At 67.4% G+C, this 56492-nt stretch carries 53 protein-coding genes and 1 tRNA gene (2 of these 54 cut by a window edge); 37 read left to right on the plus strand and 17 right to left on the minus strand.

The annotated features are described in order from the left end of the window. The 14 genes from BZF59_RS00790 to BZF59_RS00855 form a co-directional block, all read left to right on the plus strand. On the plus strand, positions 1-538 hold the 3' portion of the coding sequence (locus tag BZF59_RS00790; RefSeq protein WP_245805955.1) for a hypothetical protein. Its footprint begins 233 nt before the window's first position; only the last 538 of its 771 coding nucleotides appear in the window; the start codon falls outside the window, past its left edge; its stop codon occupies positions 536-538. Positions 539-611: 73 nt separating this feature from the next. Then, the gene (locus tag BZF59_RS00795) at positions 612-1238 is read left to right on the plus strand and encodes a MarC family protein (RefSeq protein ID WP_086606443.1); all 627 of its coding nucleotides are present in this window, start codon (positions 612-614) and stop codon (positions 1236-1238) included. A gap of 151 nt (positions 1239-1389) precedes the next feature. After that, a complete protein-coding gene (locus BZF59_RS00800) occupies positions 1390-1971 on the plus strand; it encodes a TerD family protein (protein ID WP_086606347.1) in 582 nt (193 codons plus the stop codon). A 56-nt stretch (positions 1972-2027) separates the two neighbouring features. After that, on the plus strand, positions 2028-3206 hold the full coding sequence (locus BZF59_RS00805; protein WP_086606348.1) for a TerD family protein: 1179 nt from the start codon (positions 2028-2030) through the stop codon (positions 3204-3206). 44 nt (positions 3207-3250) lie between these two features. Beyond that, the gene (locus tag BZF59_RS00810) at positions 3251-4315 is read left to right on the plus strand and encodes a DUF475 domain-containing protein (protein WP_086606349.1); all 1065 of its coding nucleotides are present in this window, start codon (positions 3251-3253) and stop codon (positions 4313-4315) included. A gap of 79 nt (positions 4316-4394) precedes the next feature. Further along, entirely contained in the window at positions 4395-4973 is a 579-nt protein-coding gene (locus BZF59_RS00815) for a TerD family protein (RefSeq protein WP_086606350.1), read from the plus strand. A gap of 68 nt (positions 4974-5041) precedes the next feature. Further along, on the plus strand, positions 5042-5623 hold the full coding sequence (locus BZF59_RS00820; protein ID WP_086606351.1) for a TerD family protein: 582 nt from the start codon (positions 5042-5044) through the stop codon (positions 5621-5623). Positions 5624-5634: 11 nt separating this feature from the next. After that, positions 5635-6798, plus strand: a complete 1164-nt coding sequence (locus BZF59_RS00825) for a S1C family serine protease (RefSeq protein ID WP_086606352.1) — start codon at positions 5635-5637, stop codon at positions 6796-6798. Further along, a complete protein-coding gene (locus tag BZF59_RS00830; protein WP_086606353.1) occupies positions 6791-7933 on the plus strand; it encodes a phosphoribosyltransferase domain-containing protein in 1143 nt (380 codons plus the stop codon). The genes BZF59_RS00825 and BZF59_RS00830 overlap by 8 nt, the downstream gene beginning before the upstream one ends. Next, positions 7930-8685, plus strand: coding sequence for an HAD family hydrolase (locus tag BZF59_RS00835; protein ID WP_086606354.1), 756 nt, complete (start codon positions 7930-7932; stop codon positions 8683-8685). Before BZF59_RS00830 ends, BZF59_RS00835 begins: the two co-directional genes overlap by 4 nt. Then, positions 8682-9755, plus strand: a complete 1074-nt coding sequence (locus tag BZF59_RS00840; RefSeq protein WP_086606355.1) for a cysteine protease StiP family protein — start codon at positions 8682-8684, stop codon at positions 9753-9755. Before BZF59_RS00835 ends, BZF59_RS00840 begins: the two co-directional genes overlap by 4 nt. After that, positions 9752-10669, plus strand: a complete 918-nt coding sequence (locus BZF59_RS00845) for an HpcH/HpaI aldolase/citrate lyase family protein (RefSeq protein WP_245805956.1) — start codon at positions 9752-9754, stop codon at positions 10667-10669. The genes BZF59_RS00840 and BZF59_RS00845 overlap by 4 nt, the downstream gene beginning before the upstream one ends. Positions 10670-10685: 16 nt before the next feature. Next, complete coding sequence (locus tag BZF59_RS00850) at positions 10686-11645, plus strand: toxic anion resistance protein (RefSeq protein ID WP_158094229.1); 960 nt, start codon at positions 10686-10688, stop codon at positions 11643-11645. 56 nt (positions 11646-11701) lie between these two features. After that, positions 11702-12184 (plus strand): hypothetical protein, encoded by a 483-nt coding sequence (locus tag BZF59_RS00855; RefSeq protein ID WP_086606357.1) that lies wholly within the window; start codon positions 11702-11704, stop codon positions 12182-12184. On the opposite strand, the gene BZF59_RS00860 is transcribed toward BZF59_RS00855, so the two are convergent. Continuing rightward, the gene (locus BZF59_RS00860) at positions 12181-12468 is read right to left on the minus strand and encodes a YciI family protein (protein ID WP_234036196.1); all 288 of its coding nucleotides are present in this window, start codon (positions 12466-12468) and stop codon (positions 12181-12183) included. The two genes, BZF59_RS00855 and BZF59_RS00860, sit on opposite strands and share 4 nt — an antisense overlap. Before the next feature lie 150 nt (positions 12469-12618). Between BZF59_RS00860 and putA the strand changes: the two genes are divergently transcribed. The 6 genes from putA (at position 12619) to BZF59_RS00890 (ending at position 19961) form a co-directional block, all read left to right on the plus strand. Beyond that, positions 12619-15753, plus strand: a complete 3135-nt coding sequence (putA, locus tag BZF59_RS00865; RefSeq protein WP_086606359.1) for a bifunctional proline dehydrogenase/L-glutamate gamma-semialdehyde dehydrogenase PutA — start codon at positions 12619-12621, stop codon at positions 15751-15753. 10 nt (positions 15754-15763) lie between these two features. Continuing rightward, on the plus strand, positions 15764-16468 hold the full coding sequence (locus BZF59_RS00870) for an endonuclease/exonuclease/phosphatase family protein (protein ID WP_086606360.1): 705 nt from the start codon (positions 15764-15766) through the stop codon (positions 16466-16468). A 69-nt stretch (positions 16469-16537) separates the two neighbouring features. Continuing rightward, positions 16538-16915 carry a hypothetical protein gene (locus tag BZF59_RS16150; RefSeq protein WP_086606361.1) on the plus strand — a complete coding sequence of 126 codons (378 nt, stop codon included), beginning with the start codon at positions 16538-16540 and terminating at the stop codon, positions 16913-16915. 106 nt (positions 16916-17021) lie between these two features. Beyond that, positions 17022-17876, plus strand: a complete 855-nt coding sequence (locus tag BZF59_RS00880; RefSeq protein ID WP_086606362.1) for a DUF4238 domain-containing protein — start codon at positions 17022-17024, stop codon at positions 17874-17876. A 77-nt stretch (positions 17877-17953) separates the two neighbouring features. Further along, a complete protein-coding gene (gene dcd, locus BZF59_RS00885; RefSeq protein ID WP_086606363.1) occupies positions 17954-18508 on the plus strand; it encodes a dCTP deaminase in 555 nt (184 codons plus the stop codon). 277 nt (positions 18509-18785) lie between these two features. After that, complete coding sequence (locus tag BZF59_RS00890; RefSeq protein ID WP_086606364.1) at positions 18786-19961, plus strand: saccharopine dehydrogenase family protein; 1176 nt, start codon at positions 18786-18788, stop codon at positions 19959-19961. A 70-nt stretch (positions 19962-20031) separates the two neighbouring features. On the opposite strand, the gene BZF59_RS00895 is transcribed toward BZF59_RS00890, so the two are convergent. The 4 genes from BZF59_RS00895 to BZF59_RS00910 form a co-directional block, all read right to left on the minus strand. Continuing rightward, on the minus strand, positions 20032-22230 hold the full coding sequence (locus BZF59_RS00895; RefSeq protein WP_086606365.1) for a TonB-dependent receptor: 2199 nt from the start codon (positions 22228-22230) through the stop codon (positions 20032-20034). Between the two features lie 163 nt (positions 22231-22393). Continuing rightward, on the minus strand, positions 22394-27586 hold the full coding sequence (locus BZF59_RS00900) for an autotransporter-associated beta strand repeat-containing protein (RefSeq protein WP_158094230.1): 5193 nt from the start codon (positions 27584-27586) through the stop codon (positions 22394-22396). A gap of 166 nt (positions 27587-27752) precedes the next feature. Then, on the minus strand, positions 27753-28997 hold the full coding sequence (locus BZF59_RS00905) for a tetratricopeptide repeat protein (RefSeq protein WP_158094231.1): 1245 nt from the start codon (positions 28995-28997) through the stop codon (positions 27753-27755). A 355-nt stretch (positions 28998-29352) separates the two neighbouring features. Continuing rightward, positions 29353-29427, minus strand: a tRNA-Gly gene (locus BZF59_RS00910). 214 nt (positions 29428-29641) lie between these two features. Between BZF59_RS00910 and BZF59_RS00915 the strand changes: the two genes are divergently transcribed. Together BZF59_RS00915 and BZF59_RS00920 are read left to right on the plus strand one after the other, a co-directional pair. Beyond that, positions 29642-30577, plus strand: coding sequence for a tetratricopeptide repeat protein (locus BZF59_RS00915; RefSeq protein ID WP_086606368.1), 936 nt, complete (start codon positions 29642-29644; stop codon positions 30575-30577). After that, a complete protein-coding gene (locus tag BZF59_RS00920) occupies positions 30574-31185 on the plus strand; it encodes an LON peptidase substrate-binding domain-containing protein (protein WP_086606369.1) in 612 nt (203 codons plus the stop codon). Before BZF59_RS00915 ends, BZF59_RS00920 begins: the two co-directional genes overlap by 4 nt. A 6-nt stretch (positions 31186-31191) precedes the next feature. Here BZF59_RS00920 and BZF59_RS00925 read toward each other — a convergent pair whose 3' ends face one another. Then, the gene (locus BZF59_RS00925) at positions 31192-31638 is read right to left on the minus strand and encodes a hypothetical protein (RefSeq protein ID WP_158094232.1); all 447 of its coding nucleotides are present in this window, start codon (positions 31636-31638) and stop codon (positions 31192-31194) included. Here BZF59_RS00925 and bchE point away from each other — a divergent pair. The 3 genes from bchE to BZF59_RS00940 all read left to right on the plus strand — a co-directional run bounded on the left by bchE (position 31631) and on the right by BZF59_RS00940 (position 35197). Beyond that, the gene (gene bchE, locus BZF59_RS00930) at positions 31631-33115 is read left to right on the plus strand and encodes a magnesium-protoporphyrin IX monomethyl ester anaerobic oxidative cyclase (RefSeq protein ID WP_211277328.1); all 1485 of its coding nucleotides are present in this window, start codon (positions 31631-31633) and stop codon (positions 33113-33115) included. The two genes, BZF59_RS00925 and bchE, sit on opposite strands and share 8 nt — an antisense overlap. Positions 33116-33214: 99 nt before the next feature. Next, on the plus strand, positions 33215-34033 hold the full coding sequence (locus tag BZF59_RS00935; RefSeq protein ID WP_086606371.1) for a sulfite exporter TauE/SafE family protein: 819 nt from the start codon (positions 33215-33217) through the stop codon (positions 34031-34033). Between the two features lie 33 nt (positions 34034-34066). Continuing rightward, positions 34067-35197 (plus strand): pyridoxal phosphate-dependent aminotransferase, encoded by a 1131-nt coding sequence (locus tag BZF59_RS00940; RefSeq protein ID WP_086606372.1) that lies wholly within the window; start codon positions 34067-34069, stop codon positions 35195-35197. A gap of 19 nt (positions 35198-35216) precedes the next feature. Here BZF59_RS00940 and mtnP read toward each other — a convergent pair whose 3' ends face one another. Both mtnP and BZF59_RS00950 read right to left on the minus strand, forming a co-directional pair. After that, positions 35217-36083 carry an S-methyl-5'-thioadenosine phosphorylase gene (gene mtnP / locus BZF59_RS00945; protein ID WP_086606373.1) on the minus strand — a complete coding sequence of 289 codons (867 nt, stop codon included), beginning with the start codon at positions 36081-36083 and terminating at the stop codon, positions 35217-35219. A 33-nt stretch (positions 36084-36116) separates the two neighbouring features. Beyond that, positions 36117-36821 (minus strand): glutathione S-transferase family protein, encoded by a 705-nt coding sequence (locus BZF59_RS00950; protein WP_086606374.1) that lies wholly within the window; start codon positions 36819-36821, stop codon positions 36117-36119. A 193-nt stretch (positions 36822-37014) separates the two neighbouring features. On the opposite strand from BZF59_RS00950, the gene BZF59_RS00955 reads away from it, so the two are divergent. The 5 genes from BZF59_RS00955 to BZF59_RS15950 are packed head-to-tail and all read left to right on the plus strand — an operon-like array spanning position 37015 to position 42384. Further along, positions 37015-38442, plus strand: a complete 1428-nt coding sequence (locus BZF59_RS00955; protein WP_086606375.1) for an aldehyde dehydrogenase family protein — start codon at positions 37015-37017, stop codon at positions 38440-38442. 47 nt (positions 38443-38489) lie between these two features. Further along, the gene (locus tag BZF59_RS00960) at positions 38490-39269 is read left to right on the plus strand and encodes a M48 family metalloprotease (protein WP_211277329.1); all 780 of its coding nucleotides are present in this window, start codon (positions 38490-38492) and stop codon (positions 39267-39269) included. 31 nt (positions 39270-39300) lie between these two features. Then, positions 39301-40641 (plus strand): phosphotransferase, encoded by a 1341-nt coding sequence (locus BZF59_RS00965; RefSeq protein ID WP_245805957.1) that lies wholly within the window; start codon positions 39301-39303, stop codon positions 40639-40641. Position 40642: 1 nt separating this feature from the next. After that, the gene (locus BZF59_RS00970; protein ID WP_086606377.1) at positions 40643-41929 is read left to right on the plus strand and encodes an acyl-CoA dehydrogenase family protein; all 1287 of its coding nucleotides are present in this window, start codon (positions 40643-40645) and stop codon (positions 41927-41929) included. Beyond that, positions 41926-42384, plus strand: a complete 459-nt coding sequence (locus BZF59_RS15950; protein WP_143738046.1) for a hypothetical protein — start codon at positions 41926-41928, stop codon at positions 42382-42384. Before BZF59_RS00970 ends, BZF59_RS15950 begins: the two co-directional genes overlap by 4 nt. A gap of 13 nt (positions 42385-42397) precedes the next feature. Here BZF59_RS15950 and BZF59_RS00975 read toward each other — a convergent pair whose 3' ends face one another. Next, on the minus strand, positions 42398-43360 hold the full coding sequence (locus BZF59_RS00975; RefSeq protein ID WP_086606378.1) for a bile acid:sodium symporter family protein: 963 nt from the start codon (positions 43358-43360) through the stop codon (positions 42398-42400). A gap of 131 nt (positions 43361-43491) precedes the next feature. On the opposite strand from BZF59_RS00975, the gene BZF59_RS00980 reads away from it, so the two are divergent. Next, the gene (locus BZF59_RS00980; RefSeq protein ID WP_086606379.1) at positions 43492-46275 is read left to right on the plus strand and encodes a DUF3857 domain-containing protein; all 2784 of its coding nucleotides are present in this window, start codon (positions 43492-43494) and stop codon (positions 46273-46275) included. Here the strand turns inward: BZF59_RS00980 and BZF59_RS00985 are convergent. The 6 genes from BZF59_RS00985 to BZF59_RS01010 form a co-directional block, all read right to left on the minus strand. Further along, positions 46272-46994, minus strand: coding sequence for a sigma-70 family RNA polymerase sigma factor (locus BZF59_RS00985; protein ID WP_086606380.1), 723 nt, complete (start codon positions 46992-46994; stop codon positions 46272-46274). The genes BZF59_RS00980 and BZF59_RS00985 overlap by 4 nt on opposite strands. Further along, positions 46991-49090: a flagellar biosynthesis protein FlhA gene (locus BZF59_RS00990; RefSeq protein ID WP_086606381.1), complete on the minus strand. Its 2100-nt coding sequence runs from the start codon at positions 49088-49090 to the stop codon at positions 46991-46993. The genes BZF59_RS00985 and BZF59_RS00990 overlap by 4 nt, the downstream gene beginning before the upstream one ends. 11 nt (positions 49091-49101) lie before the next feature. After that, positions 49102-50139, minus strand: coding sequence for a transglycosylase SLT domain-containing protein (locus tag BZF59_RS00995; RefSeq protein ID WP_245805958.1), 1038 nt, complete (start codon positions 50137-50139; stop codon positions 49102-49104). A 104-nt stretch (positions 50140-50243) separates the two neighbouring features. After that, positions 50244-50606 (minus strand): flagellar protein FlgN, encoded by a 363-nt coding sequence (locus BZF59_RS01000; RefSeq protein ID WP_245805959.1) that lies wholly within the window; start codon positions 50604-50606, stop codon positions 50244-50246. Between the two features lie 4 nt (positions 50607-50610). Beyond that, positions 50611-50922: a flagellar biosynthesis anti-sigma factor FlgM gene (gene flgM, locus BZF59_RS01005; protein ID WP_086606382.1), complete on the minus strand. Its 312-nt coding sequence runs from the start codon at positions 50920-50922 to the stop codon at positions 50611-50613. A gap of 78 nt (positions 50923-51000) precedes the next feature. Beyond that, complete coding sequence (locus tag BZF59_RS01010) at positions 51001-51543, minus strand: flagella basal body P-ring formation protein FlgA (protein WP_086606383.1); 543 nt, start codon at positions 51541-51543, stop codon at positions 51001-51003. A 174-nt stretch (positions 51544-51717) separates the two neighbouring features. On the opposite strand from BZF59_RS01010, the gene BZF59_RS01015 reads away from it, so the two are divergent. Beyond that, positions 51718-52800, plus strand: coding sequence for a GGDEF domain-containing protein (locus BZF59_RS01015; RefSeq protein ID WP_158094233.1), 1083 nt, complete (start codon positions 51718-51720; stop codon positions 52798-52800). On the opposite strand, the gene BZF59_RS01020 is transcribed toward BZF59_RS01015, so the two are convergent. Beyond that, complete coding sequence (locus BZF59_RS01020; RefSeq protein ID WP_086606385.1) at positions 52797-53258, minus strand: hypothetical protein; 462 nt, start codon at positions 53256-53258, stop codon at positions 52797-52799. The two genes, BZF59_RS01015 and BZF59_RS01020, sit on opposite strands and share 4 nt — an antisense overlap. After that, a complete protein-coding gene (locus tag BZF59_RS01025; RefSeq protein WP_086606386.1) occupies positions 53255-53932 on the minus strand; it encodes a MotA/TolQ/ExbB proton channel family protein in 678 nt (225 codons plus the stop codon). Before BZF59_RS01025 ends, BZF59_RS01020 begins: the two co-directional genes overlap by 4 nt. A gap of 234 nt (positions 53933-54166) precedes the next feature. On the opposite strand from BZF59_RS01025, the gene flgB reads away from it, so the two are divergent. The 5 genes in view from flgB to BZF59_RS01050 are tightly spaced (at most 36 nt apart) and all read left to right on the plus strand, a layout consistent with a single transcriptional unit that may run on beyond the window. Further along, on the plus strand, positions 54167-54520 hold the full coding sequence (gene flgB, locus BZF59_RS01030) for a flagellar basal body rod protein FlgB (protein WP_086606387.1): 354 nt from the start codon (positions 54167-54169) through the stop codon (positions 54518-54520). A gap of 2 nt (positions 54521-54522) precedes the next feature. Continuing rightward, the gene (gene flgC / locus BZF59_RS01035; RefSeq protein ID WP_086606388.1) at positions 54523-54933 is read left to right on the plus strand and encodes a flagellar basal body rod protein FlgC; all 411 of its coding nucleotides are present in this window, start codon (positions 54523-54525) and stop codon (positions 54931-54933) included. Further along, the gene (locus BZF59_RS01040; protein WP_086606389.1) at positions 54933-55253 is read left to right on the plus strand and encodes a flagellar hook capping FlgD N-terminal domain-containing protein; all 321 of its coding nucleotides are present in this window, start codon (positions 54933-54935) and stop codon (positions 55251-55253) included. Before flgC ends, BZF59_RS01040 begins: the two co-directional genes overlap by 1 nt. 36 nt (positions 55254-55289) lie before the next feature. Then, positions 55290-56105 carry a flagellar hook-basal body complex protein gene (locus BZF59_RS01045; RefSeq protein ID WP_086606390.1) on the plus strand — a complete coding sequence of 272 codons (816 nt, stop codon included), beginning with the start codon at positions 55290-55292 and terminating at the stop codon, positions 56103-56105. 3 nt (positions 56106-56108) lie between these two features. Continuing rightward, on the plus strand, positions 56109-56492 hold the 5' portion of the coding sequence (locus tag BZF59_RS01050; protein WP_086606391.1) for a flagellar basal body rod protein FlgF. It continues 363 nt past the right edge of the window; the window shows 384 of its 747 coding nt (coding positions 1-384); the start codon lies at positions 56109-56111; the stop codon falls past the right edge of the window.

Here is a 56492-nt window from a genome sequence, read left to right on the forward strand (position 1 = left end):
GCTGCTGCACGGCAAGGACGGCCCCTTCCCGATTCTGCCGTGGCTCGACACCCAGAAAGACCCGCCCGAGGCGGTGCAGTGGGAGCCGCGCGCGGTGGTGATGAGCTGCGACGGGGCCGTCGCGGTCAGCCAGGGGCGCTACCGCGATCCCGATGGCACAGTCGGCAATTTCGTCACCGTGTGGGAACGGCAGACCGATGGCAGCTATCGCTACATCTTCGATGTCGGCGGTGATGACGTGCCGCAGCCGCCGCCGAAGAAGCCGGTCGAGGATGGCAATATCGTCGTCACCGCGATCGATCTGGTGGAGGGTCTGGTCGCCACCTGTCCGCGCGGCGGGCCGGGCAGCACCCCGCCGCCGCCCGCGATCCCGATGGGCGAGGACGGCAAGGCCGATGCGAAGCTCTCGAAGGACGGCACGCTGCGCTGGCGCTGGGAACACCGCCCGGATGGCACCCGCTACATCGCCGTCGATTACGTCTATCAGGGCCGCTGGCTGACGGGGATCGAACAAAGCCTTGTGCCCACCGGCGATTGATGAAAGGGGCGCGCAAACCCCGCTGCAAGCGACCCTTCCCTGAAGCGACATCCCCCGAAGCGACATCATGGTGCTGACCGAACTCTTTCTTTCCGCCTTCGTCACCCTGTTCGTGGTGATCGACCCGCCCGGGTGCGCGCCGATCTATGCCGGGCTGACCAAGGGCGCGACCGCGGCGCAGGCCCGCACCATGGCGCTGCGGGCGACGTTCATCGCGGCGATCATCCTGCTGATCTTCGCGCTGTTCGGGCAGGAACTGCTGGGCGCGCTGCATATCGAGCTCGATTCCTTCCGCATTGCGGGCGGGCTGATGCTGTTCTTCATCGCTTTCGACATGGTATTCGAAAAGCGCACCCAGCGCCGCGAGGAGCGGGCCGAGAAGATCGCCGCCACCCCGGAGATCGAGGACGTCTCGGTCTTCCCCATGGCGATGCCGATGCTGGCCGGGCCGGGCGCGATCGCGGCGGTGATGCTGCTGATGAACGAGGCCGAGGGCTGGCCCGAGATGCTCGAGGTGCTCGCCGCGCTGGCTGCGGTGCTGGCGATCACGGCGGCCGCGCTGGTCGCCGCCGGGCCGCTGATCCGGCTGCTGGGCGACAAGGTCGAAGCGGTCATCACCCGCCTGCTCGGCGTGCTGCTGGCCGCGCTCGCGGCGCAATATGTGATCGACGGGCTGAAGGGCAGTTTCGCGCTGGTTTAGACCCTGCTGCGGCTGGCCGCGCGCTTAATCAAAACGTAACGATAACAACTGTAACTGCCCTGCAACCCCCGTGGTCGCAGGGTTGACACCCCTCTGGCCTTCGGGGATATCCCGAAATGGGACAGTTGCCGCGGTCGCGCGAGGGGGATGAGTGGGAGTTTCGCTTCAGAAAAGCCAGTCGGTGAGCCTCGCCAAGGAGGCACCGCACGGGCTTTCGCAGATCACCCTCGGGGTCGGCTGGGATGTCGCCAAGGGCGGCTTTTTCGGCGGGCTGTTCGGCGGGGGCGGGGACATTGATCTCGACGCCTCGTGCCTCACTTTCGATGCGAACAAGACCGTGCTCGAAGCGGTGTGGTTCGGCAAGCTCACCAATGCCGCGGGCACGATCCGCCACAGCGGCGACAACCTGACCGGCGAGGGCGAGGGCGATGACGAGAGCATCGCGATCAAGCTCGACCAGCTCGATGGCAAGGTCGAATATATCGTCCTCACCGTGAACAGCTTTCGCGGGCAGACCTTCGACAAGGTCGCCAATGCCTTTGGCCGGGTGGTCGACAACAAGAGCGGGCGCGAACTGGCGCGGTTCGACATTTCCGACAGCGGCCCGCACACCGGCCTGATCCTCGCCACCCTGTCGCGCAGCGGCGGGCAGTGGGATTTCAAGGCGATCGGTGAGCGCACCGGCGGGCGCACCGTCCATGATCTCGCCCCGGCAGCGCGCGCTGTCATCTGACCTTTGAACTTGCGCCCGGCGCGCCAACCAATTCAACTTGCCCGGAGAATTCTCGCATGCAGCTGCAACGTGGCGAAAAACGTGCCCTCGCCGATCTGGGGATCGCCCCGCAATGCACCGTTACGGTCGATTTCGGCATGGCCGGGATCGACATCGCCGCCTTCGGACTCGAGCCGGGGCAGAAGATCGGCGATGATCGCTATGTCGTGCTGTTCTCCAACCCGCGCTCGCCCGGCGGCGAGGTGGTGATGACAGCGGCGGGCAATTCCGCCACTTTCACCGTCGATCTGGCGGCCCTGCCCGCGAATATCGACCGGATCGTCTTCACCGCCACGCATGACAGCCGCGCGGTGGGCGAATCCCGTCCGCTGTCCGTCACTATCGATGGCGGCAAGGCGAGCTTCGATGCGGCTGCCGCGCTCACCAACGAAAAGGCGGTGATGCTGGCCGAGCTTTATCGCCATTCCTCGGGCTGGAAGCTGGGGACGATTGCGGCAGGCTTTGCCGGGGGGCTCGCGGCTCTGATCGGGCATTTCGGCGGCGAAGTGGCCGAAGCCGCCCCGCCGCCCCCACCGCCTCCGCCGCCCCCGGCACCGCCGCCGCCACCTCCCCCGCCGCCCGCCGCGCCGGTGAGCCTCAAGAAGATCAGCCTCGACAAGGGCAATTCCTCGGTCAGCCTCAAGAAGCAGGGGAGCAGCTTCGGGGAAATCGTGCTCAACCTCAACTGGACCGCGCGCACCCAGAAGAAGGGCTTCTTCGGCGGCACGCAGCAGCTCGATCTCGATCTCGGCGTGATCTTCGAACTGGCCGACGGCATGGGCGCAGGCTGCATCCAGGCGCTGGGCCGCAGCTTCGGTTCCTACCACCAGCCGCCCTTCATCGAATTGTCGGGCGATGACCGCACCGGCGCGGTTGCGGCGGGTGAGACGATCCGCGTCAACGGCCAGTATTTCGACTATATCCGCCGCATCGGCGTGTTTGCGCTGATCTACGAAGGCGCGCCCAACTGGGCGGAGACCGACGGCGTGGTGCGCCTCAACATTCCGGGCCAGCCCGAAATCGAAGTCCGCATGGACGAGGTCAACAGCCGTGAACGCCTGTGCGGGATCGCGGTGATCGACAATGTCGGCGGCGAATTGAAGATGAGCCGGCTGATGCGCTTCTACCAGAGCCAGAAGCCGTTCTCGGAAGATATCGGCGTCTATCTTCAGTGGACGCGCGGCAGTAAGGACTAGCTAAGACACTCGCCGCGCGACGCGGCCAAGGGGATAATAACGGGATGTTCAAGCATTTTGGGGGCTCTTTGCTGTTCACCCTCGCCGGGCTGCTGCTCGGCGCGTGGTATGGCTGGGAGCTGTATGGCACCATCGACGGCATGCTCGGGATCGTGTGGATCTGCGCGGTGCTGGCGGTTCTGGAAGTGTCGCTCTCCTTCGACAACGCGGCGGTCAACGCCTCGGTTCTGAAGGACATGGATCCGGTCTGGCAGCAGCGCTTCCTGACCTGGGGGATCGCGATCGCGGTGTTCGGGATGCGGATCGTCTTCCCGCTGGTGATCGTGATGGTCGCAGCCTCGTTGGGCCCGGTCGAGGCGATGAACCTCGCGCTCACCGATCCGGTGCGCTACCAGGAAATCGTCGAGGGCGCGCATATCGGGTTGATGGGCTTTGGCGGCGCCTTCCTCGGGATGGTCGGCCTCAACTACTTCTTCGACAGCGACAAGGAAGTGGACTGGATCGCCGCGATCGAGCGTCCGCTGGCCAAGGTTGCCGACATCGAAGCGGTGTCGATCGGGCTGGTGCTCGCGGCGACCTGGGGCGTTTCGACCGTGCTGGCCGATGCCGACGCGCTGACCTTCATCATCGCCGCCATCGCGGGCCTGCTCACCTATCTCGCGGTCGAGATCGTCAACCACGTGCTCGAACCGCCCACGCCCAGCACCGGCGATGTCGCCAAGGCGGGCTTCGGCGCGTTCCTCTATCTCGAAGTGCTCGATGCGAGCTTCTCGTTCGACGGGGTGATCGGGGCCTTCGCGCTCACCAACAACCTCATCATCATCGCCATCGGCCTCGGCATCGGTGCGATGTTCGTGCGTTCGATGACCATCTTCCTCGTCAAGAAGGGGACGATGAGCGAGTATCGCTACCTCGAACACGGGGCCTTCTATGCGATCCTCGCGCTGGCGGCGATCATGTACCTCAACACCTTCGTCCACATCTCCGAAGTCATCACCGGCCTGATCGGCGCGGTGCTGATCGGGCTCGCCTTCTGGTCCTCGGTGCGCTGGAACCGCGCCAACCCGGACGGTGATGGCGAAGGCGAAGGCGAAGAAGCCGTCGCCTGACACGGCGGCGCAATATTGCTGACGGATGGTCGCCGGAACGGGTCCGGCGACCGCCAGAACAAGGAAAGGAAGACGAAGAATGGCTATCTCGCTGTCAAAGGGTGGCAATGTCAGCCTGTCGAAGGAAGCCCCCGGGCTTGACCGCATCATGGTCGGCCTCGGCTGGGACGTGCGTGCAACCGATGGTCAGGATTTCGACCTCGATGCCTCGGCGTTCCTGTGCAAGACCGATGGCAAGGTCCGCAACGACATGGATTTCTGCTTCTACAACAACAAGAACGTCGCCGGCGGCGCGGTCATCCATCAGGGCGACAACCGCACCGGCGAAGGTGACGGCGATGACGAGCAGGTCGAGATCACCCTGTCCAAGCTCCCCGCCGATGTCGACAAGGTCGCGGTGGTGGTAACGATCCATGAGGGCGACAAGAACGGCCAGACCTTCGGTCAGGTGTCGAACGCCTTCATCCGGCTGGTCGACGCCAACAACAACAACGAAGTCGTGCGCTACGACCTGTCGGAAGACGCTTCGGTCGAAACCGCGATGATCCTCGGCGAAGTCTATCGCCATGGGGCCGAATGGAAGTTCCGCGCTGTGGGTCAGGGCTTCAAGGGCGGCCTCGGCCCGCTCGCCGGGCACTTCGGCGTCAACGTCGGCTAATCGGCTGCGCGCGCGGTTCCGGCACAGGCCGGGGCCGCGCGCCGCGCTGTCACAAGGAACAGGCAAAGATGGCGGTTTCGCTCAAGAAGGGCGGCAATGTGTCGCTCTCGAAAGAGGCTCCGGGGCTGAATGCGGTCACGGTCGGGCTCGGCTGGGACGTGCGCCGCACCGACGGCGCGGCCTTCGACCTCGATGCCTCGGCCTTCGTGCTCGGGGCGAACGACAAGGTGCTGTCGGACGCGCATTTCATCTTCTACAACAACAAGGTCTCGCCCGATGGCGCGGTGATCTACGGCGGCGACAACCGCACCGGCGAAGGCGAGGGCGATGACGAGACGATCATCGTCGATTTCGGCAAGCTCAGCGCGGACGCCAAAAAGGTCGTCGTCGCGGTGACGATCCACGACGGCGAGACCAAGGGCCAGAACTTCGGCTCGGTCCAGAACGCCTTCGCGCGCGTCACCAACAATGCCGACGGGCGCGAACTGGCGCGTTACGACCTGTCGGAAGACGCTTCGATGAATGTCGCGATGATCTTCGTCGAACTCTACCGCGGCAATGAAGGCGACATCAAGGTCAAGGCCATCGGCGAAGGCTGGCGCAGCGGGCTCGAAGGGCTGGCGAGCGCGATGGGCGTCAACGTCGGCTGATCGGCCAAGCGATGCAGCCCGCCCTGCCCGGACAGCGCCTTGCGATCACGCCCAAGGCCGATTGCCGCATCCACCTGCGCGGGGCCGAGGGCCAGCGCATTGCGGTGGCGGCAATCAGCCAGGGCGGCGGCGGGCGCGTGCTCGCCTTCGACCGGCTCGATCCGCAGCAGTGGTTCATGCAGGGCATGGCCGAGCTGGAGGGCGATTTCGAGATCGTCGCCTATGTCATGGACGATCGCCACGGCGGCTTCGTCAACGCCGCCTATCCGATCGAATTCATGGTAGATGGCACCACCCACCAGATGCCGCAGCCGGCTGAGCAGCTGGCGGCGGTGATCCTCGCCGAGGTCTATACCCGCAATGGCGAGCGGCGGATGAAGCTGTCGAACGAGGGCTTCACCTTCGGGATCGACGCCTATGTCCGCGCGCGCAATCTCGCCGGGGTGCAGGTGCCGTTCCGCAATACGCCGGATGTGCCGCCCCCCGGAAATCATGGGGGCAACGGCCCGATCCCGCATCCCGACGGGCGCGGGCATAACCGGCCAAAACCTGCTCCCGGCCAATTGCTCGGGTCGGGGAGCGGGGTGCTGATCGCGCCCGATATCATCGTTACCAATGCCCATGTAATCGAGGACGGGCAGCGCTTCGAAATCGGCCCCGCGCGCGATGTCGCGGTGACGCTGGCGGTCGACGTGCAGCACGATCTCGCGCTGCTGCGCTGCCAGACGCGCGGCGAGCCGCTGCCGATCCGCATCGGATCGCCGCTGTTTCTGGGCGAGGACATCATGGCCGCCGGCTTTCCGCTGATCGACGTGCTGGGCGCCGATCTCAAGGTCACCACCGGCAATGTCTCGGGCCTGACCGGGGGCGGGGGCGACGTCTCGCGCTTCCAGTTTTCCGCGCCAATCGGATCGGGATCATCGGGGGGCGCGATCATCGACGAGTTCGGCAATCTGGTCGGCGTGACCTCGGCCAGCCTCGCGCATGATAATATGCGCAACCGGGGATCGATCTCCGAGAACGTCAATTTCGGCATCCGCGCCGCGCTGGTCTATGAAATGGCGGCAGCGGCGGGGGCGGATCTGCCTCCGATGGCGGTCTCGACCGACAATCTGCGCCGCAACGTGGTGGCGCGCGCGCGCAATGCGGTGGTTCCCATCATCGTCCATGCCTGAGGATGCGCCGGGCCGGGTCAAGGTCGATCTGCCGACCGGCACGCTGGTGCTGCACGATGTCGCGCCGGAGCGGGTTGCCAACCTGTGCCAATTCGCCGCACGTGCCAATCCCAAGCGGGGCTTCCTGATCGTTTCGACGGTGCTCGGGCGGCACCTGCCCACGCCGCCGCAGGCCCTGCGCGCCGCCGCCGATGCACTCGCCGCGCAATTGCCGGGCGATCTGCCCGAACCCGTGCTGTTCTGCGGCATGGCCGAGACCGCGACGGGGCTGGCGCAAGCGGTCTGGGCGGCATGGCGCGCGCGGCATCCGGGGGCCGAAAGCGCCTATGTCCAGTCGAGCCGCCAGACCGTCACGGGCGCGCGCATCCTGTGCCGGTTCGAGGAAGACCACAGCCACGCCGCCAGCCACATGGTGCAGGTCAGCACAGAGGTTGAGCCCATGCTCGCCGCCGCGCACAGCCTTGTCATCGTCGACGACGAATGCAGCACCGGCGCGACCTTTGTCGAGGCAGCCGAGGCGCTGGTGGCGGCGCTCCCGCAGATCGAACGGGTCGCCTGCGCCAGCCTCACCGATTGGAGCGCAGGAGCCTTCCTCGCGCGTATGCCGCGCCCCGCCAGCGCCCATTCGCTGATCGCGGGGACGCTGGAATGGACGCCGGGGGCAGGGCAGGTCGCAGCAAAGCTCGCCCCCACCGCCAACCGCCACGGCACCGCGCCCGCCAGCGGAATGCGCAGCCGCACCGGGCTGCTCGCACCTGAGGCCGCCATCCGCGCGCCCATCACAACCGCGCCGGCCGAGCGCGTGCTGGTGCTGGGCGACGGCGAACACGCCTACGAGGCGCTGTGCATCGCCGAGGACATCGCCGCGCAGGGGGGCGTGCCCGCGCTCCAGTCGATCACCCGCACTCCGGCGCTGCTTGGCCATGCGATGCGCAGCGTCGCCACGCTGGCGGACGCCTATGGCTCGGGCGCGACGTGCCATGTCTACAACCTCCTCGCCCACGACCCCGCGCGCATCGTGATCGCCGCCGAGATTGAGGGCGGGCAGGCCGAGGCGCTGCGCGGCTGGCTCGCCGAAGCGGGCAGCGACGCTGTGGTGGAGCTGGCGCTGTGCCGCTATGGCGAGGCCCCGTGACCGCGCTTACCCCCCTGATTCTCGCCGATCTCGACGACAGCCTGTTCCAGACCCGCGGCAAGTGCGGCGACTGGCCGGAGGCGCGCCTGCGCCCGATGAGCCGCCTCGTCGATGGCGCGCCGAGCGGCTATGCCACTCCGCCGCAGCAGGGCTTGCTGGCATGGCTGGCGCATGGCGAGGTCGTCCCCGTCACGGCCCGCAGCCGCGCGGTTCTGGCGCGGGTCGATATCGCGCAGGCCCCGGCGATCTGCGCCAATGGTGGCTGCATCCTCACCGCCGAAGGCACGCCCGACAGGGTGTGGCACAAGCGGCTCGAAGCGCTCGCCGCGGCGGGCACGCCCCCGGCGGCGCTCTATCCGCAGCTCACCGACACGCTCGACAGCGCCGCCTTCCGCCACTGGATCGTGAGCGATGGGGGGCTCGACCTCTATATCGTCATCAAGAGCAATCTGGGGGACGAAGCGGGTCTCGCCGCGCTGGCCGAGGCGCTGGCGGAGCGCCTGCCCCAAGGCTGGCGCATCCACGCCAATGGCAACAACCTCGCCTTTCTGCCGCCCTGGCTGAGCAAGCGCGCGGCGGTGCGATACTGGCTCGAAGCCGTGCGCCGCGATACGCCCGAGCGGCTGGTGGTGGGGATCGGGGATTCGTGGTCCGACGCGGGCTTTCTCGACCTTTGCCATATGGCGATGATCCCGACGCAGGCGCAACTGTGGCAGCACATCGCGCGCGGGCACAGCTGGATCGACGGATGAGCGGCTTTTCCGGCTCCTACGCGCCCGAGGATGTGACCTTCCTGCTGAAGCCCGCCGCGGTCGCGCTGACGGGCGTGGCGGAAAAGGAGGCGCTGATCCAGTCGGGCGCGCGGCATTATTCCGAGATGCTGTCGGAAGAGCGCTTGCCCGACGACCGCTATCTCGCGCTCTACCGCGCGGCGCTGGCGCGCAATGGCGGGCGCTTGAGAGCCGATGTCGAGACACTCGCCGATGCCATCGCCGCGCGCCCTGAGACCGCGCGCAGTTGCACGATCATCTCGCTCGCCCGTGCGGGCACGCCCATCGGCGTGCTGCTGCGCCGTGCGCTGGTTCGGCGCGGGCTCGATGTGGCGCATTATTCGATCAGCATCATCCGCGGTCGCGGGATCGACCGGGTGGCGCTCGCCCACATTGCCGCGCTGCGCGGGACGGCGGATGCGGTGTTCGTCGACGGGTGGACGGGCAAGGGCGCGATTACCGGGGAGCTCGAGGCGAGCCTTGCCGATGGCACTGCGGGCTTTGCGCCCTTTCTCGCGGTGATCGCCGATCCGGCGGGCTGTGCCAGTCTGGCGGCGACCTCGGAGGATTACCTGATCCCCTCCGGCATCCTCGGCGCGATCGTCTCGGGGCTGTTCAGCCGCTCGGTGCTGTCGGAAGATCTGGTGGGGCGGGGCGAATTCCACGCCTGCCGCCACCTCACCGAGCACGCCGCTGCCGACCAGTCGCGTGCCTTCGTCGATGCCATCGAGGCCGCGCCCCTGCCGCAGCAGACCTTTCCGGGCTGGAGCCCCGAAGGCGCGCGCGAAAGCCGCGCGGCCTGCACCGCGCTGGTGGAAGGGCTGATGAGCGAATACGCCGTCACCAACGTCAACCGCATCAAGCCCGGCATCGCCGAAGCGACCCGCGCCGTGCTGCGCCGGGTGCCGCACGCGGTGTTCGTGCGCGATCCGAATGATGCGGAAGTGGCCCATCTGCTGCACCTTGCCGATCAAAGCGGCGTAGAGGTGCACCAGCGGGAACTCGGAAACTACCGGGCCGTAACCCTGATAGCCAAGGCTGGAGACGCATGATGACCAAAGCCGTCGACCTGGGGGCCACGCTCTACATCCCGGTGCAGCACCCGCGCCTGCCCGAGCTGCTGGCGGGGGCCAATCCCGATCTGCGCTCGGTGGTGATCTGTCTGGAGGATTCGCTGCACGAGGCGGACGTGGGCGCCGCGCAGGAGGTGTTCACCGCGATCCTCAGGATGCTTGAGGCGGTGCCGCCGCAGCTGATCGTCTATACCCGCCCGCGCTCGCCCGCCATGCTCAGCTGGATGCAGGCGCAGCCGGGGATCGCGCGGCTGGCGGGCTTCGTCTTGCCCAAGATCACCACTGCGAACCTCGCCGACTGGCTGGCGCGGCTGGAGGGTTTCCTGCACGGGATCATGCCCACCATCGAGAGCGCCGAGGCTTTCGACCGCGCCGCGCTCACCCGGCTGGCGGGCGCGCTGGCGCCGCTGGGCGAGCAGGTTCATGCGGTCAGGATCGGCGGGAACGACATCCTCAACGTCCTCGGCGTGCGCCGCTCGCGGGAGCGGACGGCCTATGACGGGCCGCTCGGCCTCGCCATCTCCACCATGGCAAGCGTGTTCCTGCCCGAGGGGCTGGCGCTGTCGGCCCCGGTGTTCGAGCATTACGCCCAGACCGATCTGCTGCGTGAGGAAGTCGCGCGCGATCTCGAGCATGGCCTGCTCACCAAGACCGCGATCCACCCCTCGCAGGTGGCGATCATCCACGAGGCGTTGCGCCCCGCCGCCAGCGAGGTCGAGGACGCGCGCGCGATCCTTGCGCGCGAGGCGCGGGCGGTGTTCGGGCAGGGGGGCAGCATGTGCGAGCCGACCACCCATGCGCGCTGGGCCGCAGGCGTGCTCGACCGGGCAGGCGTGCATGGCATCGCCGGGGCCGCACCGGGGCTTCCGCAAGCGCCCACCCGGGTCGCCTGACTCCGCCCGAGCGACCGTGCCCGTCCCCGCCATCTCCAAGCGCCGTCATGCGGAACTGGCCGGGCAGGCGCTCAAATATGTCGCCGAACTGGCGCAGATCGAGCCCTTGAGCCCGGCCTTCGACCACAAGCTCGAAGCCATCCACACACTCGGTAGCGACGAAATCGCCGCGCTCGGCGCGCGCCATGCGGGCAGCCTCGCCCATGTCGCGCCGCCGCCGACCGATGGCATCGCCGCCGCGATTGCCGCGCTGCGGCGCATGGCCGAGAGCCTCGAACCGCTGCGGCAAGGCAATCTGGCGGAAGGCGGCAAGCGCTTCGGACTGTTCGCCGCCAAGCCCGATCCGGCGGCCTATTTCCGCCGCTACCGCGCCGCGCAAGGCGGCATCGAGGCGGCGCTCGCCCGCCTCACCCGCGAGCGTGACGGGCTGCTGCGCGCCAATGTCGCGCTCGAGGTGGAGCGCGCCAGCCTCGCCGCGCCGCTGGCGGTGCTGAGCGAACAGACGCTGTTTGCGCAAGAAGTCGCGCTCACGCTCGAAGCGCGGGCCGATACGATGGCGGCGCGCGAGCCGATGCGCGCGCAGCGGCTGCGCTCCGATGCGCTCCACGCGGTGCGCAGCCGCCAGCGCGATATCGCAGAAGCCCGCGCGCTCGCCCAGCAGGCGGTGGCGGCAAGGGAGATCGTCACCGATACCAACCGGCGCCTTGTCGAGGGCATCGAACAGGCGACCGAGACCATGGTGCTGGTGCTGCGGACCGCCATCGTCGCCGCCCGCCTGATTGCCCGGCAGGAGCTGGTGCTCGACGGGATCGCCAGTCTCAACCGCGCGGCGAGCAACCTCATCGCCAGCGACGAACCGGTCTGCGCCGAGGCAGACGCGGCTGCCTTGCAGGAGGCCTTCGCGCGGCTTTACCACGCACTCGACCAGCTTGATCACGAGCGCGCGGCGATCACCACCCTTTCCCCAAGCGGTTAGCCGGTCTAAAGACACCTCCGTCAGCCCCTCGCCGGGCAAAGGAGACGTCAAGGGCCGTGGGTCTGTTCGAAACGCTCAGGAAGATGTTCGCCGCGCCCGATGTGGAGCCTGCGCCGCCGGCCCGGTCTGCGCCGGCCCCCGCTGCTCCGCAGCGCCCGGCCTTCGACTACAGCGACGCGCGCATCCCTACCGGCGCGCGCGAGAAGATCGCCGGGATCCTCGCCAGCCTCGACGAGGTCGAAGCGATGATGGACCGCGAACAGGTGCAGGCGGTCAGCCGCACTGAGATCGAGCTGATGCGCGGCGAACACCTGCCCAAGCTGGTCAAGAGCTACATCGACATTCCCCCCGCGCACCGCGCCGAGATTTTCCGCACCACCGGCAAATCGGCGAGCTTCATCCTCGAGGAAAGCCTCGAGGCGATGCAGGGCCGGATCGACGAGATCGCGCGCAATCTCGCGCAGCACGATCTGGATGCCTTCGCCAGCAACGCGGCCTTCATCAGCCGCCGCTACAGCGACAATGATCCCTTCCGCTAGGCCCAGTCGCCCAGCAGCGGGGTGAATTCGTCCACCCGGATCAGCTGCCACACCCCGCCGGTGAGGTAGGGATCGTCTGCCAGCAGCGCGCGCGCGGCGGCTTCGTCTTCGGCCTTGACGATCAGCAGCGAGCCGATGATCAGGCCATCCGCGCGCTTCAACGGGCCGACGATCACGAAATGCTCGGCATTGGCGTGGATGAATTCGAGATGCGCGGGGCGATGGATCGCGCGCAGCCGTCCGCCGTCTTCGCCGTCGCGGCAGTGAAAGCAGAACATCCGCATTCGTGTGGCCCCCATGAACAAGGCCGGACGCTACCCGCAAGGCGTGGCCGGGGCAAGGGAGGCCGGACCGTTGCAAAGACTGCGCTTGAAGCGCAGCCTTGCGGGGTTCAGAGCGCCGCAAATCCCCCGAATCGTTTCAGGTAACACTCTATGGCCGACTACACCGCCCCCTCCAGCATCGACCGCGCCGACCTTCGCCGCGCCTATCGTCAGGACGAGGAGGCCTGCATCGCCGAGCGGCTGGAGCAGGCCGCGCCGGCGGCGCGGGTGCATGATGCGGCGGCGGGTCTTGCGATCGACCTGATCGAGGGCGCGCGCGCCAAGAAGGCGAGCGGGATCGACGCCTTCCTCCAGCAATATGGCCTCGATACCGAGGAAGGCATCGCGCTGATGTGCCTTGCCGAAGCGCTGCTGCGCGTGCCCGATGCCGCGACCGCCGATGCGTTGATCCGCGACAAGATCGGGAGCATCGAATGGGGCGAGCATCTCGGCGAAAGCTCCTCCACCTTCGTCAACGCGGCGACCTTCTCGCTGATGCTGACCGGCGAAGTGCTCGATCCGCCCGAGGCGCGCCAGCGCGGCATGGGCGGGGTGCTCAAGCGCGCGATTAACCGGCTGGGCGAACCAGTGATCCGCACCGCGACCGCGCAGGCGATGAAGATTCTGGGCGGCCAGTTCGTCTTCGGCCGCACTATCGACGAAGCGCTGAAGCGCGCCGCGCCCGAACGCGCGCGCGGGATTACCCACAGCTTCGACATGCTCGGCGAAGCGGCGATGACTTTTGAGGATGCCGAGAAATACCGGCAGGCCTATGAAGGCGCGCTCACCCGGCTGGCGCGCGAAGCGGGGGCGGGGGTCGTCGCGTCGCCGGGGATCTCGGTCAAGCTCTCGGCGCTGCATCCCAAATACACGATCTTCCACGCGGAGCAGACGCGCGCGGACATGGTGCCGGTGGTGAAGGCGCTGGCGCTGAAGGCGCGGGATGCCGACATCCACTTCACCATCGACGCTGAGGAGGCCGAGCGGCTGGAACTCAGCCTCGACATCATCGAGGCACTGGTCGCCGATGACGAGCTGTTCCAGCGCCCCGATGGCAGCCGGTGGGAAGGCTTCGGCCTTGCCATTCAGGCCTATCAGAAGCGTGGGCTTGCGGTGTGCGACTGGGCGGGCAAGCTGGCCCGGCGGCACGGGCGCAAGCTGTTCGTGCGGCTGGTGAAGGGCGCCTATTGGGACAGCGAGATCAAGCTCAGCCAGGTGGGCGGCTATACCGATTACCCGGTCTTCACCCGCAAGGTCGCGACCGATGTCAGTTACCTCGCCTGCGCCGCGCGGCTGTTTGAACACGCCGACGTGATCCACGCCGCTTTCGCCACGCACAACGCCTACACCATCGGCGCGATCAAGAGCATGAGCGAGGGCAAGCCTTTTGAGTTTCAACGCCTGCACGGCATGGGCGAGGAAGTTTACGAGGCGCTCCACGCGATCGAGGGCAACCGGAAGACGCCGGTCAGGATCTATGCGCCGGTCGGCGGGCACAAGGAATTGCTCGCCTATCTGGTGCGCCGGTTGCTGGAAAACGGGGCCAATACCAGCTTCGTCAACCGCATGGGCGATGCCGATATTCCGGCGGAAGAACTCGTGGGCGATCCGGTGGCGGAGCTTGCCGCGATGAGCCCGCGCCGCAATCCCGCCATCCCGCTGCCCAAGGACATCTTCGGTGCGCGCCGGAACAGCGCCGGGATCGACCTCAGCGACCCGACCGTGCGCGAGCCGCTGATGGAGCGGCTGACCGCGCTCGAGAGCAAGCCCTGGCGCGCCGAGCCGACGTTCCTCGCCAGCACCGCCGGGGAAATCGCCCCCATCACCATGCCGCACGATCTCTCCGTGGTGATCGGCACCCGCCGCGATGCGACCGCAGAGGAGGTGGACGCCGCTGTCACCCGTGCTGCCGCGATCCAGCCCGGCTGGGACTCGCTCGGCGGAGAGGCGCGCGCGCTACTGCTCGAGGAAGCTGCCGACCTGTTCGAGGCGCATACCGACGAATTCCTCAGCCTGTGCCAGCGCGAGGCGGGCAAGACCCTGCTCGACGCGGTGCTCGAACTGCGCGAGGCGGTGGACTTCCTGCGCTTCTACGCTGCCGAAGCGCGCCGGCAGTTCGCTGCGCCCACCATCCTGCCCGGGCCGACGGGGGAGGAGAACTCGCTCTCGCTCCACGGGCGCGGGGTGTTCGCCACGATCAGCCCGTGGAACTTCCCGCTGGCGATCTTCACCGGCATGGCCGCCGCCGCGCTCGCCGCGGGCAATGCGGTGATCGCCAAGCCTGCCGAACAGACCCCGCTGATCGCCGCGTTGGCGGTGAAGCTGTGCCACGAAGCGGGCATCCCGGCCGAGGCTTTCCAGCTACTCCCCGGCGCCGGGCCGGTCGGGCAGATGATCACCGCCCACCCCAGGCTGGCGGGTGTCGCCTTCACCGGATCGACCGAGACCGCGCAGGCGATCAACCGCACGCTCGCCGGGCGCGACGGCCCGATCGCTACGCTGATCGCCGAGACCGGCGGGCAGAACGCGATGATCGTCGACAGCTCGGCCCTGCCCGAACAGGTGGTGCGCGACGTGCTGGCGAGCGCTTTCCAGAGCGCGGGGCAGCGCTGCTCGGCCTTGCGGGTGCTTTACCTTCAGGACGACATCGCCGACCCCATGCTGGCGATGATCCGCGGCGGGTTCGAGGCGCTGAACATTGGCGATCCGGCGGATTTCGCCACCGATGTCGGCCCGGTGATCGACCCCGACGCGCAGGCGCGGCTCGAACGCCATGTCGCGCGCTGCCTCGCCTCGGAACGCACCGTCACCCGCTTGCCGCTCCCGCCGGGGGTGGAGAAGGGCTGCTTCGTCGCGCCCACCATCGTCGAGATCGGCGGGATCGGCGATCTGGCGCGCGAGCATTTCGGCCCCGTCCTCCACGTCGCGCGCTTCAAGGCGAGCCAGCTCGGGCAGGTGGTCGAGGACATCAACGCCAGCGGCTACGGCCTCACGCTCGGCCTGCACAGCCGCATCGCCGAAACGCGGCGCTTTGTTCAGGCGCGTGCCAGAGTGGGCAATTTCTACGTCAACCGTAACCAGATCGGTGCGGTGGTGGAAAGCCAGCCCTTCGGCGGCGAGGGGCTTTCGGGCACCGGGCCCAAGGCGGGCGGGCCGCACTACCTCGCGCGCTTTGCCACCGAACGGGTGATGACCATCGACACCACCGCCGCGGGCGGCAACGCGAGCCTGCTGGCGGCGGGTTGAGGGGAGCACGGTGCCAGGCAGTATCAAGGTCGCCAGCTACAACATCCACAAGGGTGTCGGCACCGACCGCAGGCGCGATCCGGCGCGCATCCTCAATGTGCTCAATGAGGTGGGGGCGGACATCGTCTGCCTGCAGGAAGCCGACCTCAGGTTCGGCTCGCGCGCGGCGGTGCTGCCGCGCTTTTTGATTGAGAGCCACACCGATTACGTCCCCGTGCCGCTCGACGTGCAGCACGATTCGATGGGGTGGCACGGCAATGCGATCCTGGTGCGGCAGGGCATCGCCGTGGAGAGCCATGACATCATCCACATCCCCTGCCTCGAACCGCGCGGCGTGGTGACCGCGCGGGTGCGGATCGGGGAGGTCGGCCTTTCGGTTTTCGGGATGCATCTCGACCTGTCTGGCCTGTGGCGCGCGCGGCAGGCGAAGACGATCGCCGCGCTGGGCGATGCGGCGCGCGGGGAGGGGCCTACGGTGCTGATGGGCGATCTCAACGAATGGCGCGCGTCGGCCGGGGCATTCCGCGAGTTCGCCCGGCATTTCGCGCTGCTCGATCCCGGCCCGAGCTTCCCCAGCCGCAGCCCGCTGGGACGGCTCGACCGGATCCTGCATTGCGACCGGCTGCGGGTGACAGACTGCGGCGTCCACCGCAGCCAGCTGGCGACGATTGCCTCCGATCACCTGCCGGTGTGGGCGGAGTTCATGCTGGAGTAATCGGTTCTGCGAGACAACCGCAAGGTGGCGCGCGTGCGGCCATGTCGATCCAACGGGAGGAGAGCGGCGATGCAATTTCCGAGACTTGGCGCGCTGCTCGCCGCTGCGCTGCTGACCACCACGGCGCAGGCCGAGCCGCCGCTGTTCCAGAACCGCACCCCCGCGCCGCCCAAGGCCGAGAACGTCCCGGGCCTGCCCGGCGCCGCCAACGACCGCGCAATCCGCGCCCGCGCCAATCTCGAGGCGCTGATAGCGGGCCGCCTGTCGACCGCCGACCTTTCGGCCCAGGAACTTCAGGACGTCATCGATTTCGAGCAAATGGTGCGCGGCGAGCAGGTGATCGACAACCGCACGCCCCAGCAGCAGTGCATCGACGCAGAAGTGCGCCGCAACGGCGGCCGCCCGACCCAGCTGGCGTGGCAGGTGATCCGGCTGAAGTGCCGCTAGGGGCGGGAGCCGCGGTTTTTTGGGGGGAGTTTGGCCCCCCAGCCGACCGTCGCCCCGTGCTTCACAAGGGGCTTGGCTTGCAAGCTGGTCCAATTAAGATGCTGTAATGACGTCACCACGTAAGCATCATTATCTTCCTGAATGGTATCTATCACGTTGGAAAAGGGCGTGGGGTTCTGAGGAGGTTATTTGGGAGTTTGGTCGCGTTGGGCCTGAAAGACTGCTGCACTCGCGCTATCGGCATCCTGCTGCCACGGGCTACGCGATTGACCTTTACACAATTCCAGACGCTCCACCGAGCCAAGCTGCACGGATTGAAACTGAATTTCTTCAGGTAATTGATGATCGTGGGGCCAAGGCTGTGTCGATGGCTGAACGCAATGAAATTGCTAGTGTTCAGGATAAGGGCGCTTTAGTTCAGTTCTTACTTTCCATGCTCCATCGATCGCCTGATCGGATTGCGTATCTTGAGGGTAGGCTAGCCGATGATCTCAGTTCAAATCCTCTTTTTGAGGGACAGCAATCCTCGTATTTTCGAGCTGCGGCTTTGGACGTGTTTACTGATTTGGTACAATCTCAGGTCATGATCGACCGGATGATGCAGCTATCAGCGTTTGTAATCACGCTGCATCAGAGCGCCCACGACCTTTTGACAAGTGACAATCCATTGATGATATCGAATGGAATGGCTCATCGTGATGCCTTTGTCATGCTCCCAATTGATCCGCGTAAGATATTGATATTGGCTGAGAACGTGGACATCCCAAAGCACATGGCGGGACATGATGGAAAGACCTTGGCTAAAGCGATCAACGATGCAGTTGTTGTTCAGGCCAAAAAACTAGTTTTTGGGGCTGACCGTAGGCAGTTGCGATTCATAGATAATCGGCTGAGTCGTCCTAACCATCATCTCGCGCGAGCAATTGATCCAATCATGGGATTGGTGAAATGGAAGATCTAAACTGATGAGCCGTCGATAAGGGGGATAGAATCCGCCCCGCCCTTGCCCCCGCGCGCGCCATCGGGAATCCCTTTCGCATGGCGATTCTCTCCGACAAATGGATCCGCGCACAGGCGCTCGAACACGGCATGATCGAGCCTTTTGTCGAAGCCCAGCGGCGCGACGGGGTGATCTCCTATGGCCTCTCGTCCTACGGCTATGACGCGCGGGTTGCGCCGGAGTTCAAGATCTTCACCAATGTCGACAGCTCGGTGGTCGATCCCAAGCAGTTCGATCCGAAAAGCTTCGTCGACCGCGAGACCGATTGCTGCATCATCCCGCCCAATTCCTTCGCGCTCGCCCGCACGGTCGAATATTTCCGCGTGCCGGAAGATGTGCTGGTGATCTGCCTCGGCAAGAGCACCTATGCGCGCTGCGGGATCATCGTGAACGTCACCCCGCTGGAGCCGGGCTGGGAAGGGCACGTGACGCTGGAATTCAGCAACACCACCCCGCTGCCTGCCAAGATCTACGCCAATGAAGGCGCGTGCCAGTTCCTGTTCCTGCAAGGCAACGAGCGCTGCGAGACCAGCTACAAGGACCGCGCGGGCAAATATATGGGCCAGCGCGGGGTGACGCTGCCGCGGCTCTAGGGCTGCGGCTTCGGGGCGCTTTCCTACAGGCGGTCAGGCGGGTTAGCCTTTGGCGTTTCCGCGTTCGAAAGGCCCCAAGTGCTGTGACAAAGGCCCCGCTCCCCTGTCCGTCCGCTTTGACGAAACTGGCGCAAACCACTGATATTATTCGGCCCTTTGGGGCTTCGCAAAGCGGACATGGTGTCCGCTTTGTAACGCTTATTGCGCGCGCAACGATGGCCTTTGACACGGGCGCGGCGCGATTGCATGGCTGTGGCAGAGACAAGGGAGACCAAACATGAGCACCCGCGAATTCGACATCATCGTCTATGGCGCCACCGGCTACACCGGGCGGCTGGTGGCGGAATACATCGCCACGCACTATGGCAGCCGCGAAGACGGGCCGAAGTGGGCGATGGCCGGGCGCAGCCTTGCCAAGCTGGAGGAGGTGCGCGGGTCTATCGGTGCGCCTGCCACCACCCCGCTGGTGGTCGCCAATGCCGATGACAGCGCCGATCTTGAGGCGATGTGCAAGCGCACCCGCGTCGTCCTCACCACGGTCGGCCCCTATCAGCTTTATGGCGACAAGCTGGTCGCGGCCTGCGTCAAGACTGGCACCGACTATGCCGACCTTTGCGGCGAGCCCGCATGGATGGCCGAGAAAATCGCCGAGCACGAGGCTGCGGCAAAGGCCAGCGGGGCGCGCATCTGTTTTTCGTCGGGCTTCGATTCGATCCCCTTCGATCTCGGCGTGATGATGACCCAGAAGGCCTGTGTCGAAAAATTCGGCACACCCGCCCCGCGCATCCGGGGTCGGGTGCGCGCGATGCAGGGCACCTTCTCGGGCGGCACCGCGGCGAGCCTCGGCGCGACGATGAAGGCGGCGGCCAAGAGCCCCTCGCTGATCAACGTGCTGCGCAATCCCTTCGCGCTCACGCCGGGCTTCGAAGGGCCGGACCAGCCTTCGGGCATGATCCCTTCGTATGAGGACGACCTCGGGAAGTGGTCCGCGCCCTTCGTGATGGCGCCGATCAACACCAAGAACGTGCACCGCACCAATTTCCTGCTCGGCCACCCCTATGGCACCGACTTCAAGTATGACGAGATGATGCTGACCAGCCCCGGCGATGCGGGCAAGGCGGCGGCGCAGGCGGCGCTGGAGTTCATGAAGAACCCCTTCGGCTCCAAGCCCCCCAAGCCCGGCGAGGGGCCGAGCAAGGAGGAGCGCGACAACGGCTTCTACGACGTGGTCTTTGTCGCCGACATGGCCGATGGGCAGCGCCTGCAATTCGGCGTCAAGGGCCGCTACGATCCGGGCTACGGCTCGACCAGCCGGATGCTGAGCGAGACCGGAATTGCGCTGCTGACCTGCGACAAGCCGGGCGGGATCGGCACGCCGGGCAGCTTCCTCGGCGAAGATCTGGTCAAGCGGCTGGAGGAGCACGCCGAACTCACCTTCGCGGTGGAGGCCTGACACGAAAAAGGGGCAGTCGGCGCGACCGACTGCCCCTGATTGCGACCCTGGGGGCACGCAAAGTTACGGATCAGAAGCTCATCCGGATGCTCGCGCGGAAATTGCGGCCCACCAGCGGCACGAAGTCCTTGGTGAAGCTGGCATGGCGGCGGCCATTGACATCGAAGATGTTGTCGGCGGCGAGTTGCAGGGTGACGTTCTGATTGTCCGCCAGCGGACGCCAGGCGATTAGCGCGTTGACCAGCGTGAAGCTGTCGGTCGGGGTTTCGAAGGCGGCGATGCGGTCCTGTTCGCCAAACCACTGCACCTCGCCGCGCACGTCGAAGGCGCCTGCCTGTGCTTCCAGAGCGCCGAGCAGGCTGAGCGGCGGAATGCGCGGAACGGCGGTGCCATCGGCCAGCTCCGCCTCGACATAGGAAGCGCGCAGATCGGTCAGCAGGCGGAAGCCTTCGGTGTCGATGATCGGGTAATTGAGTTCCGCCTCAAGGCCCCAGAAGTCGGCATCCTGCTGGAGATACTGGAACACCGGCAGGTCGTCCTCTTCCTCCCCGGTTTCCTCGAGGAAGATGTAGTTGTCGAACCACTGGCGATAGGCGGTGAGGTTGAAGGTCCCTGCGCCGATCGAACCGCGGGCATAGGCTTCCAGCCCCCATGCGCGCTCGGTGCGGAGGTCCGCATTGCCGATCTCGAAGGCTTGCGTGGCGATATGCGGGCCGTTGGAGAACAGCTCCTCGGCGCTGGGAGCGCGTTCGGCGCGTGAGCCGTTGATGCCGATGCGCAGGCCCGGGGTGCCTTCGTAGACGAGGCCGAGGGCGCCCGAGACGGTGTCGTAATCGCGCGCGATGCCGAGGGTCTGGGCCTCGACATTGGTGAACTCGGCCCGGGCGGCGGCTTCGATCTGGATCGGGCCGGTGCCCAGCTCCTGCAAGGTGAACAGCGCGACCTGCTCGGTCAGGTTGGGCGGAACATAGGCTTCCGCCCCTTCCGCGAAGAAATCGCGATGGAGATATTGCACCCCGCTCGACCCGCGCAGCATTCCGCCGGTGTTCTGCACCAGCTCGGCGCGCGCTTCGATGCTGGTCGAATCGAACACCGTGCCGACCTCGGCACCTTCGAATTCGGTATGGGTGTAGTCCGAATAGCCGACCCGCAGCTTCAGCCGCTCGAAAGCGCCGTCGCCGAGGAAGACATCGCCCTTGAAGTCGGCGCGGAACTGCTTGAGCCCGATGGTGACGAGTTCTTCGCCCTCCTCCTCGCCGCCTTCTTCTTCCTCGCCTTCCTCGCCGTGGTGGTGGCCCGCGCCGGGGCGGGTTGGCACGCCGTAGGTGGTGTCATACCAGCCCACAGCCGCGCCGAAGGTGCTCTCGCCAAGAATCAGGCCGAGGCCGGTGTTGATCGTCCAGCTTTCCATCGCCGAATTGGGCAAGGTACCGCGCTGGCCGGCGGCCTCGCGCAGTTCGGCAGCCTCTTCGAGCTCGCCCTCTTCCTCCTCCTCGGCCGCGTCGGCGAGCAGGTCGGCGCGCAGCGCGTCGGAGACCTGGAAGCCGCCGATCTCGGCATCATTGGTTTCGCGCCACGATCCGTCCACGTGGAACACGAGATTGCTGCCGATCCCGACATCGAGGCTGGCCGCCCCGGTGCGCAGGTCGGTGGCGCTGTCGACCCCGGCAAAGGCATCGAGGTGGAGGTTGTGGTCGGGCATCCGGGTGGGGATGCGCTTGTCGATCACGTTGACCGCGCCGCCGATCGCCTGGCTGCCGTAGAGCAGCACTGCGGGGCCGCGCAGCACTTCGATGCGCTCCACCGTGATCGGCTCGATCGTGGTGGCATGGTCGACCGAGGTGTTCGACACGTCGGACGTGCCCACGCCATCGACCAGCACGCGCACGCGCTCGCCCTGCTGGCCGCGCAGCACCGGGCGCGAGGAACCGGGGGCGAAGCTGGTGGCCGAGACGCCGGGCAGCTTGGTGAGGAGGTCGCCGATCTGGCCGTTCACGGCATCGCGCTGGATGTCGCGGATTTCCACCACGCTGGTGCCGGCCAGCACGTCCAGCTCCTTCAGGCCATTGGCGCTGACGATGATCGTGCCGGTGCGATCGCTCTGGCGGTTGTGGACGTCGTCCTCGACCTGAGCGCCGGCGGGCTGGGCGGCGGCCTCCGCCTCATCCGGGGCGGTTTCGGCGAGAGCAGGGGTGGCAGTGCAGGCGAGGCCGAGCGCGGTGGCGAGCGCAAGGCGAGAGATGGCAGGGCTGGAGATCGTGAGGTTCATGGGGCTTCCCGTTGCTTTTCTCAGAGAGGTATTATGAGATAACGTATCACGCGACTAGCGCCGCGTGATACGAATGCAAGCGGAAAAAGGGTGGGCCGCTGACGACAGCCGACGAAGTGCGGCAGGTTTGCGACGGCGGCCCCGTGTCTTGGGCGTGATTGTCCTAGAACGCCAGCTTGATCGCCGCACTCGCCGAGACCGCGCGCTCATCGCCCGCGATCAGCGCATCGAGGCTGCCGCCGAGCGACCAGCCGCCGCCCAGATCGACTTCGCCGCTGGCCGAGGCGACGAACCCGTGCTTGCTGCCGCGCGCGGGCAGGATAGTGAAAGCTTGCGGCGATCCGGCGAGCGTCATGGCGACCGCGCTGTCGTCCCGCTTGCCGGTGAGATAGCGCAGGTCGACCAGCAGGCGGGCGCTGTCGCTGCGGTGCGAGACGAAGCCGCCCAGCGTCGCCCGTGTCCATCCGTCGCGCGCGCCGTCGCTGCTGAGGTCGAGCGCCCCGGCACCGGCTTCAGCGAAGGCGGAGAGCCGCGTGCGGCTGTATTCGATCCCCGCCGCCGGTCCGAAGGCCCAGCTGTCGCCGCCCATGCCGAAGCGCAGGTCGGCCGACAGCGCGGTGGTGCGGGTGGCGATCGCTGCCGAGGTCGCCCGGTCGATGCTGCCGAAGCGGATCGCGCGCGCGGCGGTGCCATCGGCAGAGGCGTGGCTCGCCGCCACGAACGCAGTCAGCCCTTTGCCGAGATCGCCATAGCGGGCGAAGCCGTCGATATGCCATCCGTCGAGCTCGGCGTGGGAGAGGCGGTCTGCGTTGTCGATGTCGTTGCTGATCCAGCCGCCACCGATCCCGGCGGCCCAGCTGTCATCCTCGCCATGATAATCGAGGCCGAGGCTCAGCCGCGTCTGGTCCTGCGTGAAGCGCGCGCCATTGCCGTCGGCGGAGACCCGCCCGCTGCGCAGCGTGCCTTCGGCCCAGGCGTCCCACCCCGGCTTGCCCGGCGCGGCGCTGCGGCGGCGGTTCGCGGCGCTGGCCAGCATGGCGCTGCGCTGGGCGCTTGCGAGCACGTCGGCATAGATCTCGCCCGAGGCGAGGTCGAAGGCGGCGCGCGCGTCCTCCGCATCGAGCAGCAGGATCGCGTTGTAGACCGCAAGACTGTCGGAGCCCGTGCTCCGATCCAGTTCCATCAACCCGCTCGCCGCTTGCCGCTGGTTGAAGGTCAGCGCGACGTCGGGGAACTGGCGCAGCACACTGAGCGTGAGGAAGGCGCGGCTTGAATCATAGCCCAGCGCGAAGTCGAGGAAGGCGGACGTCTCGACCAGCCCGGCAAAGGTGCCGGTCAGCGAACCCTCGGCCTCGACGATGGTGAAGATGCTGCCGTCGACATAGTCGAGTTCCGGGCTGAGCAGGTTCACCTCCACCGTTCCCCCGGCGAGAACCACATCGCCCCCTGCGACGACCCGGTCGCCGCTGCCGTTCGCGGCGAGATCGACAAGGTAGCGCGATCCCGCCGCAAAGCTGAGATCGCCCGCGACATTGAAGGTGGCAGCCGCCGGGGCCGTGCCTGCGCCGGGGGCGAAGCTGCCGCCGATTGCGAGATTGCCGACCGTCCCGGTGCCCGTGAGCGTGGTGCCCGCGGCGGTCGCGAGCCGGCTGCTGCCGACATCGCGGCCCAGCGTTCCGGTGAGGTTGAGGCCGCCCGCCATCAGGTTGAACAGGCCGACAAAGTCGCTGTGGGTGCCGCCGAGATCGAGCACGCCCGCCCCATCCTTGTCGATCCTGCCCGCGCCGCTCAGGATGCCGGAGAAGGTGCCGTTGCTCGTCTGGTTGAACAACAGCGTGCCCGGAGCATCGATCGCGATCGCGCCGCGCAGGCTGGTGGTGTCGCCCTGCAACCTGCCGCCCGCGACCGTGGTGCCGCCCGTATAGGTGTTCGCGCCGAGCAGGATCAGGGTGCCCAGATCGGTCTTGGTCAGGCTGCCGCCACCGGTCAGCGCGGACGCGATCGTCGCGACGAACGCGCTGCCCTCGGCCGAGCCGTCACCCACGCGGATGATCGCGCCGGGCGCATCGAGCCGGATCGCGCCGCCAGTGACGGTGTAGCCGGTCGCAGCGAACTGGACGCCGTTGGCAAGGCTCACCTGACCTGCGGTGTTGTCGACAGTGACAGTGCCCGTCGCCGCCGACGGTATCGCCGCGAAGCGTGTCAGCGTCGCTGCGGACTCGGGGACTTCGGGTGCGCGGAAGATCAGGAAGTCGGCCGGATCGAAGACGCCGTTGTTGTTGGCCTCCAGCGTGGTCCAGTTGGTGGTGTCGACGGTCCAGGTGCCGCTTCCGCCATTGATCAGGCCATCGGCGGCGGTGTTGCCGCCATCCCAGAAGATGAAGTCGAAATCGGGGGTCGCGGCCTGTGCGAGCAGGTTGACCTGCCCCGCTGTCGCCAGATCGAGCGTCAGGCCGGTCAGTTCGAAACCGTCTGGGACACCACCGAATGCGAGCCCGTTGTCGGTCAGGGTGCCGCCGTAATTGATCAGCCGGTAAAGCCCGCTGCCGAAGCCGCCGATGTTGCTGATGTTGAGCGTGCCGTCGAGCGTCAGATCGCCGCCCACGATGATGAGATCGCTGCCCGCGCCGGGAGCCTGATCGGGCAGGCCCAGCTCGAAATCGAGCACCGAGCCCGCGCTCAGCACCAGATCGCCGCCGATGCGGAAGGTGCCGGCCGAATTGCCCGGCGCAAGCGTCGCATTGCCCAGCGTCACGTCGCCGCCGAAGGTGCCGGTGCCCGAAAGGCGGGCGTTCTCGAAGGTCGCGCGCGCCGCGTTTCCGCCAAGCGTCCCGTCGATCACGATGTCGCCGCCGCTGACCGTCAGGAGGCCGCTATAGCCCGCGCTCGCCCCCGTCAGGCGCGTGCGTCCGGCCAGATGGTTGATCGCGCCCGCGCCGGTGATCGCCGATGCGATCAGGAAGTCCGTGCCGGTATGGTTGATGTCCAGCGTGTTGCCATTCGTCAGACCGACCGAGCCGACATTGAACGTGCCCGCTGCCCCGGCAGAACCGTCGGCCCGGGTGCCGATCGTCACCCGGTTGCCCGCCACGGAACCGAGGTTTAGCGAGCGCGCGGAAAAATCGGCATTGCGCAGGATCAGATCCGTGCCCGTGAACCGCAAGCCGATGCTGATGCCCCCTTCCGCCGACAGGGTGGAATTGTCGACCACAAGGCGGGTCGTCTCGATCTGCAGCCCGGAATTGAGGCCGCCGGTCATGATCCAGCTGCTGCCATTGGTGATCGCCATGGTGCGCAGTACGCCGTTGAAGCCGAGCCCGTTGTCGCTCGGCCCGCGCGTGATGAGGCTCGCGCCGTTTTCGATCACCAGCGTTCCCACGGGTTCGCCCGCGCTTGCGCCGCCGAAGCTGATGTTGCCCGCCGTCTCGAAGAGGCTGCCTGCGCCGGAGACCAGCAGATCGGTGTTCGGCCGGAACGAGGGGTTGATGCCCGACAGGCTCTGGAATCGCCCGCCATTGAGGATCGCGATGTTCACGTCCGACGCGCCCGCTCCGAAATCGAGCGCCGTCGCGCCAGAGGTGACCTGCCAAAGCGACCCTGCGCCGGTGACGGTCAGATTGACCGTGCTGCTGCCGCTGTTGTTGCCCAGCAAGGCGCGCCCGGTGACCAACCGCCCGCCGTTCTCGACAAGGATCGTCGAGCTCTGCCCGCCGAACCGCGAGACGAAGAAGTCGCCGGTCGCAAATTGCGAATTCACGCCCGAGATCGTCAGCAGGTTGGTCCGCGCCGCATTGGCGAAGTCGATTGCCTGAAAGCTGGCATTGCCGCCCGCCGATACGGTGATGTCGCCGCCAACCGTGGGCGCGCCCACCGCGATCAGCCGCGAATTGGCGCCGGTGACGATGAAATCTGCGCCGGCATCGGTAAACCAGTTGCCACCGCCCGTGCCATCGATCAGCCCGCCATTCTGCACCGTCACGGTGGTGCGGCCCGCCGTGCCCAAGCCAAGATCGAGCCGCCCGGTCAGCGTCCCGCCATCGACGAGGATCGTCCCGCCGCGCACCGAAAGCCCCGCGCCCGTCCCGCCGGTGAAGTTCACCTGCCCCCCGCTGCGCACGATCAGGCTGCGGCTGACCGGCCCGCCGATCGATCCCAGCGTGCTCAAGCCATTCGCCCGGACCGTGAATTCGCCCCCGTTCTCGATGATCACATCACCCACCGGCTGGCCCACCGTGGTCGCGTTGAAGTTGACCACGCCGCTGGTAAGCCACCGCGATCCCGCTCCCGAGACCAGCACAGAGGTGCCCTGACCCAGCGACCAGTTGCCGCTCGGCGTCACATCGTCGACCACCCCGCCATCCAGCACGCGGAAGCTCACCGCATTGGTCCCCGCGCCCAATGCGCGCGAATTGCCCGGATTGATGGTCCAGCGGCTGCCTGCGCCCTGCACCATGACATCGAAGGTGGCCGGAACGCCGTTCGAGGCGAACCCGAAGCCGTTGCTGGTCAACTGCCCGCCGTTCTCCACCAGCAGAAAGCCGCCGGTCGCGCCATCGCCCTGCCCCATCAGGAACGGGCCCCCGCCCACCGTCAGGGCCGAACCCTGGCCGTTTACCCTGACCGAGGCGCTGCCCGAGCCCACGATCCTTTCGAAAGCTGCTGTGCCGCCATTCTGGACCGTGATCGTGCCCGCGCTGGAAAAGGCATTTTCGAGCGAGAAGCGCGACCCTGCGCCATCCACGATGATCGATCCGCCGCTTCCGAGGCTCCAACTCGAATTCAGGATATTCGCCTGATTGTTCAGGCCCGTGAAGTGCCCGCCAGCACGCACTTCGATTGCGCCGTTGATGGTGGCAGCGCCGGTCGATCGCCAGGTCGAATTCACGCCGTCGACAACGATCCGTCCCGAACCTTCGACCGTCAGGCGCGCACCCAGAAAGCTCCCGCCCTCGCGCACATTGACCGTCCCGCCGACGGTGCTGCTGCCGCCCACGAGCCAGGCAGAATTCGCGCCAGTCACAGTGACTGTGCTGCCCGTCCCCAGAACGGCGTTGCCCGCGCCTGTCAGATTGCCGCCATTCCTGATGATGAACTGGGTCGCATCACGCAGTGTCAGATCGTTGATCGTGAATGTGCGGTTGTCGATGATTGGCTGGTTCGGCACCCGCTCGATGATGACATTGTCGGTCGGACCGGGGACGCTGTTCGTATCCCAGTTCGGGCCGTTCCCGAAATCGGAGTCGTTGTCGCCGTCCCATGTGGTCGATTGCGCCAAAGCCGGGCTTGCCAAGGCCAATGCCGCCGTTCCCGACAGAAGTATGGCGAAGCTGCGCGCGGTGATCTTCGGACGTGTCATCTTGGTTTCCCCCGGAATTCGAAGCGCTTGTCCATGATCGGATGGGCGCTGGAATTGCAGGGGAAATGTCACCCACGCTGGCGGCATTTCAAAGTGGCATGAAGTGGCAGGAGATGGTTTCTAGGGGCAGATTGCGGCGCAGCGCCGCGCTACTTCGGCGTCCGGGTCAGTTCTGGGCCATGCTTGGCGGCCGAAGCTTGCCGATCAGATCCATGACGGGCCGATCACCGCGCCAGCGCTGGGTGAGGTAGCGGATTACCCAGGCACTGCCCCAGGTTTCGTTTCTGGCAACCGCCTTGCCAAGCAGTCGCAGGGTCGCCTCGCGATCATCGGCGGCAGTTGCGATCATTGTCGGCCAGGGGAGGAAGCTGCGCTCCCCCGAGGCGATTTCGGCCTCCATTGCGCGCACCAGCAGCGGCAGGACGGCATCGGGGTCTTGCGCCAAGGCGGCCGTCATGGCCTCGGCATGGGCGGTTTCGCGCTCCAGTTTACGGATGCGGGCATGGGCGGCATATTCTTCGACGAAGCCTGCGATATTGCCCTGGTCGAGATAGACGATCGACAGGTAATCGCGCGCGGTCGCCAGTTCGGGGTCGCGCTGACGGAGCGCTTCGAGCTTACGCTGCGCTGCGTCCACGTCGCCCTTGGCATATTGCGCCCATGCGAGGTCGACGAGGATCGGCACCGACGCCGGCTCGAGCAGGCGGGCCCGCTCCAGTTCCTTCAGACCTGCGGCGAAATCGCCGTTGTCGATGAGGATATTGCCCAGCCAGAAATGGGTCTGGGCCGATTGCGGCGCGGCGGCGATGGCTGCGGTGAAGCGGCGCATACTTTCCTGCCGGTTCCCGCGCCACCAATATTCGATGAAGCCGAGCGCGCGCAGGGCATCGGGATCCTCGGGATTGATCCGCAGCGCGGCATCGGCGGCTTGCTGGGCGCGTCCGAAAGCGACCGGATCGCTCATCGAGCCGAATTCGCGGGCGAGAATATAGCTGTCGGCGAGGGCAGCGTGGGCGGGCGCAAAGCCGGGGTCGCCGTCGGTCACCTGCGTCAGCTTGGCGATCGCGGCGGTGATCGAAGCCTCGCTGCGCCGCGCCCAGTCGCTGCGCGCTTCCAGATAGATGCTGGCGAGGGCGGGGTCTTGCGGAAGGCCGGATGGCACTTCCGGCGTGCGGCCCTGCGAAAAGGCGAAGGCACCCAGACTGATGACACCCAGCATCGCGGCCAGCGACAGGATAAGCCGCAACGGCCCCTTCCGGGCGGGCGATGCGGGGGAGGGGGCTGCGGCGGGCGGCGCTGGCTCCTGCGGCTCCGCTTCGTTTTCGGGATTTTCGGCGAGCCATGCGTCGAGCTCTTCGGTCAGCGCGAATACGCTGCCGCGCCCCTTGCCCGGAATCCGGTGCACCGGCATCCCGCGATCTGCTTCCCAGCGAATGACGGTGGACCGTTCCCTCCCGAAATGCGCGCCGATCGCTTTCCAGCCGTCAAGCCGCATCGCGCGGTCCGATCGCGATGATGTCCTTCACCCGGGTTTTGACGAAAGGGCGGGGAGAAAGGGCAGCAGGATGCATGAGGAAAGTGATCGCGCGCGCGAAACTCCGCAGTTTCCGATGTGGCCCCATTGAGTGCCGATTTTCGGGAGCCTGTGCAATCTGTTTCCGCTGCGGCGCAGCAATGGGACCTGCGGGGCGCGGCCAGCCCCAGGCATCGCCGACGCCCCGTGGGGCGCCCGATGCGGCGTGCTGGCACGATCATGTCGGAAAATATGGAGCGGGCGAAGGGATTCGAACCCTCGACCCCAACCTTGGCAAGGTTGTGCTCTACCCCTGAGCTACGCCCGCTCACTGGCGCTGACAGAAGCCGCTGAATCGCGCGGTTCCTGCCGGAGAGGCGGCGCGATTAGCAGTGCCCTTCCCACCCTGCAAGCGCAAAATTGGCGCGATTGGGGCTTGATCGCATATGGCTTACCCGCCAGCACGAATGCGCGCTTCACATCGGCGCGCAAAGCCCCACATGGGGGCCAGACACACAGCAGGAGCAGATACCTTGGCCAGCATGGGACTGAGCATCGACGAACAGAAGGCGGTCGACCGTTTCCGCAAGGCGGTGGTGGAGCCTTCGCAGAGCAAGCTCGTCATCCTCGATTTCTGGGCCGAATGGTGCGGGCCGTGCAAGGCGCTGACCCCGGTGCTGGAGAAAGTCGCGGGCGAATATGCCGACAAGGGCGTGGTGCTCGCCAAGATCAATGTCGATGAGGAACAGTTCATCGCCGCGCAGTTTCAGGTGCGCTCGATCCCGACGGTCTATGCCATGTTTCAGGGCCAGCCGGTCGCCGATCTGACCAGCGCGCGCTCCGAATCGCAGCTGAAGGCCGCGCTCGATCAGCTGCTCGCGCAATTGCCGGTCGAGGGCGGGGATGCACCCGCTGCCGGCGGCGCGCCGCAGGGGCCTTCGCCCGAGGAAATCGCGCAATTCGTCAAGCTGGGCGAAGAGGCGCTGTCCGCCGGTGACGCGCAGCGCGCCGCCGGGATCTTCGCGCAGATCACTGAATTCGCCGAGGGCAATGCCCCCGCCCACGCGGGCCTCGTGCGTGCACTGGTGATGCTGGGCGAGGTCGACAACGCGAAGCAGGTGATGGAGGTGATCGAAAGCGATCCGCGGCTCGCCACCGATCCCGCGATCGCGCCGGCTCGCAGCGCGCTGGAACTCGCGGGCACCCGCGTCGATGATGGCGAGTTGGCCGCCCTGCGCGCTGCCGCTGCCGCCGCGCCCGAGGATATGGACGCGCAATTCGCGCTCGCCGAAGCCGCCTTTGCCGCCGGGAGCCGCGACGAGGCTGCCGACACCCTGCTCGCCATGATCGCCGTAGACCGCGAATGGAACGAGGGTGCGGCGCGGGCGAAGCTGCTCAAGATTTTCGAGGCCACAGGCTTGGAGGACGAATGGGTCGTCGGCGTCCGTCGCCGCCTGTCGCGCGTATTGTTCGGATGACCAAAAGGCTTTCCATCTTTCCCCTGACGGGCGCAGTGCTGTTTCCCGGCATGCAGCTGCCGCTCCACATCTTCGAGCCGCGCTACCGTGCGATGGTGGCCGATGCGATGATCCGCGACCGGCAGATCGCGATGATCCAGCCCCAGCGCGCGGTTGACGGCGCGCCGCTTTTCGAGGTCGGCTGCGTCGGCCGGATCGGCGAGATTCAGGCGATGGATGACGGGCGCTACAACCTCATCCTCGAAGGCACGTCGCGTTTCCGCCTGCTGCGCGAGCTTGATGTCGCCACGGCCTATCGCCAGGTCGAGGCCGAGATTCTGCCCGAGGACGAAAACGAGACCCTGACCCACGCCCAGCGCGGCGGGTTCGAGCGTGAGGCGCGCGCCTTTGCCGACCGGCAGGGCTATTCGGTCGACTGGGATTCGGTCGAGCGGCTCGATGATCGCTCGCTGATCAACGGCGTCTCGCAGATCGCGCCCTTTGATCCGGCCAGCAAGCAGGCGCTGCTCGAGACCGAAACGCTCAACGAGCGCTGCGAATTGCTGGTGCAGCTGATGCAGTTCTTCGGCCGCACGGATGGCGACGAGGACATTGTGACGCTGCAATAGCGCGCGTCACAGCGTCAGACCAAGCCCGATCAATCCCAATCCGGTCAGGGCCTGCACCGCGCAGGCGAGCGTCATCGCACCCGGGCGGAAGCGCGGGGTGGTGGCGGCGGGCGCGGTCTGGCGCAGCTCCTGCCAGGTGGCGATCATCTCGCGGAACGCCGCCCTTTCGCGCAGCAGCAGGCGGCGGGCGATGACACTGCCGCCGATCAGCACGCAGCCGCTCGCCAGGCACGCGGCTTTTGCGCCAAGGCCCAGCGGCGTGTCCTCGATCAACACCAGCACCGCCAGCGCGAAACTCCACGTAAACCCGCAGACCGCAAAGAAAAGCGACTGGAAATGGCGGCGGTTCGCTGCTTGAACGGTGTAATAGGCGAGGCCAGTATTTTCGTTCACGGTGGCTCCCATCGGGTTGCTCCAGCGCAAGGGAATAACGCAGTTGCGGATCGTGCTCATCAACATTCCGCATCCGGCGATCGGCAGCCGTATCCCGCGCGAGCAATTGCCGCCGCTGGGCCTGCTGTCGGTCGGCGGGCCGCTGATCGACGACGGGCATGAGGTGCACCTCATCGACGGTGAGTTCGGCCCGATGCCGCTGACGGCGATTGTTGCCGAGGCGGCGGCGCTGGCACCTGATGTGGTGATGTTCGGCCATTCGGGTTCCTCCTCGGGCCATCCGATCATCGCCGCCTGCGCCGAGGCGGTGCGCGCGCGGATGCCCGAGGCGACGATTGTTTATGGCGGGGTCCATCCGACCTATTTCTGGCGCGACATCCTCGCCGCCGAGCCGTGGGTCGATGTGATCGTGCGCGGCGAGGGGGAGGAGACCGCGCGCCAGCTCGCCCGCGCGCTGGCCGGGCAAGCCGCGCTTGATGCAGTGCCCGGACTCGCCCTGCGCCAGAACGGCGCGCCCTTCGCCACCCCGGCGGCGCCGGTGATCAAGGATCTCGACGCCTATCGCATCGGCTGGGAGCTGATCGATCATGCGCGCTATTCCTACTGGGGCGGCAAGCGCGCGGTGGTGGTGCAATTCTCGCGCGGGTGCCCGCACCTGTGCACCTATTGCGGCCAGCGCGGCTTCTGGACGCGCTGGCGCCACCGCGACCCGATCAAATTCGCGGCCGAGATCGCCCGCCTCCACCGCGATCACGGGGTCGAGGTGTTCAACTTCGCCGACGAAAACCCCTCGGCCGGGCGCAAGGCGTGGAAGGCGTTTCTCGAGGCGCTGATCGCCGAGGACATCGACGTCACCCTCGTCGGATCGACCCGCGCGGACGATATCGTGCGCGATGCGGAGTTCCTGCATCTCTACAAGAAGGCCGGGTTCGAACGCTTCCTGATGGGCACCGAAAACACCGACGAGGATACCCTGCGCCTGATCCGCAAGGGCGGCGCGACCACCACCGACCGCGAGGCGATCCGCCTGCTGCGCCAGCACAATATCCTGTCGATGGCGACCTGGGTGGCGGGCTTCTCGCACCAGACCGACCGCGACATGTGGCACGCGCTCAAAACGCTGATCTCCTACGACCCCGACCAGATTCAGGCGCTCTATGTCGTCCCCCATCGCTGGACGCCCTATTACGCCGAGGCGACCGAGCGGGATGTGGTGCAGCCCGACCGCAGCAAGTGGGATTACAAGCATCAGGTGCTCGGCATGGCGCATATGCCGCCGTGGCGGCTGTTCCTGTGGGTCAAGGCGATCGAGGCGGTGATGCAGCTGCGCCCGCGCGCGCTCCGGCGGCTGATCTGGAACCGCGAGGCCAAGATCCGCCACGCGATCCGCTGGTATTACCGCATGGGCCGCCGGGTCTGGCTGCACGAGGTGCGCGAATTCCTGCTCCGCGACCGCACCCGGTCGACCGGCGTCAGCGTCGAGCGCTTTGTCGGGGCGAGCCTCGCTGCCGAGGAAGAGGCGATGCAGGCGCGGTAGCTGCCGAGTCAGCGCCCGGCTGCGCCTGCGTCATTTACCCCATGTTGCAGTGCGACAATTCGCTTGGAGTCGCTTGCGCCAGGCGTATTCTCGCCGCCGATGACCATCACCGCCACCCTCGCTTTCGCGCTCCCGGCCTTGCTGCTTGCCGGGGCAGGTGCCGGCTTTGCGGGCGGGCTGTTCGGGATCGGCGGGGGCTTCGTGGTTGTCCCGGCGCTGATGCTGCTGCTGCCGCTGCTGGGGGTCGCGCCGGACCAGACCGCGCATGTCGCGGTGGGCACTTCGCTCGCCTCGATCATCTTCACCTCGATCCGCTCGACCCGCAGCCACGCGCTGCGCGGCGCGGTCGATTTCGACCTGCTGAAGGGCTGGGCGGTCTGGGTGGTGCTGGGGACGGGGGTCGGCACGCTGTTTGCCGACATGGTGTCAGGCGCACTGCTGGCGCTGATCTTCGGCGTGGGGGTGCTGTCCTTCGCGGTCTATTTTCTGCTTCCCGCGCGGCAGGGGGATCCGCTGTTCGCCGCCTTGCCTTCAGGTCTGCCGCGCGCCGGAATCGCCAGCGCGCTGGGCGCGTTCTCGACCCTGCTCGGGATCGGTGGCGGGACGCTCACCACCCTGACGATGACCGTCTGTGGCACCCCGATCCACCGCGCCATCGGCACGGCGGCCGGGATGGGCGCGGTGATCGCCATCCCGGCGACGCTCGGCTTCATCCTGATCGGGCTGGGCGAAAGCGGCCTCGGCTGGGGCGCGCTGGGCTATGTCCACCTGCCCGCCGCCATCGTGCTGATTGCCACCTCGGTGCTGTGTGCGCCGCTCGGCGTGGCGGCGGCGCACACGCTGTCTCCGGCGATCCTGCGCCGGGTGTTCGGTCTCTATCTCACGGTCATCGGCGTGCTGATGATCGCCAAGTTCTGACCCCCTGCCACCCTGATCCGAAGGAGTTCTCCGATGCCAACCAACCGCCGATCCTTTCTCGCCGGTGCCGGGCTTGCCGGCGGCCTCGGTGCCCTGCCGCTGAGCGGGCTGAGCGCTGCGGCGACGAGCGCTGCGGTCGAGCCCGATTTCGGGCCTAAGATCGGGCAGGCGCTCTTGAGCCGCAACGAGAACCCCTATGGTCCCGCACCCTCGGCGCTGCGGGCGATTGCCGATACCGCGAAGATGGGTTGCTATTATGCCGATCGCGGCCAGCAGCGCCTGACCGCGATGATCGCCGAGCGCCACGGGGTCACGCCCGCGCAGGTGGTGGTCGGCGAAGGATCGACCGAGATCCTGTGCGCCATCGCGCTCGCCTGGGGGCGCGAGGGGTCGATCCTCTGCCCCGATCTGTTCTGGGACACGACCGCGCTTTATGGCGAGCGGCAGGGAGTGTCCCTGCTGCGCGTGCCGCTGGCGCAGGACATGAACGTCGATCTCGCCGCGATGCAGGCCAAGGTGACAGACGGCGTGGCGCTGGTGCAGATCTGCAACCCCAACAATCCCACCGGGATGCTGATCGCGCCCGCCGCGCTGCGCAGCTTTGCCGCCGCCGTCACCCCCACCGCGACCCTGCTGGTGGACGAGGCCTATAACGAGCTGACCGACCGGCCCGAGGACAACTCGATGATCGATCTGGTGCGCAGCGGCGCCGATGTGATCGTGTGCCGCACTTTCTCCAAGATCTACGGCATGGCCGGGCTGCGGGTCGGCTATGCCATCACCAGCGAGGCCAATGCCAAGCGCATCCAGTCCCACATGATGAGCTTCGGCGGCAATCTCGCCGGGCTGGCGGCGGCGATTGCGAGCTATGACGACACGCCCTTCCTCGACCAGTCGCGCGCGGCGGTGTTGGAGGGGCGGGCGATGATCGTCGATGCGGTCGCCAAGGCCGGGCTGACCGCGCTGCCCTCGCAGACCAATTTCGTGTTCGTGAAGGTGCCCGATGCCAACAGCCTGCGCGATGCGATGGCCGAGAAGGGGATCGCCATCCGCGGCGCCTATGGGCCCTGGGCAGGCTATTCGCGGGTGAGCACGGGCAGGCTCGAGGATGTCTCCCGCTATGCCGCAGCGCTGCCCGAACTGGCGCAGCGCCTCTGGGCCTGAGGCGACGGCTGAAAGTGGTCTAGGCGAACAGCCGCGCAGCCACCGCGTCGAGCTTGGCCATCAGCGCGGGATCATGCTCGTCGGGCGCGGTGATCAGCGCATCGTCCAAGGCGGTGTCGATGGGTGACGGCTCGCGCTCCTCGGGCAGGGCGGCGATGAAGTTCTGCACCATCGTCCGTGCAAGCGCGCCGTTGGCCTGCATCTGCCCGACAACCTGCGCAACGTCGACCGCTTCGCCCTCGCGCCAGCAATCGTAATCGGTGATCATCCCGACGAGCGCATAGGGAAGCTCCGCCTCGCGCGCGAGTTTGGCTTCGGGCATCGCGGTCATCCCGATCACGTCCGCGCCCCATGCGCGGTACATCCGGCTTTCCGCACGGGTCGAGAATTGCGGGCCTTCCATCGCAAGATAGGTCGCCCCGACGGCGACCTTGCCCTTGGCTTCGGCAATCGCGTGGGCGGCCATGTCCGACAGGCGCGCGCAGACCGGATCGGCCATCGAGACATGGGTGACGAAACCGCTGGTGTAGAAGGTGCCGGGCCGCGCGACGGTGCGGTCGATGAACTGTTCGACGACCGCAAAGCGCCCCGGCTCCAGCTCTTCGCGCAAGCTCCCCACCGCGCTGATCGCCAGAATGTCGGTGCAGCCCGCGCGCTTGAGCGCATCGATATTGGCGCGCGAATTCAGCTCGCTCGGCGCAATCGGGTGGCCGCGGCCGTGGCGCGGGAGGAAGCGCACCTTGACCCCGCCCAGCGTGCCGAACAGGATCTCGTCGGAAGGATCGCCCCACGGCGTATCGATCGCGATCCACTGCGTGTCCTCCATGCCGTCAATGGCATAGAGCCCGGATCCCCCGATGATCCCGATGCACCACTCGCTGGCCATGCGCCCCGTTACCCTCTCTCTTGTCTCAACGCCTTAGGTCAGGTCGAAGCGGGTGGGCAAGGCCTTGCGGATGATCTTTTCCGCTTGTTCGTAAGGTTCCGCGATCAGCGGCAGGGCCTGCATCGCGGCAAAGTGCGCGGCAACGCCGGGCCACTTGTCCAGCGGAGTCTCGGCCACCAGCGACACCTGCATCAGCACGCAGGCCACCGTGATGTCGGCAATCGACAGCGCATCGCCTGCGAAATAGGCTCGCCCGCCGAGCCGCGTTTCGAGCACATCGAACACCGGCGGCAGCTGGTTCGCCCACGCATCGCGCGCCTTGTCGAGATCGGGTTCCTGCCCCTTGCTGATGGCAAAGAAGATCGGCCGGAAGATCCCGAGGCCGCCCGCCATGGCGAGCGTGGTGTCCGCGAATTCCTCGATGAACAGCGCTTGCGCATGAGCCATCGGCTCTTCCGGATAGAGCGCCGGGGCAGGGTGCTTTTTCTCGATATAGGCGCAGATTGCCGAGGAATCGGGGATCGTCCCGGCCAGACCTTCTTCCGCCACGCTGCGATCGCGCAGCACCGGAATGCGCTTCATCGGCGAAATTTCGACGAACCACGGCGGGGGCGCGAAGATGTTGATCGCCTCGACCTCGTAAGGCACGCCCTTGGCGATGCACATTCCCGCGGCCTTGCGCACGAAGGGTGAAACCGGGCTGCCGTAGATTATCAGATCGGGGCGCGAGTCACTCATGCGGCATCTCCGTGCATTGTCTCTCCGGCCGCATCCATAGCCGCGCGCAGCAATAGCGCAATCGCCAGTCGCCACGCGTCGCCGCGCCGCCTACACTCGCCGCCACAGCCGCGATTGCGTTTTGCAATCGGGCGCGCCACTTTGCGCGGGAGTGAGACGACTCCCCCAATCAGAGGACGAGAGAGGACACATAATGGTCACCCAGTACAAGAACCTCATCAACGGCAAGATGGTCGCGACCGACCGGATGCTCGATGTCGTCAACCCCGCAACCGAGCAGGTGATCGGTCAGGTCCCCGCTTGCGGCAAGGCCGAGCTGGACGAGGCCGTCGCTGCCGCGCGCGCCGCGTTCAAGACGTGGAAGAACACCCCGATCGAGGAACGTCGTGCCGCGATCCAAGCGATTTCGGGCGCGATCAAGGCCAATGCCGAGGAGCTTTACCGCCTGCTCACCAGCGAGCAGGGCAAGCCGCACGATCAGGCCAAGGGCGAGATCTATGGCGCAGCCGCGATGAGCGCGGCGCAGTCCACGCTCAGCCTCGATGACGAGATTAACGAGGACAGCGACACCCGCCTCAGCCGCACCCGCCGCGTGCCGGTGGGTGTGGTCGCAGGGATCGTGCCGTGGAACTTCCCGGTGATGATGGCGATCCAGAAGATCGCGCCCGCGATGCTCTCGGGCTGCACCATCGTTTTGAAGCCCTCGCCCTTCACCCCGCTCACCACGCTGCGCATCGCCGAGCTGATCGCGGACAAGGTGCCGCCGGGCGTGGTCAACATCATCACCGGCGAGGACGACCTCGGCCCGCTGATGACCAGCCACCCCGATATCGACAAGATCACCTTCACCGGCTCGACCGCGACCGGCAAGAAGATCATGGAAGGCGCCTCGGCCGATCTCAAGCGCATCACGCTCGAACTGGGCGGCAACGATGCCTCGATCGTGCTCCCCGATGCGGACCCCAAGAAGGTCGCCGAGCAGCTGTTCTGGTCGAGCTTCTCGAACGCAGGCCAGATCTGCGTCGCGGCCAAGCGCGTCTATATCCACGAGGACATCTATGACGAGCTTTCGGCGGCGATCGTGGAATATGCCAAGACCGTGACCGTCGGCGACGGCGCGCAGCAGGGCACGGGCGTCGGCCCGATCCAGAACAAGAAGCAGTACGAACGCGTGCTCGAGCTGATCGAGGACGCCAAGGACAATGGCTACAAGTTCCTGCTGGGCGGCAATGTCGACCCCTCCGGCACCGGCTACTTCGTGCCGCTGACCATTCTCGACAACCCGCCCGAAGATGCGCGGATCGTCGCCGAGGAGCAGTTCGGCCCGGTCATGCCTCTGATGAAGTTCTCCTCGGAAGAGGAAGTCATCAGCCGCGCCAACAACTCCGAATACGGCCTCGCCGGCGCGGTGTGGACCGGCAACCCGGACAAGGGCGTCGAAATCGCCGAGCAGCTCGAAACCGGCACGGTGTGGATCAACGAATATCTCCACCTCTCCCCGTTTGCGCCTTTCGGCGGGCACAAGCAGTCGGGCTTCGGCGCCGAATACGGCAAGGAAGGCCTGAAGGAGTTCACCTATGCGCAGGTGATCACGGTCAAGAAGGACAACGTTCCGGCTTGATCATTGGCCCTGTGGCAGGCACCGTGCACGCAAAGGGAGGGATGATCATGCGTAATGCTATCAAACTGTTGACCGCTGCCGTGCCGGGGCTTGCCATTGCCGGACTGGCCGGAGCCATGCTGCTGGCCCCGGCCGCCCCGGCGGATGCGCAGAGCATGGGAGACCTGCTGGGGGCGGGGAAGAAGGTCGTGCAGGCGGCGACCGTCTCGGATGCGGAGATCGTGGCCTATTTCGGCCAGATGTCCGACGAGATGGACCAGAAGAACCCGCTCGCTCCTGCCAAGAGCCCCCACGCCGTCCGGCTCGCCAAGCTGACCCAGGGGCTCAAGAGCTATGACGGGCTGACGCTCGACATTCAGGCCTATCTTGTCGACGAGGTGAATGCCTTCGCCATGGGGGACGGCACGGTGCGGGTCTATTCCGGGCTGATGGACAGGTTCACCGATGACGAGGTGCGCTGCGTGATCGGGCACGAGATCGGACATGTGAAGCTTGAACACGGGCAGAAGCGGCTGAAGCGCGCGCTCCAGCAGGATGCCGCGCTGAGCGTGGCGGGCACGGCCAGCGGCGGGGTGCGGCGCATCGCGGATTCGCGGCTCGGCGGGCTGATCCAGAACGTGATGTATGCCCAGCACTCGCAGGCCGCCGAGACGCAGTCCGATGACTATGCGCTGACCTTCATGGCCGCCAATGGCTATGACCGGATGGCCTGCGCGACCGCGATGGACAAGCTTGCGGCGATGGGCGGCGGGGGCGGGATTGCCTTGTTGCAAACCCATCCCAATCCGGCCAGCCGAGCCAAGCGGATGCGCAAGCAGATCGGTTGATCCGTTCGGTGCCCGTCCCTCAGCCCGCATGATGGACGCGGACACCCTCGTCGCCGGTCTTGACCGGGTGATGGCGCGTGTGGGCCTCGGCGCTGTGTCGTCGGAGCCGAAGCGCCTGACGGGCGGGGCGGTGATGGAGAGCTGGCGGTTTTCCGCTGGCGGCTGCGATTACGTCCTGCGCCGCGCGCCGAGCCTCGCCTTCATGGAGGGGCGGCCTTACGGGCACGCCACCGAGGCAGCGCTGATCGAGGCGGCGCGTGCCAAAGGCGTGACCGCGCCGGAAGTGGTGGCGGTGCTGGAGGAGGCGGACGGGCTCGGGAGCGGCTTCGTGATGCGAGCGCTGCCGGGGACGGCTGATCCCAAGGTCATTCTGGCCTGCGACGACCCCGATGGGCTGCTGCGCGGCATTGCCCGCGACCTCGCCTGCATCCACCGCTTGCGGCAAGCGGATGTGCCCGAGGGCGTGCCGGTGATGGATTACCGCGCCGCCATCGCCGACCTCAAGGCGCAGTTCATCGAGGCGGGCGGGGATCGCCCGATCATCGCACTCGGCCTCAAGTGGCTGGAGGACAATTGCCCGCCTAAGGTCGAACCCGTCCTCAACCACGGCGATTACCGAATGGGCAATCTGCTGGTCGAAGGCTCGGCTCTGACCGGCGTGCTCGACTGGGAAATCGCCCATTTCGGCGATCGCCACGAAGACCTCGCCTTCGGCTGCATGGCGGTGTGGCGCTTCGCCCGCTATGACCGGCCCGCGCTGGGGCTGGGGTCAATTACTGATTACATCGCTGCCTACGAGGCCGAGGCGGGGGTCACCATCGACCCCGCACGCTTCCGTTTCTGGACGATCTACCGCACCGTGTGGTGGGCGCTGGGATGCCTCAAGATGGCGGCGCAATGGCGCTCGGGCGCGGACCGGATGCTCGAACGCGTGGTGATCTCGCGCCGGACGAGCGAGCAGGAGCTCGATCTGCTGCTGCTGCTGGAGGAGGACGCGCCGGAGGAGGAGCGTAAACCGATCCGGAATGCGACAGTGTTCGGGGATGGATCAGGCGAAGCGACCGAGGCAGAACTCGCCGAGGCTGTAAGCGAGTGGTTGGGCACAATCAAAGACCGATTGGAAGGGCATGACCGGTTCCAACTTGCAGTCGCTCGCAATGCCTTAGGAATCATAGCTCGCGAATCTAGACAACCGACCTGGAATTCGGTCCCAGAGATGAGTGCCGAGATTCTATCTAGCGACATTTCGCCATTCGAAAATCCCGGCCTGCTCGCTGAGTTTCGCAGATACGCGCTTACGAAAGTTTCGAACGATTCCCCAAAGTATCCTGCGCTCGCTGCGGCATGGAACAAGTGGACCGGAGAGGAATAACATGGACTTCGCCATCCCACCCGACCTGCAAACCTATCTCGCCGAACTCGACGCCTTCATCGCCGCCGATATCAGACCGCTCGAACAGCAGGACGACAACATCCGCTTTTTCGACCACCGCCGCGAGTACGCGCGCACGGACTTCGAAGCGGGCGGGCTCCCCCGGCACGAGTGGGAGGAACTGCTCAAGGAAGCCACCCGCCGCGCGGACAAGGCGGGCCATTGGCGTTTTTCCGCCCCCAAGCGTTATGGCGGCAAGGACGGCAGCAACCTCTGGATGGCGGTGATCCGCGAGCATTTTGCGAGGGCGGGCCTCGGGCTGCACAACGATTTGCAGAACGAGCACTCGATCGTGGGCAACTTCCCCTTCGTCGCCATGTTCGACCAGTGGGGGACGGAAGAGCAGAAACAGGAATTCATTCTCGGCGGCTTCGAGCGCACCCGCCGCGTCGCTTTCGGCCTCACCGAACCGCACCACGGATCGGACGCCACGCACATGGAAACCCACGCGGTGCGCGAGACCCGAGACGGGGTGGATGGCTGGCTGATCAACGGCGAGAAGATGTGGATCACCGGGATGCACGTCGCCACCCACTGCGCGATGTTCGCGCGCACGTCGGGCAAGGCGGGGGATGCGAGCGGGATCACCTGTTTCCTCGTCCCCAATCCCACCGAGGGGCTCAGGATCGAGGAGTGGATGTGGACCTTCAACATGCCCACCGACCACCCGCGCCTCAGTGTTACCAATGTCTGGGTGCCCGACAGCGCGATCCTCGGCGTCGAGGGGCGCGGCCTCGCGCTGGCGCAGAGCTTCGTCCACCAGAACCGCATCCGGCAGGCGGCGTCGAGCTGCGGCGCGGCGCTCTATTGCATCGACGAGAGCGTGAAATACGCCCGCGAGCGCAAGCCCTTCGGCGAGGAGCTGGCGCGCAATCAGGCGATCCAGTTCCCGCTGGTGGAGCTTGCCACGCAGGCGGAAATGCTGCGCCTCCTCATCTTCAAGACCGCATGGGAGATGGATAACATGCCCCACGAACAGATCGAGAAGACCACCTCGGACAAGGTCTCGATGTGCAATTACTGGGCGAACCGTCTGGTGTGCGAGGCAGCGGACCGGGCGATGCAGGTCCACGGCGGCATCGGCTATTCGCGCCACAAGCCGTTCGAACACATCTACCGCCATCACCGCCGGTATCGGATCACGGAAGGGTCTGAGGAGATCCAGATGCGGAAAGTGGGGGCCTATCTGTTCGGCTATCTCGGGCCGAAGCGGGGGATGTACGGGTGAGCGAGAAACTTCGATCAGTCCTGACCGTCTTGCTTGTTGCGATCTTGATTGCCGGGAGTGTCGCGTTGACTGCGCCTCAAGCGGACAAGCAAACCGAAACCTTTCACGGGGTTTGGCGCGACGGGTTCGAAACCGCCGATTTTTATGAAGGGTTTTCCTCCTCAAATTTGCCTTTCCCGGATGAGGCTCCTGACGGGTGGCTAAGTTTTGAAGAAGGAGTCTGGCCGTCGGACAGCCGTTCACCCGATGATCCGGACTGGGATCGACACGCCCTGTTCGAGATCACATTCGAAGGTCGTCGGGTCCCAGGGCAGGCTGGCCACCTTGGGCAGTATCCGGCTGAGTACGTCGCCCAGCGCGTAATCGCGCTTGAACGAATTGAGCAATTCGATGTCGGTTTGAATGCTCCCAAGCCTGCACCAGCGCCTAAAAGACCAACGGCAACCGACGAATGACGATTGTAGCCGGCTAACCCCGCCGCCGCCACCACCCCGCCAGCACGCTCCCGATCACCACATGCCACACAGCCGAGATGGCCGCGGGGACGGGCGCAAGCGCGGCTTGCGTCACATCGGCGAATTGCGCCGCGAAGGCGGGGGTCTTCGCCAGCCCTGACCCGAGGCCCGAATTCTGCATCCCGACCTCGATGCTGATCGTCCGCGCCTCGACTTCGCCGAGGCCCAGCACCCGCGCCAGCGCATAGCCTAGCGCAAATCCCAGCGCGTGGAGCAGGAAGGTCGCCAGCAGCAGCATCCCTGCGTGCTCCATGATCTGCGCCTTGGAGCCGCCGACGATCCCGCCCACGATCAGGATCACCAGCACGATCGCCACCAGCGGCAACACCGCGCCGACCCGCTCGGCGGCGCGCGGGAAGAGGCGGTTCAGCAGCGTCCCCACCACCACCGGCAGCAACACGATGCTCACCATGTTGAGAAGCAGGTTCCAGCGATCGATCTCCACATAGGCCCCCGCCAGCCACCCCGTCAGCAGCGGGGTCAGCACCACCGCGGCGAGGGTCGAGGCCATCGTCATCGCCACCGACAGCGCGACATTGCCGCGGGCGAGAAAGGCGACGATGTTCGATGCCGTCCCGCCCGGACAGCAGGCCACCAGAATGAGGCCCACCGCCAGCCCCGGCTCCAGCGTCAGCGCCTTGGCAATCGCGAAGCCTGACAGCGGCATCACCACGAATTGCAGGCCCACCCCCGCCAGCAGCGCGCGCGGCAGGCGGGCAAGGGCGCGGTAATCCGCGAAGCTCAGCGTCAGGCCCATCGCCAGCATGATCGTGCCCAGCGCGAGGCTCAGCAGCGGCTGCCCGGCGACCGAAATCCGCCCGTCGGTCATCCAGGTGAAGCCCTCCGGCCAGACCCACGCCAGCGCCACGCCCAGCACCGTCAGCGCAGCGAAATTGTTGGTGATCACGCGCAGCATGGCCCGAATGTTCGACTCCCCCGAAATCTGCGCCCCATAATCGCACAGTGTGGCACGCCAGCGCCGCTGCGACCCCTAGCAATATCTTTCGCTCTCGCTAGTCTGCGCGCTTGAAAACAGGGAGACTTTCGATGCGCCTTCTCGCCGCCGCCTTGCTTGCGGGGACTGCCAGCGTGGCGGCTCATGCCGGGGAGACCGTGCTCTACGATACCACGCCCGCGTGGGTCGAAGTCGCCCCGGTGGCACCGCGCGCGCCCAGTTCGAAGGCGATCATCGTGCTGCTCGACCAGCAGGCCCTGATCGAGGAAGGGCGGCTCACCACCTATGCCGATACCGCCATCGCGCTCGATTCGCCCGAGGCGCTCACCCAGTTCGGCACGCTTCAGGCGAGCTGGATGCCCGACAAGGGCGATCTGATCGTCCACCGGGTCGAGCTGATCCGCAAGGGCGAGGTGATCGACGTGCTGGCGGGCGGGGCGCAGTTCGAGGTGCTGCGGCGCGAGGCGGGGCTGGAAAGCCGCCTCGTCAGCGGGGCGCTGACCGCGACGATGGCCGTGCCGGGGGCAAAGCTGGGCGATGTGCTGCGGCTGTCCTATTCGGTCACCCTGTCCGATCAGGCGATGGGCGAGCATGTGCAGTGGCAGGCCGGGCTGGTGGCCGATCCCTTCCCGCTGGAAAAGGGGCGCGTCTCGGTCTCATGGCCCGAGACCCTGCCCGTCACCCGGCTGAAGTTCGGCAAGGCGGTGGTGGCCGATCCGGTCGCGAAGGACGGTTTCCTCACCTGGACCGCCGTGCTCCCCGCGCCCAAGGGCGACGAGATGCCGGGCGATGCGCCTGCGCGCTTCCAGATCGGGGAGCTGATGCAGGTGTCGACCTATGCCGATTACGCGGCGGTCTCGCGCAATCACGCCCCGCATTATGCCACGGCAGGCAAGGTCAAGCCGGGCGGAGAGCTCGCCGCGCGGATCAAGGGGATTGCTGCGGCCAGCCCCGATCCGCTGACCCGCGCTTCGCTCGCGCTCAGGCTGGTGCAGGACGATATCAGCTATCTGATGAACGGCATGGCGGGCGGCAATTACATTCCGCAAAGCCCGGAAGAGACGTGGGAGAAGCGCTTCGGCGATTGCAAGGCGAAGTCGCTGCTGCTGCTCACCATCCTGCGCGAGCTGGGGATCGAGGCCGAGGCGACGCTGGTGCGCACGCAGGGCGGCGATGTGCTGCCGAGCCTCGTGCCGATGCCGGGCAATTTCGACCATGTGATCGTGCGCGCGGTGATCGGCGGCACGAACTACTGGCTCGACGGCACCACCTCGGGCGTCAGGATCGATACCATCGACGAAGTGCCGCGCTTCTTCCATGCCCTGCCGCTGCGCGAGGACGGCGCGGAGTTGATGCCGCTCGACACGCGGGTGCAGGCGACGCCCGACCGAGTGGTGCGCGTGGCGCTGGATCATAGCGCGGGGCTGCTGGTGCCGGGCACCTTCGATCTGACCGTGGAGTATCGCGGCGCGATGGGCGCATTTTGGCGCAGCTTTGCCGATCAGGGCACCGAGGAGATGCGCAAGGCCGCCGTCAGCGCGGAGGCCGGGCAGGTGATCGGCGAGGTGCAAGTGATCGACCACGCGATCCGCTATGACGCCGACAAGGGCGTCGCCACGATCACCGCGCGCGGGATCATCGACAGCGCATGGGAGCGTGACGGCAAGGATTACCGGCTCGAACCGCCCGCGCAGGCCGCGCGCGCCGTCGGCTTTTCCGCTGACCGCACCCGCGCGGCATGGCGGGCGATCCCGGTCACACTCAACGGACCCGAATATTACACCAGCACCGCCGAGATCCTGCTGCCCGAAGATCTGGAGGGCGTATCGCTCCAGGGCAGCGCCGCGCCGGTCAACACCACCATCGGCGGAGTCGAACTGGCGTCGGACGCGCGGCTGGACGGGCGGCGGCTAACTGTGACGCAATCGATGCGCACCCGCGACGAGGAACTGCCCGCCGCCGCGATCGGCACCGCGCGGCGCGATCTCAACCGCTTCGAACGGCAATTGCCGGTGCTGCGGACCTCGGGCGAGGTGCGCGAGCTGTGGGAATATTTCGGCAAGGACCGCGCGCGCCTCTCCACGCTTGAGGCGATGTATGACAAGGCCGTCGCCCGCGCCAAGACCGACGATGCCTATCCGTTGCTGGCCCGCGCGACTTTCCGCAGCGCGATCTACGATCACACCGGCGCGCTCGCCGATGTCGAGGCGGCGATGGAAATTGCGGATTCGCGCGACCTGCGCCTCGCGCGGGCCGGGCTGCTGCGCGAACTGGGCGACATGGCAGGCGCGCTCGCCGATCTCGAAGAGGCCGAGGCGCTGCAACCCGATGGCTCGACCTATTACGACCAGATCGAGCTGCTCGCGCTGCTCGGTCGGCCGGCGGACGGGGTGGTGCTGGCCGAGGATTTTGACGCGCTCACCAAGGAGCGCAGCGAAGGCGTGCAGGTGATGGCGACCGCGCTGGGCTGGCAGGGGGCGGCCGAGGAAGGGCTCGACCTGCTTGACGGGCTGGTGGCGCAGCGGCCCACCGATGGCGCGCTGCTCAACACCGCGTGCTGGCAGGCGGCGATCTGGGCCAAGGTCGATGCCGCGCGGCTGGAGACCTGCACGCTCGCGGTCGAAAAGAGTGAAAACGCCGCCGTTGCGCTCGACAGCCGGGCGCTGGCGCATCTGCGGCTGGGCAATCTCGCGGCGGCCAAGGCGGATATCGACGCGGCGCTGCTGGCCGAGCCCGGTCAGGTCGAATCGCGCCTGCTGCGCGGGATCATCCGGCGCGAGATGGGCGATGCCGCAGGCAAGGACGAGATCGCGCTGGCGCTGAAGATGCGCCCCTCGCTGGCGGCGACCTACAAGGCCTTCGGTCTGAAATTTTAAGCCCCCTCCAGCAGCGCGCGCAGGTCTTTCAGGGCCTTGGCGCGCAGCTGGTGGACGCGCGGCACGCTGACTTCGAGCACGGCGGCGATTTCGGTGAGGTTCAGCTCCTCGACGAAGAACAGCTGGAGCACCAGTTTCAGCCGGTCGGGCAGTTGCACCATCGCCGCGATCAGCCGCTCGCGGTCTTCGGAAGCGCACAGCGCCTCGAACGGGTCGGGATCGTCGCTGGCGAAGGCGAGGCTGCTTTCGTCATAGGCGTCGTCAATCGGGGTCATCCGCACGCCCGAGGCTTCGATGGCGAGCAGTTCGGCGTCCGAGACATCCATCGCGCGGGCGATCTCGGCGCGGCTCGGTTCGCGCCCCAGCGACCCGCGCAGCGCGGCCAGCGCGCGTTCGTAGCCCGATCGGCGCGCGCGGGCGGTGCGGCTGTCGTGGGCGACGCGGCGCACTTCATCGAGCATCGCGCCGCGCACCCGGATCTTGGCATAGGCGGCAAAGCCATCCTCGGTCGGCCCGGCGTGACGCTGGGCGCATTCGGTGAGCGCGAGGATCCCGGCCTGCACCAGATCCTCGATCTCCAGCCCCTCGCGCCCGCGTCCGTTGATGTGCCAGGCGGTGCGGCGCACCAGCGGCAGGAACCGGCGCACGCGGTCCTCGACCTCGGCGCGCGAGGGCGCATAGGGGGCAGGGTGGGCGAAGCCGGCGTGATCGTGCTTCATGCGGCCATCCCCTCCGGCGCGCCGAGGGCGGGGGCTTCGGCAGGCGCACCGATCGTGCCGACGACCGCAATCGGCTGGGCCGCGGGCAGTTCGGCGATGGAGAGCACCAGACAGCGCGGCGCGCGGGTCTTGAGCAGGGCGGCGAGCGCGCGGCGGGCGGGCGGCTGGACGATCAGCGCGATGGCCCCGCGCTCGGCATCGGCGACGGCGTTGATCTCGCGCAGGATCATGCTGCCGCAATCGGGCTCGATCAGCGGCTGGCCGGTGGCCGGTTCGACCATCCCGCCGAGGATCGCGGCCTCGAGCCCGGCATCGAGCGTGACGACCTTCAGCGCCTCGTCCGGACCGACGATGCGCGCCACCAGTCGCGCCGAAAGGTCGGCGCGCACGGCGTCGATCACGGCGTCGAAATCGGTGGTGGTCTGGAGCGCCAAAGCCAGCGAGGTGAACAGCGGCTGCGGATGCGACAGCCCGATCCCATCGGCCAGCAGCGCGCGCAGGGTGCGGGTCAGCGCGGGCAGCGGCAGCGGGTCGGGCGTCACCGCCTCGACCAGCGCAGGCGAGCGCGCCTTGAGCCCTTCCACCCAGTCGCGCACTTCGTCGGGGCCGAGCAGCTGGTGCGCCTCGGCGAGCAGCGCCTGATTGGCATGGGTGGCGATGACCGAGGCGGGGTCGACCACCAGAAAGCCCTCGGCCACAGCATGATCGCGCGCGGCGGGCGCAATCCACAGCGCGGGGCAATCGAAGGAGGGATCGCGCGTCGGCTCACCGGTCAACCCGTGGCCGGGGCGCACGTCGCCCGCGTCGATGGCGAGCAGCTTGCCGGGGCGCACGCTCCCGCGCGCAATGCTCACGCCCCCCATCAGCACGGCGTAATCCTGCGCCGCCAGATCGAGCGAATCGCGGATCCGGAACTGCGGCAGCACGAAGCCGAGATCGCGCGAGAGCTGCTTGCGGATGCCGGTGATGCGGGTGATCAGCGGCGACCCTTGCGCGGCGTCGACCAGCCCGACGATGCCATAGCCCAGCTCAATCGTGACCAGCGTCGCATCGGCCACATCGGCGAGGGCGATGTGATCCGGAGAGACCTCGTCCACCGGCTCGGCGAGCGGGGCGGGGGCATCGGCGCGCTGCTTGAGCTGCCACCAGATCGCGGCGGCGATGGCCGCGCCGGGCAGGAAGATCGCCTGCGGCATGGCGGGCACCATCCCGATCGCGCCGAGGATCAGCGCCACCGGCAGCCACCCGCGCGGATCGGCGAATTGCCCGCCGATCTGCCCCGTGAGATCGCGCTGGTCGGAGACGCGGGTAACGATGGCGGCAGCGGCAATCGACAGCAACAGTGACGGCACCTGCGCCACCAGCGCATCGCCCACTGCGAGCGTGACATAGGCCTCGCCCGCCTCGCCCGCGCTGAGGCCGTGGGTCAGCATCCCGATAGCAAAGCCCGCGACGATGTTGACGCCGAGGATCAGCAGCGCGGCGACCGCATCGCCCTTCACAAACTTGCTCGCACCATCCATCGAGCCGTAGAAATCGGCCTCGACCGTGACCTCGCGCCGCCGCTCGCGCGCTTCGTCGGCGGTGACGAGGCCTGCGGCGATATCGGCGTCGATCGCCATCTGCTTGCCCGGCAGCGCATCGAGCACAAAGCGCGCGGAGACTTCCGAAACGCGGCCCGCGCCCTTGGTGATGACGATCATGTTGATGATCATCAGGATCGCGAAGACGAATAGGCCGACGACGAAGTTGCCGCCCACCAGAAAGGCGGCGAAGCTCTCGATCACGTGCCCTGCCGCCGCGCCGCCTTCGTGGCCGTGGACCAGCACCACGCGGGTCGAGGCGACGTTGAGCGCGAGCCGCAGCAGAGTTGCGAACAGCAGCACGCTGGGGAAGCTGGAGAAATCGAGCGGACGCCTTGCGTTGAGAGCGACCATCAGCACCGCGATCGAAATCGCGATGTTGAGCACGAAAGCGATGTCGAGCAGCAGCGCCGGGATCGGCAGCACCATCAGCGCCAGCAGCGCGAAGATGCCAAGCGGCAGGCTCAGCGCGGCAGGCAGGCCGCCGAGCCGGGCGAGCACGGGCCGGGACATAGCGGATGCGGTCACAGGCCGAAGGCTTTCAGACGATCATAGGCGCGGCGCACCTGCGGCGGGGCGGCTGTGGGGTCAGTGCCGAAGGTCGCACCCAGAATCTGCGACATCGCGGGCCGCTGCGGCGCGCGTGCGGGCAGCGCGGATTGGGTGAGGGCGGGCGGGAAGCCGGGGCCGAACACCTCCTCGTCGGCGATCAGATAGGGCACGGGGGTGAAGCTTGCTGCAGCCGGGCTGACGGCAAAGGCGGCAGGGCCGGACGCGGCGGCGTAATCGGCGCGGGCGAAGCGCACGGTGCGCCCGTCGCTGGCGCGGGCCAGCGCGCGGCCGAGCTTGCCGTCGATCACGTCCATCACCTGCGCCAGACTGCGCGGGCTCCCGTCGGGCGCGAAGAATATGCCGCGATTGGCGGCGGCGGGCCGGGCAAACAGCGCGGCGGCGTTCTGGCCGGGATCGGCCTGCAACTCGCTCAGAAACCGCCCCGCGCCGCCCGCGCCTAGGAAATGGGCGAGGTAAAGTTCGGCATGGCTCGGCTGGCGGCCGAGGATCGGCATCAGATGCGCGCGGTTATCCTCGGCGAGGCCCGCCGCCATCAGACTGGCGATACGGGGATCGTTGCGCAGCGCCAGAATCGCCTCACGCCGGGTGGGGTCGGCGACCCAGGCATTCCCCGAGGCGGTCATCTCGATCTGGTCGGCCACGTCGCCGAGGCCAAAGCGGGCCCCGTGCTGCTTCATAGTGCCGAGCCAGGTGCTGTCGATGAACTGGTAGAGCCCGGTCGCGCTCGAGGTCGCGGCGCGGGCCGTGGGGTTCATTGCGGATTCGACCTCGGCCTGCGCAAGGAGGTAATCGAAATCGACCGTGGTCGCGGCGGCGGCCTGCGCGATGGCGGATTCGACCGGGGTATCGGGCGCAGCGATCTGGCGGGCGGCGGGCACGGCGCGCCCTTCGATCGCGGTAGCGGCGGCAGCATGGACGCGCGCGGCGGCTTCGAACCCGGCGCGGATACCGCCTGCGGGCAGGCCCGATGTAGGAGAAGACTGGCTCACACGCCCTCCGCCTGTTGACGAGCGCGCGCGGGGTGCGGCGCTTTCAGGAGCGGATTTGCAAGCGGCGTGCCAGACCTTGGGGTGGCGGGCCTAGGTACGAACCCTCAGGCGCGGCCGGGGGTGTAGGTTGCGCGCGGGGCACCCCGCCCGCCGCCCAGCGCTGCGATCCGCGCCGCGACATTGGCGGCGAGCAGATTGCGCACCCGGCGGTTGACCTCGTTCAGCTGCCGCGCGGTCTCCGCCAGTGTGCGGGTCTCGCTGTCCAGCTTCTGCGGGCCGAGATCGGCGAGCGCATCGCACAGCGCCTCCTTGTCCCGCGCCGCGCCGATCAGGTCGTCGGCATCAAGCGCGGCAAGCGCTTGCCGCTCGCGCTCGAGCACGGCAATCATCTGCCGCAGCCCTGCCGTCAGCGGATGGGCCGGTTCGGGGCGGGCGGGCGGCGCGGCGGGGACGAGAATTTCGGCCACCGGCTCAGCTCCGCTCGGGCAGCGACAGGCTGACCTGCGCGGCGATCATGGCATCGGCGATCTTGGTCGGCACCAGCGGGTAGGATCCGTCGCGCAGCGCCTCGCGGATCTGGGCGACACGCTCGGCGTCGACCGGCGGGGCGGCGGTGGCGGTATCCGGGGCGGAGACTTCGAGGCTGATCCCGGTGGCAGGCGCAGGGCTGCCGGCCACCGGGGCGGCTGGGCGCGGGCGCGCCTCGATCTGCGCGCGCTCGCCCGCCGCGACGGCGCGGGCTGCGCTGATGCCGGACAATTTGCTCAGTTCGACAGAGGGCATGGCGATGTCCTTCGAATGGGTTGCTGAAGGCGAGAACGGCGGCGCGCCGGGGGGTTTAAGAGGGCGTAAAAAGGATTTTCAGCCGGCCGGGATGACGGCGAGGCCGGGGCGCTCGATCCGCGCGCGGATCGGCTCGGCCTTGCGGCTGGTGCGCACCTCGATCCAGTCGCCGACGCTGCCCGCTTCAACCGCTTCGCCCGCCTGCTGGACGCTGAAGCCGCGCCCGCGCACCATTACGGTGATGGCATCGCCGCGCTTCACCACCGGTGCGGGCCTTGCTGCGCCCGGACTGCTGCCGGGGGCGGGGTTGATGGCGACGAAGATGCGCCAGCTTGTCTGTCCGGCGCATTCGACCTGCACTGCGGTGCGTGCCACCGTATGCCAGCTGACCGCGAGCGGCACGGCGCAAGGCGCCAGCTGGAGCCTGCGGTCGCTCGCCATGCGCGCGCCGCCCGGTGCGCCGATGTCGGCTCCGGTGAATTCGGCCACGGCCTGGTCGATCGTGGCCGGATCGGTGACGGCAGGCAGGCTTTGCGCGGCAAGGTGCTGGTCGCATTGCGCCAGCAGGATCGGCACGGCCAGCGCGCTCAGCCGCCAGCCAACATTGCCGGGTTGGGTCATCTCCACTTGTATCCGCTCCTTGTTCTGCGCTGGGTCTGCGCTGGCGGGAACGGAGCAAGGACCATGCCAAGACCCGCCCTAGGTAAACTCCCGAGGCGACCGGGCGCGGTGGGTTAAGCATGGCGCGCTAGAACGGCGAGCAAAGTTTCCATCATGTTGGTCGCGGATACTCCCATGCCCTTTGCCACCGGCTATCTTTCCCGCTCCGCCCGCCACCGGGCCAAGGACGAAGACCCCTCGCAAGCCTCCGCCCCCGCGGGCGGGCGCCGGGCCGAAGCGGCGCGGCGGGACCTGCTCGACAGGATCGCCGATTTCGTTGTCCGCCACGATCTCGCCGTCACCGCGCCCAATATGGCGACCTTGTGCGGCGCGCTGTCGGGCGCCAATCCTGAGCTGGCGGGCGCGCTGGTGCGGCGCGAGGCGGCGGGGGAGCCGATCGACCAGCGCTGGCTCGACACGCTGGCGCGGCTCGACCCCGACGGGCACAGCCGCATCGCCGCTTTCGAGACGCTGGGCGATAAGCTCGAACAGACGCTGCTGCGCTTTGCCCAGACCACGCGTGCCGCGCAGACCGAGACCAGCGACCACCGCGGCGCGATCGGCGAGCAGATCGCAGCGCTCGCTGGGCCCGAGGGGCTGGCACAGGTGATCGACCTCTCGCGCGCGATGATCGCCCGGATCGAGCAGATCGAGGCCGCGATGGCGCGCAGCGAGGCCGAGGTCGCCGCCTTGCGCCAGAGCCTCGCCATGGCGCGGATCGAGGCCGACGTCGACCATCTCACCGGCCTGCCCAACCGCCGCGCCTTCGAGCGCAAGCTGGCGGCGGCCGCTCTGGAAGCCCGCGAGGCGGGCGCGCCGCTGAGCCTCGCTTTCTGCGATGTCGATCATTTCAAGGGGATCAACGACCGCCACGGCCACGATGCGGGCGACCGCGTGCTGTGTGCGCTGGCGGCGCATTTCAGCGAACAGGCGGGCAGCGCCGCCTTCGTCGCGCGCCATGGCGGGGAGGAATTCGTGCTGCTGTTCCCCGGACTCGGCAAGGATGCCGCCAAGGGCCGGCTCGATGCGATCCGCCGGGCGATTGCCGCGCGCGCCTTGATGAACCGCGACACCGGCCAGCCCTTTGGCAAGGTCACGTTTTCGGCCGGCGTGGCCGAAGTGACCGAGGATGCCGACACTCGCAGCGCCCTCGCCCGTGCCGACGCTGCGCTCTACCGCGCCAAGCAGCAGGGCCGCAACCGGGTGGAGCTGGGCTAGTCTGGCTCGCTGACCGCAGTGTCATAGGCGAGGCTGGCATAGGTCTCGTCCGTCGTTCCGGCATGGATGATCGTGCGCACCCGCGCGCCCGTTTCGCGCGCTTCGGCGGCAAGGGCTTCCGCACGCGACCAGGCTGCGGCTTCCTTGCCGGGGGTGTGGATCGCAAAGATTGTCAGCGTCGCGCGCGGATCGGGGGCCTGTGCGGCCAGCCATTCGCCAAGGCCGGGGCCGCCGGGCACGGGACGGAACAGCGCCTGCGCCGCGTCGATCTGCGGCGCGGGGAGCCCGCGCGCGTCCTTCTCGCGCGCCTCACCATAGGCCAGCCGCGCGCCGCTTTCGGCCTCGGCAGCGGGCAGGGCGGAGAGTGTCAGCAGGAACAGGATCAGCGCCAGATCGGCGATGATCAGCTGCCAACCATTGCCGCCACCACGCGCCGGAGTGGAGGTGATCCCAGTCATGCCACCCCCCGCAGGTGCGCGCGGCGCGCCTTGGCCGCGCTGTCGATCGCATCGATCTGTGCGGTGAACCAGTCGGCCAGTGCCTCGCGGTCCTCTTCCTCGGCGAGCCCGCGCCGCTCGATCGCGCTGGCGAGGGGGTAGCACAGCAGATGCGCGATCAGCGCGCCGTAGAGCGAGGTCAGCACGGCGGTGGAGACGGCGGCCATGATCGCCGCCGCCGCGCCTGCGCCTTCGGGCGCGGTGCCGAGCTGCGTGAGGCCATAGAGCGTCCCGATCAGCCCGAACACGGGCGCAAGTTCGCCCGCCCACATGAACACCTGCGCGGCGCTCACCCGGCGCGCTTCCTCCAGCGCGCGTTCGGCGCGGCGCACCGAGGCGAGCGAGTCGATCACCCCGTGGCGCAGATAGGTCTCGAGCATCAGTCCCAGCGCGCGGTCGGGCGGCAGGACGGGATCGGCGCGGTGATGACCATCGCGCTGGATCGCGTTCACCGCCTGTGCCAGCGCGCGGCGGTTTGCCTCCAGCCGGAAGCGCGCGCGCACCAGCCCGCCCGCCGCACCCAGCGCCGCGCCGAAATCGCGCCATCCGCAGCGCGCCACGGTGGCAAGCACGGTTCCGGCGACCACGATCGCCAGCGCACCGGGATCGAGCAGCGGGTTCAATGTCGGCGGCATGGGTGTCCCTCCTTGTGGCAACGCCAGTCAGAACGGCCGCGAAACCAGCCGATTAAGCGCGCCGGACGGGCGGCAGGGGTTTGCCCTGAGCTGCGCGCGGCAAACGGCAAGAACCTGCCGCCCTGCCCTGCGACCTGCCGCCCTCGTGCCGGTGCAGCGGGGTTTGGCACGCTTCCTGCTGTTCAGGCTGCGAGCTTGCGGGGATGGGCCTCGCAGCCAAGGAAAGGCAGCCTCATGAACGAGCGACTTTTCGGTATCCACGGCGCCGCGCTGACCTTGCGGTCGGAACGGATGGGCGTGATCGCGTCGAACATCGCCAATGCCGCGACCCCCGGATACAAGGCGCGCGACATCGATTTCGGCGCGGCGCTCGATGCCCGGCTGGCCAATGCCCGCGGGCAGGCGAGCCTCGGCGGCGACACCCGCCTGCTGTTCCGCCGCCCGACCATGCCCTCGCTCGATGGCAACACGGTCGAACTCGCGCGCGAACAGGTCGCCTTTGCCGAAAACGCGGTGGCTTACTCCGCGACGCTCAGCTTCGTGCAGGGCAAGGTCAACACCATCACCCGCGCGCTGAAGGGCGAGTGACGATGCCCGACCGCCAGCCCATGACGCTGTTCAGCCTCACCACCCGCGCGATGAGCGCGCAGATGGTGCGCATGAACACCGCGACATCGAACCTCGCCAATGCCGGGTCGGTCTCCACCACCGAGGAGGGCGCCTATCGCCCGATCCGCGCGGTCTTCGCAACCGAGCTCGACCGCGCCTCGGGCCTTGCCGGGGTGACCACCACCGGGCTGGTGCGCGCCGAGACCGCACCGACCAAGCGCTACGACCCCTCCCACCCGCTCGCCGATGCGCAAGGCAACGTGTTCGAAGCCCCCGTCGATGAGACCGCCGAGATGGTCGAGATCATGGACGCCTCGCGCCAGTACCAGAACCTGGTGCAGGCGCTCCAGACCGCCAAGCAGCTGATGCTCGAAACCCTGAGGAGCCAGTAATGGATAGCACCGCCATCAATCCGGCAGCGCAAACGACGCTCGACCGGCTCAATACCCCCTCGCGCATCAACGGCGGCGGGTTGCAGTCGCTCGGGCAGGCCGATTTCCTGCGCCTGCTGACCACCCAGCTGACCTTGCAGGACCCGCTGGAGCCGACCGACAACAAGGAGATGCTGGCGCAGATGGCGCAGTTCTCAGCGCTCGCCGCGACCACCGAAAGCGGCGCGACGCTGGAGGACATCTCCGGCAAGCTCGACCGGTTGATCGCCGCGCAGGAAGCCGTGGCGCGCGCCGTCACCCCTTCCGCTCCGCAACCCTGAACCCCTCTTACGTCCCGCTGAAAGGATCATAGCCCCATGTCGTTCTTCACTTCCCTGTCCGGCCTGCGCAACGCCGAGACCGATCTGCGCGTCATCGCCAACAACATCGCCAACGCCGAGACGGTGGGCTTCAAGAAAAGCTCGGCGCAGTTCGCCGATCTTGTCGCCACGGGTTCCGCCACCGATCCGCGCCGCAGCCCCGGCATCGGCGCGACGATTGCCGGGATCACGCAGGACTTCGTGCTCGGCCCGCTCGAACAGACCGGTCGTGCGCTGGATCTGGCGATCGACGGTGACGGGTTCTTCGCGCTCGCCAATCCGTTTTCGGGCGATGTCAGCTACAGCCGCAACGGCAATTTCCGCCTGACCGCGGTGGGCGAGCTAGAGGACAACTGGGGCAACCGCCTGCAGGCCTATCCGGTCGATCCGGCAGGCAACCCGACCTCGACCGTGCCCGCCGATGTCAACGTGCCGATCGTTAACGGCGCGGGCTCCTCGCTCGCCAATGTCACCATCAATGTGCGCGGGATCGTGATTGCGGCCTTCTCGGACGGCAGCACCGAGCCGGTGGGCCAGGTTGCGCTCGCCACCTTCCCCGCTCCCAACGGGCTGCGCTCGATCGGCCAGACCAAATGGCAGGCGACCGGCGAAAGCGGCGCGGCGGTGTTCGGCAATCCCGGCCTTGGCACCTATGGCGAGATGATCAGCGGCGCGCTGGAGCGTTCCAACGTCGATCTGGCCGAGGAAATGGTCTCGCTGCTCACGGCGCAGCGCAACTTCCAGGCCAACGCCCGCGCGATCGACACCGCGACGCAGATCACCACCACCACGCTCAACCTGCGCCAGCAGTAAGCGATGGACCGGCTGATCTACACCGCCATGACCGCGATGAACGCGGCGATGGACCGGCAGCGGGTGACGGCGAACAACCTCGCCAACGCCAGCACTCCGGGCTTTCGTCAGGAGATCTTCGCGGTCACTCCGGCGACGCTGAAGGACGGATCGCTGGAGGCCCGCGCCATGGCGCGCGGCAATGTGCGCGGGGCGGATATGAAAACCGCCCGCGTGGTGCCGACGGGCAATCCGCTCGACGTGGCGCTTGAGGGCAAGGCGCTGATCGCGTTCCAGTCCCCCGACCGGCAGGGCGAGATATACTCGCGGCGCGGCGACCTGCGCGTCGCGGCCTCGGGTGTGCTGGAGAATGGCGAAGGGCTGGCGGTGCTGGGCGAAGGCGGCACG

Origin of the sequence: Erythrobacter donghaensis (assembly GCF_002155425.1) — a bacterium.
Lineage (GTDB): Bacteria > Pseudomonadota > Alphaproteobacteria > Sphingomonadales > Sphingomonadaceae > Erythrobacter > Erythrobacter donghaensis.

What these genes read in the sequence shown, in the direction of transcription:
- BZF59_RS00805 (WP_086606348.1), top strand. Translation starts at nt 2,028, where the DNA reads ATGCAGCTGCAACGTGGCGAAAAACGTGCCCTCGCCGATCTGGGGATC.
- BZF59_RS00810 (WP_086606349.1), top strand. Translation starts at nt 3,251, where the DNA reads ATGTTCAAGCATTTTGGGGGCTCTTTGCTGTTCACCCTCGCCGGGCTG.
- BZF59_RS00815 (WP_086606350.1), top strand. Translation starts at nt 4,395, where the DNA reads ATGGCTATCTCGCTGTCAAAGGGTGGCAATGTCAGCCTGTCGAAGGAA.
- BZF59_RS00820 (WP_086606351.1), top strand. Translation starts at nt 5,042, where the DNA reads ATGGCGGTTTCGCTCAAGAAGGGCGGCAATGTGTCGCTCTCGAAAGAG.
- BZF59_RS00825 (WP_086606352.1), top strand. Translation starts at nt 5,635, where the DNA reads ATGCAGCCCGCCCTGCCCGGACAGCGCCTTGCGATCACGCCCAAGGCC.
- BZF59_RS00830 (WP_086606353.1), top strand. Translation starts at nt 6,791, where the DNA reads ATGCCTGAGGATGCGCCGGGCCGGGTCAAGGTCGATCTGCCGACCGGC.
- BZF59_RS00840 (WP_086606355.1), top strand. Translation starts at nt 8,682, where the DNA reads ATGAGCGGCTTTTCCGGCTCCTACGCGCCCGAGGATGTGACCTTCCTG.
- BZF59_RS00845 (WP_245805956.1), top strand. Translation starts at nt 9,752, where the DNA reads ATGATGACCAAAGCCGTCGACCTGGGGGCCACGCTCTACATCCCGGTG.
- BZF59_RS00860 (WP_234036196.1), bottom strand. Translation starts at nt 12,468, where the DNA reads ATGCGGATGTTCTGCTTTCACTGCCGCGACGGCGAAGACGGCGGACGG.
- putA (WP_086606359.1), top strand. Translation starts at nt 12,619, where the DNA reads ATGGCCGACTACACCGCCCCCTCCAGCATCGACCGCGCCGACCTTCGC.
- BZF59_RS16150 (WP_086606361.1), top strand. Translation starts at nt 16,538, where the DNA reads ATGCAATTTCCGAGACTTGGCGCGCTGCTCGCCGCTGCGCTGCTGACC.
- BZF59_RS00880 (WP_086606362.1), top strand. Translation starts at nt 17,022, where the DNA reads ATGACGTCACCACGTAAGCATCATTATCTTCCTGAATGGTATCTATCA.
- dcd (WP_086606363.1), top strand. Translation starts at nt 17,954, where the DNA reads ATGGCGATTCTCTCCGACAAATGGATCCGCGCACAGGCGCTCGAACAC.
- BZF59_RS00890 (WP_086606364.1), top strand. Translation starts at nt 18,786, where the DNA reads ATGAGCACCCGCGAATTCGACATCATCGTCTATGGCGCCACCGGCTAC.
- BZF59_RS00895 (WP_086606365.1), bottom strand. Translation starts at nt 22,230, where the DNA reads ATGAACCTCACGATCTCCAGCCCTGCCATCTCTCGCCTTGCGCTCGCC.
- BZF59_RS00900 (WP_158094230.1), bottom strand. Translation starts at nt 27,586, where the DNA reads ATGACACGTCCGAAGATCACCGCGCGCAGCTTCGCCATACTTCTGTCG.
- BZF59_RS00905 (WP_158094231.1), bottom strand. Translation starts at nt 28,997, where the DNA reads ATGCCGGTGCACCGGATTCCGGGCAAGGGGCGCGGCAGCGTATTCGCG.
- BZF59_RS00915 (WP_086606368.1), top strand. Translation starts at nt 29,642, where the DNA reads ATGGGACTGAGCATCGACGAACAGAAGGCGGTCGACCGTTTCCGCAAG.
- BZF59_RS00920 (WP_086606369.1), top strand. Translation starts at nt 30,574, where the DNA reads ATGACCAAAAGGCTTTCCATCTTTCCCCTGACGGGCGCAGTGCTGTTT.
- BZF59_RS00925 (WP_158094232.1), bottom strand. Translation starts at nt 31,638, where the DNA reads ATGAGCACGATCCGCAACTGCGTTATTCCCTTGCGCTGGAGCAACCCG.
- BZF59_RS00935 (WP_086606371.1), top strand. Translation starts at nt 33,215, where the DNA reads ATGACCATCACCGCCACCCTCGCTTTCGCGCTCCCGGCCTTGCTGCTT.
- BZF59_RS00940 (WP_086606372.1), top strand. Translation starts at nt 34,067, where the DNA reads ATGCCAACCAACCGCCGATCCTTTCTCGCCGGTGCCGGGCTTGCCGGC.
- mtnP (WP_086606373.1), bottom strand. Translation starts at nt 36,083, where the DNA reads ATGGCCAGCGAGTGGTGCATCGGGATCATCGGGGGATCCGGGCTCTAT.
- BZF59_RS00950 (WP_086606374.1), bottom strand. Translation starts at nt 36,821, where the DNA reads ATGAGTGACTCGCGCCCCGATCTGATAATCTACGGCAGCCCGGTTTCA.
- BZF59_RS00955 (WP_086606375.1), top strand. Translation starts at nt 37,015, where the DNA reads ATGGTCACCCAGTACAAGAACCTCATCAACGGCAAGATGGTCGCGACC.
- BZF59_RS00960 (WP_211277329.1), top strand. Translation starts at nt 38,490, where the DNA reads ATGCGTAATGCTATCAAACTGTTGACCGCTGCCGTGCCGGGGCTTGCC.
- BZF59_RS00965 (WP_245805957.1), top strand. Translation starts at nt 39,301, where the DNA reads ATGGACGCGGACACCCTCGTCGCCGGTCTTGACCGGGTGATGGCGCGT.
- BZF59_RS00970 (WP_086606377.1), top strand. Translation starts at nt 40,643, where the DNA reads ATGGACTTCGCCATCCCACCCGACCTGCAAACCTATCTCGCCGAACTC.
- BZF59_RS00975 (WP_086606378.1), bottom strand. Translation starts at nt 43,360, where the DNA reads ATGCTGCGCGTGATCACCAACAATTTCGCTGCGCTGACGGTGCTGGGC.
- BZF59_RS00980 (WP_086606379.1), top strand. Translation starts at nt 43,492, where the DNA reads ATGCGCCTTCTCGCCGCCGCCTTGCTTGCGGGGACTGCCAGCGTGGCG.
- BZF59_RS00985 (WP_086606380.1), bottom strand. Translation starts at nt 46,994, where the DNA reads ATGAAGCACGATCACGCCGGCTTCGCCCACCCTGCCCCCTATGCGCCC.
- BZF59_RS00990 (WP_086606381.1), bottom strand. Translation starts at nt 49,090, where the DNA reads ATGTCCCGGCCCGTGCTCGCCCGGCTCGGCGGCCTGCCTGCCGCGCTG.
- flgM (WP_086606382.1), bottom strand. Translation starts at nt 50,922, where the DNA reads ATGCCCTCTGTCGAACTGAGCAAATTGTCCGGCATCAGCGCAGCCCGC.
- BZF59_RS01010 (WP_086606383.1), bottom strand. Translation starts at nt 51,543, where the DNA reads ATGACCCAACCCGGCAATGTTGGCTGGCGGCTGAGCGCGCTGGCCGTG.
- BZF59_RS01015 (WP_158094233.1), top strand. Translation starts at nt 51,718, where the DNA reads ATGCCCTTTGCCACCGGCTATCTTTCCCGCTCCGCCCGCCACCGGGCC.
- BZF59_RS01020 (WP_086606385.1), bottom strand. Translation starts at nt 53,258, where the DNA reads ATGACTGGGATCACCTCCACTCCGGCGCGTGGTGGCGGCAATGGTTGG.
- BZF59_RS01025 (WP_086606386.1), bottom strand. Translation starts at nt 53,932, where the DNA reads ATGCCGCCGACATTGAACCCGCTGCTCGATCCCGGTGCGCTGGCGATC.
- flgB (WP_086606387.1), top strand. Translation starts at nt 54,167, where the DNA reads ATGAACGAGCGACTTTTCGGTATCCACGGCGCCGCGCTGACCTTGCGG.
- flgC (WP_086606388.1), top strand. Translation starts at nt 54,523, where the DNA reads ATGCCCGACCGCCAGCCCATGACGCTGTTCAGCCTCACCACCCGCGCG.
- BZF59_RS01040 (WP_086606389.1), top strand. Translation starts at nt 54,933, where the DNA reads ATGGATAGCACCGCCATCAATCCGGCAGCGCAAACGACGCTCGACCGG.
- BZF59_RS01045 (WP_086606390.1), top strand. Translation starts at nt 55,290, where the DNA reads ATGTCGTTCTTCACTTCCCTGTCCGGCCTGCGCAACGCCGAGACCGAT.